The 57,671-nt window shown below is 48.6% G+C and carries 55 protein-coding genes and 2 pseudogenes (1 of these 57 running past the window's edge); 13 read left to right on the top strand and 44 right to left on the bottom strand.

Annotation, left to right across the window (positions count from 1 at the left end; genetic code table 11):
* The 4 genes from IAG03_RS09685 to IAG03_RS09670 form a co-directional block, all read left to right on the top strand.
* A protein-coding gene (locus IAG03_RS09685) for an EFR1 family ferrodoxin (RefSeq protein ID WP_249319894.1) crosses the window boundary here: on the top strand, positions 1-579 show its 3' portion. 180 nt of this gene lie to the left of the window's left edge; only the last 579 of its 759 coding nucleotides appear in the window; the start codon falls outside the window, past its left edge; the stop codon is at positions 577-579.
* A gap of 465 nt (positions 580-1,044) precedes the next feature.
* Positions 1,045-1,728 (top strand): alpha/beta fold hydrolase, encoded by a 684-nt coding sequence (locus tag IAG03_RS09680; protein ID WP_249319893.1) that lies wholly within the window; start codon positions 1,045-1,047, stop codon positions 1,726-1,728.
* Between the two features lie 56 nt (positions 1,729-1,784).
* A complete protein-coding gene (locus IAG03_RS09675) occupies positions 1,785-2,216 on the top strand; it encodes a hypothetical protein (RefSeq protein WP_249319892.1) in 432 nt (143 codons plus the stop codon).
* A gap of 269 nt (positions 2,217-2,485) precedes the next feature.
* Positions 2,486-3,019 (top strand): methylated-DNA--[protein]-cysteine S-methyltransferase, encoded by a 534-nt coding sequence (locus IAG03_RS09670; RefSeq protein ID WP_249319891.1) that lies wholly within the window; start codon positions 2,486-2,488, stop codon positions 3,017-3,019.
* A gap of 773 nt (positions 3,020-3,792) precedes the next feature.
* Here IAG03_RS09670 and IAG03_RS09665 read toward each other — a convergent pair.
* From IAG03_RS09665 to IAG03_RS09630, 8 genes and pseudogenes are all read right to left on the bottom strand, one after another.
* On the bottom strand, positions 3,793-5,175 hold the full coding sequence (locus IAG03_RS09665; RefSeq protein ID WP_249319890.1) for a tyrosine-type recombinase/integrase: 1,383 nt from the start codon (positions 5,173-5,175) through the stop codon (positions 3,793-3,795).
* A 2-nt stretch (positions 5,176-5,177) separates the two neighbouring features.
* Positions 5,178-5,396 (bottom strand): helix-turn-helix domain-containing protein, encoded by a 219-nt coding sequence (locus tag IAG03_RS09660; RefSeq protein ID WP_249319889.1) that lies wholly within the window; start codon positions 5,394-5,396, stop codon positions 5,178-5,180.
* On the bottom strand, positions 5,389-5,799 hold the full coding sequence (locus IAG03_RS09655) for a helix-turn-helix domain-containing protein (protein WP_249319888.1): 411 nt from the start codon (positions 5,797-5,799) through the stop codon (positions 5,389-5,391). Before IAG03_RS09655 ends, IAG03_RS09660 begins: the two co-directional genes overlap by 8 nt.
* Complete coding sequence (locus IAG03_RS09650; protein ID WP_249319887.1) at positions 5,796-6,011, bottom strand: helix-turn-helix domain-containing protein; 216 nt, start codon at positions 6,009-6,011, stop codon at positions 5,796-5,798. Before IAG03_RS09650 ends, IAG03_RS09655 begins: the two co-directional genes overlap by 4 nt.
* Positions 6,012-6,171: 160 nt before the next feature.
* Positions 6,172-6,357, bottom strand: a pseudogene (locus IAG03_RS09645) (helix-turn-helix domain-containing protein); the annotation flags it as partial.
* Between the two features lie 16 nt (positions 6,358-6,373).
* On the bottom strand, positions 6,374-6,937 hold the full coding sequence (locus IAG03_RS09640; protein ID WP_249319886.1) for a type II toxin-antitoxin system PemK/MazF family toxin: 564 nt from the start codon (positions 6,935-6,937) through the stop codon (positions 6,374-6,376).
* A gap of 68 nt (positions 6,938-7,005) precedes the next feature.
* Complete coding sequence (locus IAG03_RS09635; protein WP_249319885.1) at positions 7,006-7,590, bottom strand: hypothetical protein; 585 nt, start codon at positions 7,588-7,590, stop codon at positions 7,006-7,008.
* 614 nt (positions 7,591-8,204) lie between these two features.
* Positions 8,205-8,804, bottom strand: coding sequence for a PH domain-containing protein (locus IAG03_RS09630; RefSeq protein ID WP_249319884.1), 600 nt, complete (start codon positions 8,802-8,804; stop codon positions 8,205-8,207).
* 206 nt (positions 8,805-9,010) lie between these two features.
* On the opposite strand from IAG03_RS09630, the gene IAG03_RS09625 reads away from it, so the two are divergent.
* On the top strand, positions 9,011-9,421 hold the full coding sequence (locus IAG03_RS09625; RefSeq protein ID WP_249319883.1) for a helix-turn-helix domain-containing protein: 411 nt from the start codon (positions 9,011-9,013) through the stop codon (positions 9,419-9,421).
* 80 nt (positions 9,422-9,501) lie between these two features.
* Complete coding sequence (locus tag IAG03_RS09620; RefSeq protein WP_249319882.1) at positions 9,502-10,017, top strand: ImmA/IrrE family metallo-endopeptidase; 516 nt, start codon at positions 9,502-9,504, stop codon at positions 10,015-10,017.
* A 122-nt stretch (positions 10,018-10,139) separates the two neighbouring features.
* Here IAG03_RS09620 and IAG03_RS09615 read toward each other — a convergent pair whose 3' ends face one another.
* From IAG03_RS09615 to IAG03_RS09565, 11 genes are all read right to left on the bottom strand, one after another.
* The gene (locus tag IAG03_RS09615) at positions 10,140-11,147 is read right to left on the bottom strand and encodes a superantigen-like protein SSL4 (protein ID WP_249319881.1); all 1,008 of its coding nucleotides are present in this window, start codon (positions 11,145-11,147) and stop codon (positions 10,140-10,142) included.
* Positions 11,148-11,262: 115 nt separating this feature from the next.
* Positions 11,263-12,429 carry a SipW-dependent-type signal peptide-containing protein gene (locus IAG03_RS09610; protein WP_249319880.1) on the bottom strand — a complete coding sequence of 389 codons (1,167 nt, stop codon included), beginning with the start codon at positions 12,427-12,429 and terminating at the stop codon, positions 11,263-11,265.
* 139 nt (positions 12,430-12,568) lie between these two features.
* A complete protein-coding gene (locus IAG03_RS09605) occupies positions 12,569-14,041 on the bottom strand; it encodes a SipW-dependent-type signal peptide-containing protein (RefSeq protein WP_249319879.1) in 1,473 nt (490 codons plus the stop codon).
* 160 nt (positions 14,042-14,201) lie between these two features.
* The gene (locus tag IAG03_RS09600) at positions 14,202-15,389 is read right to left on the bottom strand and encodes a SipW-dependent-type signal peptide-containing protein (protein WP_249319878.1); all 1,188 of its coding nucleotides are present in this window, start codon (positions 15,387-15,389) and stop codon (positions 14,202-14,204) included.
* A gap of 268 nt (positions 15,390-15,657) precedes the next feature.
* Positions 15,658-17,151 carry a SipW-dependent-type signal peptide-containing protein gene (locus tag IAG03_RS09595; RefSeq protein WP_249319877.1) on the bottom strand — a complete coding sequence of 498 codons (1,494 nt, stop codon included), beginning with the start codon at positions 17,149-17,151 and terminating at the stop codon, positions 15,658-15,660.
* A 153-nt stretch (positions 17,152-17,304) separates the two neighbouring features.
* Positions 17,305-18,534 carry a SipW-dependent-type signal peptide-containing protein gene (locus IAG03_RS09590; protein ID WP_249319876.1) on the bottom strand — a complete coding sequence of 410 codons (1,230 nt, stop codon included), beginning with the start codon at positions 18,532-18,534 and terminating at the stop codon, positions 17,305-17,307.
* Positions 18,535-18,596: 62 nt separating this feature from the next.
* Positions 18,597-19,313, bottom strand: a complete 717-nt coding sequence (locus IAG03_RS09585; protein ID WP_249319875.1) for a signal peptidase I — start codon at positions 19,311-19,313, stop codon at positions 18,597-18,599.
* Between the two features lie 4 nt (positions 19,314-19,317).
* The gene (locus IAG03_RS09580) at positions 19,318-19,539 is read right to left on the bottom strand and encodes a hypothetical protein (RefSeq protein ID WP_249319874.1); all 222 of its coding nucleotides are present in this window, start codon (positions 19,537-19,539) and stop codon (positions 19,318-19,320) included.
* Between the two features lie 103 nt (positions 19,540-19,642).
* The gene (locus IAG03_RS09575) at positions 19,643-20,188 is read right to left on the bottom strand and encodes a M73 family metallopeptidase (protein ID WP_249319873.1); all 546 of its coding nucleotides are present in this window, start codon (positions 20,186-20,188) and stop codon (positions 19,643-19,645) included.
* A complete protein-coding gene (locus IAG03_RS14435) occupies positions 20,181-21,008 on the bottom strand; it encodes an LPXTG cell wall anchor domain-containing protein (protein WP_249319872.1) in 828 nt (275 codons plus the stop codon). Before IAG03_RS14435 ends, IAG03_RS09575 begins: the two co-directional genes overlap by 8 nt.
* Positions 21,009-21,069: 61 nt before the next feature.
* A complete protein-coding gene (locus IAG03_RS09565; RefSeq protein ID WP_249319871.1) occupies positions 21,070-21,717 on the bottom strand; it encodes a TetR/AcrR family transcriptional regulator in 648 nt (215 codons plus the stop codon).
* A 372-nt stretch (positions 21,718-22,089) separates the two neighbouring features.
* On the opposite strand from IAG03_RS09565, the gene IAG03_RS09560 reads away from it, so the two are divergent.
* On the top strand, positions 22,090-23,205 hold the full coding sequence (locus IAG03_RS09560) for a tyrosine-type recombinase/integrase (RefSeq protein WP_249319870.1): 1,116 nt from the start codon (positions 22,090-22,092) through the stop codon (positions 23,203-23,205).
* A 143-nt stretch (positions 23,206-23,348) separates the two neighbouring features.
* On the opposite strand, the gene IAG03_RS09555 is transcribed toward IAG03_RS09560, so the two are convergent.
* The 14 genes and pseudogenes from IAG03_RS09555 to IAG03_RS09495 form a co-directional block, all read right to left on the bottom strand.
* Positions 23,349-23,798: a hypothetical protein gene (locus IAG03_RS09555; protein WP_249319869.1), complete on the bottom strand. Its 450-nt coding sequence runs from the start codon at positions 23,796-23,798 to the stop codon at positions 23,349-23,351.
* A gap of 203 nt (positions 23,799-24,001) precedes the next feature.
* Entirely contained in the window at positions 24,002-24,610 is a 609-nt protein-coding gene (locus IAG03_RS09550; RefSeq protein WP_249319868.1) for a recombinase family protein, read from the bottom strand.
* A gap of 145 nt (positions 24,611-24,755) precedes the next feature.
* Positions 24,756-26,477, bottom strand: coding sequence for a CHAP domain-containing protein (locus IAG03_RS09545; protein ID WP_249319867.1), 1,722 nt, complete (start codon positions 26,475-26,477; stop codon positions 24,756-24,758).
* A gap of 118 nt (positions 26,478-26,595) precedes the next feature.
* Positions 26,596-26,958, bottom strand: coding sequence for a cysteine-rich VLP domain-containing protein (locus tag IAG03_RS09540; RefSeq protein ID WP_249319866.1), 363 nt, complete (start codon positions 26,956-26,958; stop codon positions 26,596-26,598).
* Positions 26,906-27,754 carry a class B sortase gene (locus tag IAG03_RS09535; RefSeq protein ID WP_249319865.1) on the bottom strand — a complete coding sequence of 283 codons (849 nt, stop codon included), beginning with the start codon at positions 27,752-27,754 and terminating at the stop codon, positions 26,906-26,908. The genes IAG03_RS09540 and IAG03_RS09535 overlap by 53 nt, the downstream gene beginning before the upstream one ends.
* Positions 27,755-27,786: 32 nt before the next feature.
* Positions 27,787-30,120: a VirB4-like conjugal transfer ATPase, CD1110 family gene (locus IAG03_RS09530; protein WP_249319864.1), complete on the bottom strand. Its 2,334-nt coding sequence runs from the start codon at positions 30,118-30,120 to the stop codon at positions 27,787-27,789.
* The gene (locus IAG03_RS09525; RefSeq protein WP_249319863.1) at positions 30,113-30,478 is read right to left on the bottom strand and encodes a PrgI family protein; all 366 of its coding nucleotides are present in this window, start codon (positions 30,476-30,478) and stop codon (positions 30,113-30,115) included. The genes IAG03_RS09530 and IAG03_RS09525 overlap by 8 nt, the downstream gene beginning before the upstream one ends.
* A complete protein-coding gene (locus IAG03_RS14265) occupies positions 30,468-30,602 on the bottom strand; it encodes a hypothetical protein (protein ID WP_283243107.1) in 135 nt (44 codons plus the stop codon). Before IAG03_RS14265 ends, IAG03_RS09525 begins: the two co-directional genes overlap by 11 nt.
* Before the next feature lie 96 nt (positions 30,603-30,698).
* The gene (locus IAG03_RS09520) at positions 30,699-30,884 is read right to left on the bottom strand and encodes a hypothetical protein (RefSeq protein WP_249319862.1); all 186 of its coding nucleotides are present in this window, start codon (positions 30,882-30,884) and stop codon (positions 30,699-30,701) included.
* Between the two features lie 10 nt (positions 30,885-30,894).
* Complete coding sequence (locus tag IAG03_RS09515; RefSeq protein WP_249319861.1) at positions 30,895-31,731, bottom strand: VirB6/TrbL-like conjugal transfer protein, CD1112 family; 837 nt, start codon at positions 31,729-31,731, stop codon at positions 30,895-30,897.
* A 73-nt stretch (positions 31,732-31,804) separates the two neighbouring features.
* On the bottom strand, positions 31,805-32,161 hold the full coding sequence (locus tag IAG03_RS09510) for a glutamyl-tRNA amidotransferase (RefSeq protein ID WP_249319860.1): 357 nt from the start codon (positions 32,159-32,161) through the stop codon (positions 31,805-31,807).
* 5 nt (positions 32,162-32,166) lie between these two features.
* Positions 32,167-33,486 (bottom strand): annotated as a pseudogene (locus tag IAG03_RS09505) (VirD4-like conjugal transfer protein, CD1115 family); the annotation flags it as partial.
* Positions 33,487-33,552: 66 nt separating this feature from the next.
* A complete protein-coding gene (locus tag IAG03_RS09500; protein ID WP_167530871.1) occupies positions 33,553-33,711 on the bottom strand; it encodes a hypothetical protein in 159 nt (52 codons plus the stop codon).
* A 70-nt stretch (positions 33,712-33,781) separates the two neighbouring features.
* Positions 33,782-34,009, bottom strand: coding sequence for a YdbC family protein (locus IAG03_RS09495; protein ID WP_227616359.1), 228 nt, complete (start codon positions 34,007-34,009; stop codon positions 33,782-33,784).
* Positions 34,010-34,110: 101 nt separating this feature from the next.
* Here IAG03_RS09495 and IAG03_RS09490 point away from each other — a divergent pair, with 101 nt between their 5' ends.
* From IAG03_RS09490 to IAG03_RS14585, 5 genes are all read left to right on the top strand, one after another.
* Positions 34,111-34,344, top strand: coding sequence for a flavodoxin (locus IAG03_RS09490; protein ID WP_283243106.1), 234 nt, complete (start codon positions 34,111-34,113; stop codon positions 34,342-34,344).
* A gap of 39 nt (positions 34,345-34,383) precedes the next feature.
* Positions 34,384-34,764, top strand: a complete 381-nt coding sequence (locus IAG03_RS09485) for a hypothetical protein (RefSeq protein WP_249319859.1) — start codon at positions 34,384-34,386, stop codon at positions 34,762-34,764.
* Between the two features lie 33 nt (positions 34,765-34,797).
* Positions 34,798-35,379 (top strand): methyltransferase family protein, encoded by a 582-nt coding sequence (locus IAG03_RS09480; protein WP_249319858.1) that lies wholly within the window; start codon positions 34,798-34,800, stop codon positions 35,377-35,379.
* Positions 35,380-35,874: 495 nt separating this feature from the next.
* A complete protein-coding gene (gene ltrA, locus IAG03_RS09475; RefSeq protein ID WP_249319857.1) occupies positions 35,875-37,170 on the top strand; it encodes a group II intron reverse transcriptase/maturase in 1,296 nt (431 codons plus the stop codon).
* 228 nt (positions 37,171-37,398) lie between these two features.
* Complete coding sequence (locus tag IAG03_RS14585; RefSeq protein WP_410482324.1) at positions 37,399-37,500, top strand: IS3 family transposase; 102 nt, start codon at positions 37,399-37,401, stop codon at positions 37,498-37,500.
* A gap of 182 nt (positions 37,501-37,682) precedes the next feature.
* Here IAG03_RS14585 and IAG03_RS09470 read toward each other — a convergent pair whose 3' ends face one another.
* Together IAG03_RS09470 and IAG03_RS09465 are read right to left on the bottom strand one after the other, a co-directional pair.
* On the bottom strand, positions 37,683-39,068 hold the full coding sequence (locus tag IAG03_RS09470) for a glycosyl hydrolase family 28 protein (RefSeq protein ID WP_249319856.1): 1,386 nt from the start codon (positions 39,066-39,068) through the stop codon (positions 37,683-37,685).
* Between the two features lie 53 nt (positions 39,069-39,121).
* On the bottom strand, positions 39,122-39,298 hold the full coding sequence (locus IAG03_RS09465; protein WP_249319855.1) for a hypothetical protein: 177 nt from the start codon (positions 39,296-39,298) through the stop codon (positions 39,122-39,124).
* 119 nt (positions 39,299-39,417) lie between these two features.
* On the opposite strand from IAG03_RS09465, the gene IAG03_RS09460 reads away from it, so the two are divergent.
* The gene (locus tag IAG03_RS09460) at positions 39,418-39,738 is read left to right on the top strand and encodes a DUF6198 family protein (protein WP_249319854.1); all 321 of its coding nucleotides are present in this window, start codon (positions 39,418-39,420) and stop codon (positions 39,736-39,738) included.
* A gap of 124 nt (positions 39,739-39,862) precedes the next feature.
* On the opposite strand, the gene IAG03_RS09455 is transcribed toward IAG03_RS09460, so the two are convergent.
* The 9 genes from IAG03_RS09455 to IAG03_RS09415 all read right to left on the bottom strand — a co-directional run.
* Positions 39,863-40,897 carry a plasmid recombination protein gene (locus tag IAG03_RS09455; protein ID WP_249319853.1) on the bottom strand — a complete coding sequence of 345 codons (1,035 nt, stop codon included), beginning with the start codon at positions 40,895-40,897 and terminating at the stop codon, positions 39,863-39,865.
* Positions 40,898-41,043: 146 nt separating this feature from the next.
* Positions 41,044-42,102: an AAA family ATPase gene (locus tag IAG03_RS09450; protein ID WP_249319852.1), complete on the bottom strand. Its 1,059-nt coding sequence runs from the start codon at positions 42,100-42,102 to the stop codon at positions 41,044-41,046.
* Positions 42,103-42,530: 428 nt separating this feature from the next.
* Positions 42,531-44,531 (bottom strand): hypothetical protein, encoded by a 2,001-nt coding sequence (locus tag IAG03_RS09445; RefSeq protein WP_249319851.1) that lies wholly within the window; start codon positions 44,529-44,531, stop codon positions 42,531-42,533.
* Between the two features lie 997 nt (positions 44,532-45,528).
* Complete coding sequence (locus IAG03_RS09440) at positions 45,529-47,667, bottom strand: GLUG motif-containing protein (RefSeq protein ID WP_249319850.1); 2,139 nt, start codon at positions 47,665-47,667, stop codon at positions 45,529-45,531.
* A gap of 128 nt (positions 47,668-47,795) precedes the next feature.
* Entirely contained in the window at positions 47,796-49,931 is a 2,136-nt protein-coding gene (locus IAG03_RS09435) for a hypothetical protein (RefSeq protein WP_249319849.1), read from the bottom strand.
* A 942-nt stretch (positions 49,932-50,873) separates the two neighbouring features.
* Positions 50,874-55,181, bottom strand: a complete 4,308-nt coding sequence (locus tag IAG03_RS09430; protein ID WP_249319848.1) for a hypothetical protein — start codon at positions 55,179-55,181, stop codon at positions 50,874-50,876.
* Positions 55,178-55,897, bottom strand: a complete 720-nt coding sequence (locus IAG03_RS09425) for a TetR/AcrR family transcriptional regulator (protein WP_283243105.1) — start codon at positions 55,895-55,897, stop codon at positions 55,178-55,180. The genes IAG03_RS09430 and IAG03_RS09425 overlap by 4 nt, the downstream gene beginning before the upstream one ends.
* A 214-nt stretch (positions 55,898-56,111) precedes the next feature.
* Positions 56,112-56,486 (bottom strand): TnpV protein, encoded by a 375-nt coding sequence (locus IAG03_RS09420; protein WP_249319846.1) that lies wholly within the window; start codon positions 56,484-56,486, stop codon positions 56,112-56,114.
* 264 nt (positions 56,487-56,750) lie between these two features.
* Positions 56,751-57,671 (bottom strand): DUF4368 domain-containing protein (locus tag IAG03_RS09415; RefSeq protein WP_249319845.1); only part of this gene is annotated, 921 nt, incomplete at its 5' end.

Below are 57,671 nucleotides of genomic sequence, written 5' to 3'. Positions count from 1 at the left end.
ATCGTATCGGATTGGCTTTCCCAAACCGAGTTTGTTGGTGCGGAACGAATCTGGTTTGTGATGGACTGTGGCAGCGAGATTGGTAACGCAGCAAAATACAATCGCAAACTTACCGAACAAAAACACCTGTGCTATATGGGAACAGCACAAATTGTTATGCCGGAAAACTACATTGCGATGTTTCGCGCACCGCAGGCAGAAGAAGCCAGGAGCATCGTGGAAAGAGCAGAGCCAACGCTTGAGGAGACCATTGTGCGCATTCAGGCGAGACAGGCTTTTTCCGCACCTCGAAGCAATCTCTATGACCGCTTTATGAGCGGTCCGGTAAACCCGATATTTTATCAGTTTTTCGTTAAGGCCGACGCCTTTCAGGCAAATGATGCCTGTATTGGTTGCGGACAATGTGCGGAAAAATGCCCGATGAACAACATAACATACAGGGACAGAAAGCCTGTATGGGGAACGCAATGCACGCATTGCATGGCCTGTATTTGTTATTGCCCGACGGAAGCGATAGAATACGGGAAAAAGAGTACAGGAAAACCGCGCTATTATTTTGAATCATTAAAAATCGAGTAGTCTATAGGACAGCAAAATTGGATTTGCAGAGCAGGGGCTGTCAGCAGAAGAAACGGCAGAAAGCATGGATGTTCTCCGCTTGCGTTTGTGACATCCTGTTTGAAATAGACCGCCGACATCCGGCTTGCAGGCAGAATCACGCGGAAGCAGCGCAGACAATCAGGGCATAAAAGGGTATGCCGGCATCCATAAGGCTGGATCTCTCGGATTTGAATCTGTTGACCCTGCTTCGAGGCGGCAACAGATTGCCAGCCGGATGCAGGCGGTTTATCGCAAACCAAATGTTTCATAGCCAGATGAGACCTTATGTGATGATTTCGGATGGCAATGATATTGCAATTCGTCTGCAAACAAAGCTGGGTGTGCAATTTGCTCAAAAACGCTTTTCTTTGCTATGCAAAAGGGCCGTATGAATTAGAATAAGAATGCGGATTTATTTTGCAAGTTGAAATTTACGAGGATATAATGGATATAGAATTATACTGCCAGGAGAAAGGAAATGGCGAACCGTTTCTATTTTTGCATGGAAATGGTGGAAACAGCGCCTATTTCAAAAATCAAATCGAATATTTTCAAAGCAAATACCGTGTGATTGCATTGGATACGAGAGGGCATGGGAAATCTCCGCGAGGCGACGCGCCGTTTACCATTGCACAATTTTCCTGTGATTTATACGATTTCATGCAAGCGCATCAAATTTTAAGCGCGGTGATTTTGGGGTTCTCAGACGGAGCAAATATTGCGATGAAATTTGCAACGGAGCACCCCGATATGGTAAAAGCTTTGATTTTAAGCGGCGGCAATCTCGACCCAACAGGAGTAAAACGAGTGGTGCAAATTCCGATTGAAATCGGATACAAAATCGCAAGGCGGTTTGCCGCCAAATCAACGGAGGCAAAGAAAAATGCCGAAATGCTCGGCCTGATGGTGAATGAGCCAAATATCAAACCAAATGCATTGTCGCGGATTTCGATTCCCACATTGGTCATTTGCGGAACAAAAGATATGATCAAAGAGTCGCATACGAAGGAAATCGCCGAAAGTCTTCCAAATGCAAAAATGGTGATCCTTCGTGGAAATCATTTCCTTGCGAATCAGCGTCCAGCAGAATTTAATCTGGCTGTTGACGATTTCCTGAAAACACTTTAATAGGGGTCAGATTTTTAAAATGAACAAATTGGAAAATCGGGATTGGAGGAATACAGATGAAGAAAAAGGTTATGTGGTTTGTCGGTGTTGCCTTGCTGGTATGTTGCGTGATCTATTTTTACCCGATGTCTTTTCCAAGCGATCTCATTGAAAATCAGGACCTTACGATACAGGTAAATGAATTGGGTGTTCAAAACGGAGAAGCATACATCAACACAAAGAAGTACGACCAGATCACAGAGGAACAAAAAAGAAAAATCGTGGAACGGATGCAGAACTGTTCTTATAAAAGAACCCTGAAAACGTATATGGGGGACGGTGCAATGGAGGAACTCGGCAACAAAATTGCATTCATTTCCAGTTATGACGGGGAGACATTGACGGAAATTGCTGTCTCGGCTTCCGGACAAGTTTCGATTCATGGCAGATTGTATGAAATGAGAAATGCAGAACAGTTTATTCGGGGAATAGAAGATATTCTCAAGTGATATTCCGGACAGAGATCGTATGCTCTATCTGTTAGACCTAAGAACGCAAACGTCAGAAGGCTGAGTTCAACCCTGGCGTTACAAGTGCGCTGCAAAGAAACGTTCGGCAGAAGCGTCTGCCGCTTCTCTGGCTGGTTTGGAATTTTAAATGGGAGATATTACGAGAATATTTTACGATATTCAGATAGTTTGCTCATATAAAGAGCGATATAATGATCACAAAGCGCGGTAGCGCCGCAGAATTTCAATGCTTTTTTCGGGGTGTAAAAATGACGTTTATTCAACACTACAATTCACCGCTGGGCGGTATTCTTTTGGCAGCGGATGAGATTGGATTGACCGGATTGTGGTTTGACGGCGAAAAATATTTTGCGGACAATCTGCCAAAAGTGCATACGGAGCAGGAAACGCCGATTCTTTCGGAAACCAAACGCTGGCTCGACTTGTACTTTACTGGAACGGAACCGGACTTTCTTCCGCCACTGCACCCGATCGGCTCTGCGTTTCGCCAGGCAGTGTGGAAAATCCTTTTGCAGATCCCTTACGGCCAAACCACCACCTATGGAGAAATTGCACGACAGCTTGCAGAGCAGCGGGGCCTTACCCATATGTCCGCACAGGCGGTTGGCGGCGCTGTGGGACATAACGGAATTTCCATCCTGATTCCTTGTCACCGGGTAGTCGGCACAAACGGAAGCTTGACCGGATATGCTGGCGGCATCAGCACGAAAGTCAAGCTGTTGGAACTGGAGAAAGCGGATATGCGCAACTTTTTCGTTCCAAAGAAGGGAACTGCGCTTTAAAGAAAGAAGAGAAGGGCTTCGCAGGGATTGCCCTTGAAAAATGGTTCTCTCTTTAAAAAAATCGTACAACCATTCCGCCTTTGGCCGATTTTGTCCCAAAGGATTTCTTTAAGAAGCGTCTCAAAGCGGCTTTTCATTGGAATTAGAAGGGAATTTTCTCCGGTACGCTCATATTAAAAATAAAAAAACGCTTTTTGAACAGCCTCCCGTTTGGTAGATGGTATCTCATATCGTCTAACAAGCGGGGGCTGTTTAATTTAGAGCTGTTTTCATCGTATGAAAGAATATTTTTGCACCTATTGACAGTACCCAAATATACATCATGCGGCGTATAAAAATCTCCCGGTAACGGAAGTGAAATTACCGAGAGAAGGAGGAACAAAAAACGCTGCAAACCCCGAAAAAAGGCTTGCAGCGGTGCTTTCTGGCGTCCCAGAGAGGATTTGAACCTCTGACCCCACGCTTAGGAGACGCTCCCGGAACGCTTTTTGGGCTGAAAGACAGGGGTAAAAAATCCTTAGAAATCATTGATATAAAAGGCTTCGAGAGCTTTTGGACTGATAACTAAATTCATCTGTTTTCTGCTAATTTTAACTGCTGTTTTTAGCAGGTCATTAGCAAGGGTCGTGCTAAGCGGGTTATGGTGGTCTGTTCAGATAAAACCATCGGGGCTCTGCGAACGCAAGCCATAAAGTATACTCATTATAACAACTCTGCGCCAAAAAATCAAGAGGGACAACCGGAGTTGCCCCTCTATTCATATAATCCTATTCTTATAAATTCTTCGCAAGTGTTTTCAGCAGCGCCGCCATTTCGGGGTTCTGCAACAGCTTCACTAAAAGCTCGGCGTTGCTTTCTGCTGCGTCCGCAGTTTTCTCTTGTACTGTTTCCTGCGGCGGTTCGGCGGTCTTTTCCATTTCCTCCTGTGTGACTGCCATCGGGTCAGGTAAGTCCTTCACGGTTTCAAATTTCGGCATAGGGATTGTTTTCCCCTCGGCTTCCGGCGAGAGCGCCTTTGCCTTATAAAACTGCTCATCGAAGCGTTGAGCATTGAAACGGCGATCGTCATCAATAATGTGGCTGTAAACATCCGCAACCATTTCAACCCTTGCGTGTCCTGAGTCGCCCTGCACTGACTTCATATCGCCGCCGTTCCATTTCAGCTTATAGGTAATGCTGGCGTGTCGGAAGCTGTGAAAGACTACATCCGGCAGATTGTTATCACGGATGAGCTTCTTCAAGGCACGGGTTATAACTTGATTTTCCATCGGTCTGCCCGTCGGGTGACAAAACACAAGGTTGTAATCCGTGTATTCTTCTCCGAACAGCTCCTTATATTTCTCAATCTGCTTTTTCCTCTCTGTAAGCATAAGCGCAACGGTTCTCGGAAGAAAGACCTTGCGGACGCTCGTTTTTGTTTTCGGTGCTTTCAGCACAAGATCAGTCGTTCCGGTCGTGAACATATGGGGAAAGGTAAACACTATATCCACGCAATCCCAAGTCAGCGCCAGCATTTCTCCCATTCGCAGAGAGCAGGCAAAGGAAAGGTTGATAGCAAGGGAAAGTATGTCATCGTCGCATACTTCAAGGGCGTGTTGCAGGGTTTCCGCCGTCCATATTTCACGCTTTTTATGTTCCTCTTTGGGAAGTGTCGCATTCACGCACGGGTTCTTTGACATCAGCTCCCACTTGACCGCCTGATTAAAGGCGTTTCTGAGCAGCTTGTGTATCTCACGAACGGTATGCACAGTGAGAAATTCATTTGTCGGCTTGCGGTTATTCGTGACCTTTGTTTTCACGGAAAGCAAGCTCTGATAAAAGCGATCCATAACACGGGTGTTCAGGTCGTCCAGCTTCATATCCCCGATAATCGGAATGATGTAATTGAACATCAAGCCACGCCGTGCTTCATAAGTGGACATTGCCCAAGTGCTGACACCGTACACCGATGTATATTCTTCAAGAAGGTCGGCAACGGCCTTTGCAGACGGCACAATGAATGTGCCGCTCATCTGCTCAAATTCAATTTGCGCCTTCCGTTTTTCTGCTGCGGAATTTGTATCGTAGGTTTCCCACTTTTGACGGGTGTTGCCCCTTTCATCTCTCACGGTATAAACCACTGAATACCGATTTTTCCTTTTGACTATTGAAGCCATATCTATACCTCCTGACCGTTATCGCTGTCGAGCCATTCATCAAAGCTCGCTTTGATAACCCTATATTTGCTGTCTACTAAAACCGCTTTGAAGGCACCCCCTTTTATGAGGTTGTATACCGAAACCCTCCCGACGCTGAGAATTTCGCAAATCTCTGCGACGGTATAAGTGCGTTTCACTTTTACTGTTCCGTTGAGTTCTGCTATCCGCTTTTCAAACATCTTTCGTACCTCCTTCCGGTGTGACCTTGCGGTACTTGTCCTGTGTGGCGTACCATTCTTCAAAACTGTCAATGTATATCTGAGTGCGATTGTTGATAATCTCGGCCTTGATAGGATACCTTTTAATCAGGTCATACATCACTCCGTCAGATACCCCTATAATCGCACTCGCTTCGTGAACCGACATCGTGTAGGCGTATTTCTGCCCCGGCTTCGTGCCGTCGATCTTCTTATAATGGAATTGTCCGGCATACCATTCCTCAAAGCTATCCACCAAAACTCTCATCTTTCCGGCTACGAGAACGGTCTTAAAGTAATTCTTGTGAACAAGCCAATAGGAATCAACCTTTTTCAAACCGAGCAGCGCACCCATTTCACGAACCGACATAGTTTTCTTTATCATTCGCAGTCACCGTCCTGTCCTTCGAGCCAAGCATCAAAGCTCTTTTTTGACACCCGATACTGACCGCCGACCTTAACGATATGAAAGACGCCGGACTTTACAAGGTTGTAAGCGCTCATTCTGCTCACGCCCAAGATGTCCTGTATTTCTTCTACGGTATAGATGCGCTTTTCCGGCTGCGCTGCCGCATTTGCTGTATTTACTTTTTCCATTAGGAACCTCCGTGGCTGTTTTATTTAACGGCTCGTCAGCTGTCATATAGCCAAGCCAATTAGCTTGGCTATATGATACTGACTTTCGGAGGATTTGAAAATGATGCGATTTTCTCAATCGCACACTTTCGACAGGCGTATTATCCAAGGCATCAAGCCAAGCATCGAAGCTCTTTTTCGATACCCGATACTGCCCGCCGACCTTAACGAAGTGAAACACGCCTGATTTCACAAGGTTGTATGCGCTTGTCTTGCTCACGCCCAAAATGTCTTGTATTTCATCTACGGTGTAAACCCTTTTTTCGTAGCCCGAAAGGACGGGAACAGCTTCTGTATCGGCGTTCATAGCGGCAATTCTATCCTCAAACATTTTCTTCACCTCCCGTGCTGCGTTCGGTAATCAGGTAGTCATAGCCGTAGCCCTCGCACTTATCGCATTTCTCTTTAACACGAACGAAGGGATCGACACGCCTGACAATATAGCCGCCGCTGGTTTTGTAGTCCTGCAAACACTTAGGGCAAAGGCAACGAACGCTTGCGGGCTTGTGATAAGGCTTATCCACCCAAAGCCCCAAAGCCTTTTTGATACCGATATTGAGCTTCTTCATACAATGCTCGTCGTCAATTTTGCCGATATACTCAATTAGGTCGGATTGATTGACGGTTTTCAGTTGTTCAAGCATCACCATAGACGGTGATTTCAAGCCGAAACGGTTGCCTATGATAATGTGCGTCGGAAGAAACCGCTTCTTGATAACGGAAGTGATTGCGGCAATTATCGTTGTGCTGCTTGCCGCATTACCCTCATCGCACTGTACGACCAAAGCAGGACGCACTCCGTTTTGGATTGATCCTCCGTTATTGCCGAAATCGTAAAGATAGATTTCTCCACGCTGAACCTTGCCGTTTGTGCTTTTGTTTTCCATAATGTATTACCTCTCATACTTTTATTTTTGAAAGGTGTTCCTGTCCGGATCAGAAATAACCCCTTCACTTACTCTGAATAAGGGGTGTCTTTTGGCAGGGTGTTTTTCAAAAATTTTTTCATCTTTTTGATTGCGGCGTCGTATGACTCCTGAATTGTGTTCTTTGCTTTACCCTCCGAAGCGGCAATTTTGGCAAAAGACTTTTTCCCGAAAATATACTGTTTCACACGGCTTTGTTGAATAGGGGTAAGCAGCGCAAACGCTTTTTCCACGAGGCGCTTTGGAAAGCGCTCCCGAAACAGGGCTTCTGTAAAATCGGGGATGCAGCATTCAATGTTGTGGCGCTCGGTCGTGCCGTCCTCAAAGCCGTAAACATCATCCCGCCGCATACGCTTGTAGAACTTGTCCTCGTTTCGGTTAAACTCTGCAAATATCTCGCCCATATCTTTGCTGAGAAGCACGAAAGGCAGGTAGCACTCTACAATAGGCGCATACCTTTCTGTGAGCTGCTCATAGCTTAGATCGCTGATAATGCCATACTTTTCCTTGCCCGTGTAGCCGGGGTACTCGCACCCCAGCTTGATAACCTTACAATGCGCCTTAAAATCTTCGGTCAATGCGTCGATGTCGATATTGATTGTGTTGTTCGTCATTTTTGTGTTCTCCTTGAAATTCGGAATTTTTTATAAATGTCAGATAAAAAACTTCATTCCGAAATCAGGGATAACGGGACACGGCGCTCTGCCAATGCAGTAAAAACATAACTTCACCCTTTCTGCTCAGAAAAAAGCGAAAAGGGTACAAAAAAAGCCGTTGCAGTTTTCAAGTCAATACTTGATGGCTACAACGGCTTCATTCTCAATTCGTCGTATTCAATTCGCTTCGCCTAAGCTATTTATAACTTAGTGAAAAATACCGCCTCGTTTCAAGAAAACATTTTTCACTGTGCAATCACGGCAAACGGGCAAAAAAAAAGCAGCTACAAACCTCGTTTAAGGCTGTAACTGCTTTAATAAGTCAGTCGTATTCATTTGCCTGCTCTGACGGATTGCAAAGGCAGTATTATCGGCAGGTTGCTTGTTGGCAAGTAAATTGCCCACATTTTTCGACGATACTATTATAACACGGCGCTTTTCCCGTGTCAGTGGCAGATTTGTGACAATTTTCTGCCTTTTTAGTGCCAGCCGCAAAAAACGGCTGCAATTCATCAGCATAGCAAGTATAGCATAGGTGAAGTCGGACATTCAGTAGGGATTTGCTCGGACAATTATCGTACTTTCGTCGGACATAGGTCGGACTGCGCTGTATTTATGAAAAACTCAGGAATTTCGTCCTCATCTCCTTCCACATCAAAAATACCACGGAACGCCGGAATTGCATATCCCCATAAAGCAATTCCGAGCAGCATTATCGCTTCTTCCTTACGGTCATAAAAGGTGCTGCGTTCAATACCCAGAATTTCCAACAGCTCACTTTCGGAATAGCGGAAAGCGGTCAGATAGCTCTTTGAGAGTATTTCGTGGTATAGCTTGCCGTTGTTATGGTAGTCATAGACCTTACTCATTGCTTTGTCAATCAGGTCAATCATCCATTTGTTTTCAAAGAGGCTGCACACTCGGCTTTCAAATTCGCTGTGCTCGATGTCGGGAGCAAATTCCTCTAAATATACAAGGGCTTCGTTCAGATCGTCGCCGTAGTAATAGATTTCTTCATTTACGCAGTCGCAACTTGAAAGGGTTGCCCATACCACATCACGATAAATGCTCAAAAGCAGCTTTGTTTTATGAAAAATATCGTCCTGCGCCAGCTCTAACTGCTCGTACATCTTTGTGATGTTTTTAATTGCCTTTGTATCTTTTCGTCCCATTGCTCCTCCTTGTCTGTATGAATCGGGCATACTAAATAAAAGCGATATATCATCGGTCAGCATAAAGATAAATTGCAACATCTTTCTCAAACCCCCTTGACACAACACGCAACTTGGGGTAAGATATATGCAACTTACTTGCGTTTGTCAATAGAAACAGGCAACTTAATTTCTAACATTTTTTACACACCACGGAGGACGGTAAGATGAAGTTTTGCGAGAAATTAAAAGAAGCCCGCACAAAGGCGGGCTTAAAGCAGGAGGAATTGGCGAAAGCTCTTGGGGTTTCCCTCAGAACGATCTCCAACTATGAGTCCGGCGAACGCTATCCGAAAAAGAGAGAGGTCTACTACAAGCTGGCGGAGCTGTTTCATACGGAAGAAAACTACTTCCTCAATGAAGGCGAGGAATTTATGCTTGCTGCCGCCAAAAAATATGGGGCAAAGGGTGCAAAGCAGGAAAGAGAGCTGGTAGATGAAGTCAGCGGTCTTTTTTCCGGCGGCGGTCTTGCCGACGAAGATTTGGACGAGATGATGAGAGGTATTCAAGAAGCCTATTGGATTGCAAAGGAAAAGAACAAGAAATACACTCCGAAAAAGTACCGCAAGAACCAATAAATTTGATTTAGTCCCGCTTATGGGACACTTGTTATGTTAGAATAAAGTTGTAGAAATAGGTAAGAAGGGGGTGTTCGCTCTTGGATATTCAAACCTTGGAGATCGTGCAGACGGCAAACAGGCTGGTCGATACGCTCGGAACGAGAGATCCGCACAGGATTGCCCGTGAGCTTGGCATAGAGGTAATTCCTATGAATTACAAGCGGCAGCGTGGAGCTTACAAGGTGATACTTCGCAACCGCTTTATTTTCATCAAAAATGACTTGCACCCTGCTATGGAGAGTATTGTAATGCTCCACGAGATCGGACACGATACCCTGCACCGCAAGGAAGCCGTAAAAGCAGGGGGCTTTAAGGAATTTAACATCTTCAATATGCAGGAAAGCCGAATGGAATACGAAGCAAATGTTTTTGCTTCTCAGGTATCATTGGGTGATGAAGAAATACTTGAATACATCAGATACGGCTATGACATACAGCAGATTGCCCGTGCAATGCACTCGGACACAAACCTTGTCGCATTAAAAACGGACGCACTGATTGCACAGGGCTATTGCCTGCGCCATCAGGAGTATGAAAACAGATTTTTGAAATAGCATCTCGGCAGATTGTGCAGACACCATCTGCACAATTCCGTGGTTGCGCAAAATCAAAGATACAAAGGATATAAAAAGAGCCGCAGCGGAATGATATAATCCGTTGCGGCTTGTGGTTTTATTCAGTTGTTTTCACTTTCCTCGGTTGTGGGCGGCTCGGTCTGAGCTGCCGTGGTGCTTTCCGGGGTTGCAGTTTCCGGCGCAGGAGTTGGTTCTGTGTCGGTGGTTTCGGGTTCGGTTGGTGCGTTTGCCGAGGGTTCGGGCGTGGCGGTTTGGCTCTCTGCCGGAGTGCTGCTCGGCGTTGTAGGAGTTGTAGGTGTGGTCGGAGCAGTAGGCTCGGCTGACGGCTCGGCGGTCACGCCGTTGTTCGGCTCTTGGGTGTTGTTTTGCTGTGAGCCGGTGGCGGTGATAACATCGCCGTTATGAAGCGTGGCATCGAGGGAGTATGTTCCCCATTTAGGGGTGATGGTGATAGTTGTGTCTGCGGCAGCGTTTACGGTAAAGGTGAATTCAGAGGTGTCATTCACAAATATCTGCTCGGTGCAGTAGGTTTCATCACCGATTTTTATACTGCAATAGCCTGTTGCGCCTGCCGTTCCGGTGGCTTTCAGTGTTATCACGGCTGTATCTGCTGTCAGCGTATAGGTGTTATCCGCTTCGGTAAGCTCGGTTGCGGCGGTGTCCTCATTAACCTGATAGGACAGCTTATAGGACGAGCTTTGGATCGCCGTTGTGCCTGTTGAAGTAGAGGCGGTAAACCAAGCCCAGCTTACACCGCAAAGGCAGATAGCGCAGATGCAGATAGCAAGCATTGAGGGGGCGAGAATGTGCATAAGACCGTCCGAGCGCTTTTCTTTTGTTGCGTGCTTTGCCCGGTGGAAGAATACGGGGTACACCTTCATTACATTTCGTTCGGTCACAAACGGAATAAGGCAGAGGTAAAGGCAGCGGAGTTCTCTGCGCCAATAGCGATATTCGTTGTAGTCTGCTGCACGGCGCATCTCGTTTAAGAGATATTGCTTTTCCCGTCCGAAATCGTTGACGAATTTTGGAAGCCGAATAAGGATCAGCAGAAAGGCAGATGCGATCAGAACGATCAAGAGTATCAAAGCGCCGCTATTGTTGTCCATAATGATGTATCTCCTTTCGATTGTGTTTGTGTGGGCAATCAAAAGGCATAATACACAGTTTATGCCCTTTGATTGCCCCTCCGCCCGAGGGCGGAGAGGACTTGAAAATCAGAATTTATTCGGGAACAACATTGTACCAGTCGCCGTTCTGAACGACCTTGTAGCCGTCAGCAATGAAGATTTCACCTTCGCCGACAGTGACATTGGACGGGTCAAACTGATAGAACGAGCCGCCCTTAACGGTGATAGTGGCAGCATCGTTGTCATTGCAGTTCAGCGTCCAAGCCGGGCTGACGCACTTAAAGGTGCCGCCTTCAATGGTGATCTTCGCATTGTCCTCTGCATAAATCAGGGACAGCGCGGAACCCGCAGGAGCCTGATTTGCAAATTCGCCGCCCTTGATGATAATCTCGGATCTACTGGAAGCGCAGACGGCCATCGCGTAGTTGCTGACATAAGTGCCGTAAACCGTTGTAGCATCTACGGTAATCTTTGCAGTACCCGTTCCGTGAATTGCACCGGCTGTGCCGTTTGCCTGAATGTTGCCGGTCACTGTATGTTCGCCGTCAGTATATTCCACGCGATTGAGCACAGTAGCCGCATTTGCATCGTAATTGTTATCAAAGCTGTCGCTTTCCACAGTCGCCTGAGTAGCGCGCACCTCAATGCCGAGGCCGGAGACAGAGGAAGGTCTGAGCCTTGAAGCATTGGCTTCGTTGCCGACTGAGGTGGGCATGTAGATTGCTACGGCAAAGGGTTCGGACTCTTCTCCTGCTTTCAGAGTAATCCATCCGTCGGTGAGCATAACATCCTTCGCCAAAGTCTTTTCGGTGGCGGAAATGGCAGACCAAACAGCCTCGCGGTTTGCAAACACGGTATTGGTCTTAGCAGTGCCAATCCTCAGATAATTATCCACACGGTACCAATCGCCGTTAACATTTTTTCCTCTGTTGGAGGTGTAGTTTTTGGAGAAGCCGGCCTCATATTTCAGAGCCAGATTACCGGCGTTCACAACCTTCAGATACACCACCTGTGTGTAACCCGGCTCCCACAGAGCCTTGTCGTCAAAGAGCTTGGTCTGATCGGTGGCTTCCTTCCACTCAACCATATCGGTGCTGTACATAAGCTTGACATCCAGATTCCCCGCCTGGATCTTATTTACCCCGGTGGATGCGGTGTCGGTGAACCACGCAAAGGTGGTACCGATGAGCATTGCCACGCACATAAGGATAGCCAGTGCGCTGGAAATCAATGCCCGCTTGGTAGATTTGCTGTTTTCCATCGTGTTTTCCTCCCATTTAATTACATTATGTAAACACTGTCTCAGTGGTCACACCAAGGCAATCAAAAGGCACACGCGCCCTCGCCTATGCCCTTTGATTGCCCCTCCGCCCGAGGGTGGAGGGGGTGGAAATAGGGTTTTACTTAATAATCACGGATGTGCCGCTTTGCTGTGCGGTGTGTCCCGTACCGACATAGTTAGAGAGTGCGTCAACGTTCATGTTTGCAAAGGTTCCGCCGTTGAGAACTGTGAATGTGGCATAGCTCTGAACGAAAAGCCCTTCTGTTCCGTCAAAGGTTCCGCCATTCACCGTCATTGCAGCACCGTTGGAAACTGCTTTGAAAGAATTTGAAGTTAAGGTTCCACCGTTGATTACGGCTGTTCCAAGATAGTCGTTGGAAAGGGCCCAATATCCGGTGGAGGTCACGGTCACATCATTTACGGTTAAATCGCCATATCTGCAATTCTTAATTCCACTGGAATCGGTATCAAGTTCCAAAGCGTTGATTTCCATCACTGCATGCGTAGTAGAAGCACCAGGATCAATATAATTCCAGCCATTGGTGATAGCAAAGCCATTTCCGTTCTTTAGGACGACCTTACCACCATTGAAGGTCATCTTGCCAAAGTTTTCAACTACATGCCATGTATTTCCATTGGCCCCGTCACGAGAAATTGTTCCGCCCTCGACTACACAGACTGCATTATCTCCGTTGCGAAGTGCTGCAGTGTTGCCCTTGAGGGAGATGATTTGACCGCTTTTATCTGCGCTTGAATCTGTCAGAGTAAGATGGCCTTTATTCAGAATGGTGTGCGATCCAGCATTCGTTACAGTGCGACCATTCAAATCCAGGGTTACATCCTTATCCGCAGGGATGACGAAGTTCTTGGTCGTAATGCTGTTCGTCAGCACGATATTGACAGGAGCTGTTGCATTGCTCACAATGGCCTGCAGTTCGTCTCCCGTTGTAACTGAAATAGGATATTCAGCATCTTTGTCGTACTGATTATTAAAGCTGTCGCTCTCAACAGTGTCCTGGGTGGCGACAACGGTGAGGGAGATGCCGTCCAGCGTCAGGCCCTGATAGTCATTGCCGGCAGTGGTCTGCATCACGCCCTTGATGTAATATACATCGCTGGTTTCGGTCTTTTTCAGATTGCCGGTGAACTCGTCAAGCGCAGTTTCAGTTTCTGTTCCATCGGCTGCCTTTGTTACCAGATAGAAGTCAATAACATCCAACAGATCGAAATTACCCTCATTAGCAGCGGTAGTGCCCGTGTTGACCTGTGCTTTCCACTTCAAAGCCAAATTACCCTTGTTGGCAATTCTGAAGCCCTCGGTCAGATAACGGCAGCCCGGCTCCCAGAGAATCTCTGCGCCAGCTTCTGCATCCGTCGTAGCAGCTTTGGTGAAGTTCAGCTTCTCAATATGAGAATCGCTGTCCGCGCCGATAATATCCACTTTTAGATTGCCGGACACAATCTTATTGACCCCGGTGGATGCGGTGTCGGTGAACCACGCAAAGGTGGTGCCGATGAGCATTGCCACACACATAAGGATAGCCAGTGCGCTGGAAATCAATGCCCGCTTGGTAGATTTGCTGCTTGTCATTGTGTTTTTCCTCCTTATTCCAAATTTTTCAATGACAATATGTAAACACGGATTTTCTGTGATTACACCAAAGCAATCAAAAGACACAAGCATAACTTATGCCCTTTGATTGCCCCTCCGCCCGAAGGCGGAGCGGACTTGATTTCTTTGTGATTTTCAGTTAATCGGCAACAACATTGAACCAGTCGCCGTCAGGTACTACATGGTAGCCTGCAGCAACGACAACTTCGTTGTCTCCAAGGGTCGGGTTAGACGGGTCATACTTATAGAAGCTACCGCCCTTAACGGTGATCTTCGCATTGGAGCCATCCTTGCAGTTCAAGGTATTAGCGGGAGTCACGGCCTTGAAGGTACCGCCGTTGATTTCGATCGTAGCATTGCCGAGGGCATAAATCAGATCGCATACAGGGTCGTCGGCAGGTACACTGACCTGACGGAAATCACCGCCGTTGATGATGACCTTACTGTTTCCATCAGCAGAAACAGCCATGGCTCCGCCGGTAGTGCCGCTTGTATCTTTTGTGTACACGGCATATACATCGGCATTGATCGTAAACTGAGCTCTTTTTTCCGCCTGTACTGCGCCAAAGCGTCCGTTCGCCTGCATATTCTGGGTGATTTCGTGCTTTCCGGAAGAAAAGCTGATTGCAGACAGAATGGTGGCAGCATCTTCATCGTATGTATTGTCAAACGAATCCGATTCAGACATTGCCTGTGTAGCGCTTACACTGATACCGAAGGAAACCTTTGCCGCCCAATACGGATCATTATTTTTCGGGTTAGCTTCGTTTCCGACTTCCGTAGGCATATAAAGCACCATTGCATAGACCTTTGTAGTGTTGGTAGCAAGGTCTGCACCGACAACACCGGTGTCTCCAATACTATTAAGCGTTTTGGCGCTGTCTTGCACAGCACTGATAGCAGCCGCACGGTCTGCATATGCAGCATCGGCTTCCGCTACGCCCAGCTTCACATAGTCGCTGAGACTATATTTGTTGCCCAAAACATTTTTGCCGGTGCTATTGTAAAGGTTATAAATGCCGAGCGTATACTTCAGTGCAAGCGTTCCTGCGTTCGTAACACGAAGATATACAACCTCTGTACGACCGGGTTCCCACAGTGTGCTGTCCTCGAACACCTTAGTCGTATCGTTCACCTTTTTCCATTCGGTGAAATCTTTGCTGTACTCTAATTGTACATCCAAATTTCCCGCCTGGATCTTGTTTACCGCAGTAGATGCGGTGTCGGTGAACCACGCAAAGGTGGTGCCGATGAGCATTGCCACGCACATAAGGATAGCCAGTGCGCTGGTAATCAATGCCCGCTTGGTAGATTTGCTGCTTGTCATTGTGTTTTTCCTCCTTATTCCAAATTTTTCAATGACAATATGTAAGCACGGATTTTCTATGATTACACCAAAGCAATCAAAAGGCATATTCATCCGGGGTCCCCGACAAAACAAGCAAAGCGGTTTTGTTGGGGAGAGGAGATACAGCACCGTGATTGACGCCTGCCGCTTACGGCGGGCGGAAAGATACAAAGCTTGTGTCAACGATATGCCCTTTGATTGCCCCTCCACCCTCGGGCGGAGGGGACAGTGTGTCATCTGTTCGAGATTATGGATTGATTACATAGGACGCATCCACAAAGCCCGGGAAATTCGTTTGAATCTCGGAGAAATTATGCAGTCCGATTAAGCCGGTGTAGCTGCCGCCATTGATTGTGATGGTTCCTTCCGGCTTGGGCATGGTATTATTTGTGGCGTTGTCGGTGGAGACTACCGCAAAACCATTGGTTGTGGAGCCGTTGTTGTTCTGCGTATAGCTCGCATTCGCGCTGTCCACCGTAGCGGTTACGATGCAATTATTCAGCGTCAGATTGGTGTACTTCACTTCGATAGCTGCATTGCCCTTAACCGTGCAGTCGGTGAAGCTAGCCTTCTGATAGCCGCCAGCGTCTCTCGTCGCCGTGGAGCCGGAAATGTAAACTCCGGTAGCATCAGTGCCGTTGTTGTCGGCGTTGATCTTCGTCCCGGTTACGGTCAGATTCAAACCGGAATTAGAACCATTATGGTAAAAGCCGACATTCTTTCCCTCAAGGGTGCTGTTGGAAACATTAATCGTCGCATTATTGTTGAAGTTGCACAGCGCATAACCGCCTTTAATCGTCGAGTCCTCAATGGTATACTGACTGTCAGCAGCACTGCAAGCCACACCAACCTGACCGGCAACATCAACCGTCACATTACGCATGGTCAGGTTTCCGTAGGCACCGATACCGCGGGCTGTGCCGGTTCCCTTGTATGTTCCGTTTACAATCGTTGCATCTGCTTTTGTCACAAGAGAATATCCATTACTATTCAAGCTACTAGTCAGCGTCTTTCCATTTAGGTCTATCGTTACCGCTTTGTCAAAGGTAAGAGCGTCCGTCAGAGTTACATCCTGTGTGAGCTGCACATTCTTGCCGTTAGTCGCCGCCGCTTTCAGTTCGTCGGATGTAGACACAGGCTCAAAATCAAGCGGAGCGTCCGCATCGTACTGATTGCCGAAGCTGTCGTACTCAACAGTGTCCTGCGTGGCAACAACGGTAATGCCGATGCCATCAATAGTAAGATTCTGATAATCATTGCCGGCGGTTTCCTTCATATGACCCTTGATGGTGAAAGCAGTGCCCGTCTGACCGGCAGACAGATGTCCCTCGGTCAGATTGATAGCGGCATCGTTGATGGTCCAATCAATAACCTCATTGAGCTTTGCGTCGCCCTGAATACCGGTGATCTGAATCTTGTACTTCAAAGCAAGGTTGCCTTTGTTGACAACACGGAGCTGCGGCAGCTCGTATGTACAGCCTGGCTCCCAGAGAATTTGGTCGGCGGCTCTATTGTCTTTGGTCTTGAAAGTAAGGGTCTTGCCCTCGGCACTTTCCCAAGTTGTGCCGTCGGTGGACATTTCAAGAGCCACATCCAGATTACCGGATTGGATCTTGTTTACCGCAGTAGATGCGGTGTCGGTGAACCACGCAAAGGTGGTGCCGATAAGCATTGCAATACACATAAGGATAGCCAGTGCGCTGGTAATCAATGCCCGCTTGGTAGATTTGCTGCTTTTCATCGTGTTTTAACCTCCCTATTATATAATTTCAATGCCAATATGTAAAACATGGATTTTCTGTGATTACACCAAAGCAATCAAAAGACACAAGTAAGCCTTATGCCCTTTGATTGCCCCTCCGCCCGAGGGCGGAGAGGACTTGAAAATTAGAATTTATTCGGGAACAACGGTGTACCACACTTCGCCATTGGTTTGGCTTGCGGAAACAACCTTGTAGCCGTCCGCAACAAAGTTAGTTCCTGCACCCTCAGCAGTATTGTTTGACGGGTCGAAGTTGACAAATGTGCCGCCCTTAACAATTATTTTTGCGCTGCCGTTCTTGTAGGCAGAGTCAACGCAGTTCAGCAGGAAGTTGTAGCCGTAAGGCTCGCCGAACGCTTCGACAGCAAAATGACCCCCGGTGATGGTGAGGGTACCCTCTTGAACCTGTACCGCAGTACCTCCACCGTAATAGCTGCCGCCTGTGATGGTCAGATTTGCACCTTTACGCACATTGAGTGCATATCCGCCGTTCCTACCGGTATTAATTCCGCCATTTTCGCCTGCATTGATGGTGGTATCAGCATCGACAATCAGCGCGCAGAAGTTGGTACTATTGTTACCCATATCATCGGGAGAGATAATCTTAGCATCCAAATTCAGTGTAGTGGGTTGGCTGATAGTAATGCGGTCTGCTTCATTGTCGCCGATATTATCGGTTTTGATATCCTTATTGACAGAAACGATACCGCCATTAGCCAAAGCCTCTTTCATCTCTGCAGCAGAAGCAACAGGATAACCTGCATCCTTATCGTACTGGGTGTCGAAGCTGTCGTTCTCAACGGTGTCCTGCGTGGCGTAAACAGTGAACTTAATGCCGGTAAGTGTCTTGCCCATGTAGTCGTTGCCGGCAGCCTCGTCCATGTGAGCGGAAACGGTGATCATATCGGTGGATGCACCGGCAGTTCCCTTGGCGGTCAGGTGACCCTCGGCGCTCATATCAAATTCTTCGCCACTTGCGGTTTTGTAGGTGAATTTGATTACATCGAGCAGCGGGGAATCGCCGTCCAGACCGGTGATGACGATCTTATATTTGAGCGCCAAATTGCCGGTGTTGGCAATCTTGAACGGAGTGAGCAGGTATGTACAACCCGGCTCCCAGAGAATATCGTCCTGATTGGCGATATCATTGCCGTCCTTGTCGACCCATTTCAGAGTGTCAATTTCTGTGCCTTCCTTGTCCTGAATCTCAACATGAAGATTACCTGCCTGGATCTTGTTTACCGCAGTGGATGCGGTGTCGGTGAACCACGCAAAGGTGGTGCCGATGAGCATTGCCACACACATAAGGATAGCCAGTGCGCTGGAAATCAATGCCCGCTTGGTAGATTTGCTGCTTGTCATTGTGTTTTTCCTCCTTATTCCAAATTTTTCAATGACAATATGTAAGCACGGATTCTCCGGAATTACACCGTAGTGGTATCGGACGGAGCCTCGTCCGTTTTCGGCGTTTCGCCGCCGTTGCTTTGCGCCATCTGCGCTTTCATTTGCAGCAGCTCCTGCATCATACGCTGTGTTTCGGCACGGTCGGCTTCAATCTTGTCCCTTTCGGCTTGCAGCTCCGCCTGCTGTTCTGCCTTATATTTGCGGAACAGACGGATGCAGCGGACGCCCTCTAACAGAATGAGGAGCAGGAACGGAATGAGAACACAAACGATATAGCCGGGGGTGCTTTTCAAAAACTGAAAGAATGTACCTACCTTCGGGATACGGCTGCTGTATTTGCCCAGCACATACGGATAGGTAACGACGGTTTCATCGTCCGTGTCGGTTGTTGTACCGTAGGTGACAAAGCCCGGTTCGCCGTTTGCATCGGTGGTGATCTTGCGGATCTTATGGGTGACGGTTTCGCCGTAGTTGGATGTATTCTGCGAGGTATAGGCGATAATATCGCCCTCTTTGAGCGTGGAGGGGTCAACCGTTTTCACGAGCACCAAATCGCCCGCATTGAAGTCGGTCTTGCTCATGGAGTCGGACAGGATAATAAAAGCCTTATAGCCGAATAAGCTACGGTCGGCACGGTCAAAGGTGGATACCGAAATAATGGTGAATATCATCATAAAAACGGCAAGCGCCACCATCAGCCACACAAATATACTTCGGATTATTTTTAATGCTTTCATTTGCTCACTCCTTATCGTTTCGGCATAGACGCAGGAGCAGATTCATTTCTTTGTCCCGCTCCGGACTATACGATTCACCCGGATAAATGTGCAGCTTTATGTAACAGTTTCCGCAGAACTGACCGCTTCCGACCTCATAATACTTGCGTTCGGAAACAGGCATATCAAACGGAACGCCGGTATCGCAGCCGCAGCATACACGTTTTTCAGCACCGTTATCGGGCATCTGCCGCACCTCCTTTATCGTAGAGGTTGACAGTACTCCCCGACTTTTTGGGGGTATTTTGCCATTTTCGCTTTTTGAATATTGACATTCCGGGATCGCCCTTTTAGTTAAACAACTTATTTGGATTATTTTTCGTTTGCGTTGCCTCGGCACACAGCGTGAATGTGAGATCGAGGTTCTGCGTTTCGTTGCCGCTATTTTCGGGATAGTGGAATACTACGGTTAAATTGCGGCGCTGCCCGATTTTAAGGGTATCATCGGCAGCGACTACATTCTGCTTTGTCAGTTCGTTTGCCGTGCCGGAGTATAAAACTTTATCGCCGTCCTTTATCGTCACGGTCAGCACATCGGCAAGATCGCCGGAAACATTATCAAGATATAGGCGGTAATACACATCCCAGGTACTGTCGTTTTCAATGAAGAAGTCCTTTGCAACGGTCATTCCCGGCTCAAAAAGAAATTCGTGTTCCCGAATGACTGGCTTGCCGTCGTTGAGGTCGATTTTTACCTCGCCCGTGTGGAACAGGTTATTCTCAACGGAAACGGAAGCATACACAAGGGCAAAGGTGGTGATGCAAAGGCAAACGGCAAGAATAATAATGGCAATAATTCCGCCCGTCAGCCTTTTAGCGGTTTTGGTTTCAGACATTTTCCTCATCCTCCTTACGCCTACGGGTTTTAAGCAGGATGATTATCATACTGAGTGAGCCGGCTGCAAGCGCCGCCCACAGCAGAATGTTTGAGGTGTCGCCTGTCTGCGGAGAGGCATCGAGATTTCCTGTTTCCTCCACCCACCATTTGAAGTCGGCAATCAAGTCCTTGTTCTGATAGTCATTGCCTACGCTTGTATCGAGATATGCTGTAATTTCGTAATACAGCTCGTCGGTGGTAGATTTTTTGGACGCCAATTTGTGCGTCAGACTTTCGGGCATATCCCGCATAAGCCCGTCATACATCGTTTCGCCCGTGGAGAGCAAATTGACCCGCACCTTCAACACTTCGGCTAATTTCTCATAGCCGGGGCGGACGGTGGCTTTGTAATGCACGGTAATTTTATCGTGGTAGGACACCCGCACACGGAAGTATTTTGTTTCAACATCGCCGGGGAACATATTGCCTACCGCAAACGGCGTGTTTTCCTCCGGCTGTTTGTTATACAGTTCAATGGTCGCTGCTTTCTTTGCTTCGGCGGTCGTGCTTTGCGTAGGCACGGCAGAGGAAGAAGCATTGGCAGAGCTTCTCGGCGTTTGCGTATCGGAGCTGTCCGGCGCTTGGCTGTTGTTCTCGCTGCTGTCGGGCTTGGTCGTGTCCTCATCCGGCGTAATCAGATTATCCGGCACGGTCACGGTGGTAGGGGTATTGTTCGCCAGCTTGTTATACACAAGTGTGCCACCGAGGGCTAAAATGCTGAGTCCGAGCAGAATGGCGAGAATGATAATGGCTATCTTGATTTTCTTTTTCTGTTCCACTTAGGCTCACTCCTTTACTCAAAAAATCGCTTAATGCTCTGCTGTATGAAGCGGTCGGCGGTTATTTGTCGTCCGCTTTGTTATCATCACCGCTATTTTGTCCGAACACGGAGAACACCGGCTGAAAGACCATATGATACACGGTGTTTACATTGACCTCATCGTCTGGATAAATACCCCTAAGCACCTTGGCAGCCATTGCCACTGTGTTGTCAACGAGGTTCCAAACCAACATTTCAAGATTGCATCTTTCAGAAAATTGGGATAGCCCATTTACCGACTGAACAAGCTCCCAAAAGACTTTTCCGTTCTGCATACGCTGCTGCACGACCGTCGGCGTGTAATATTCCGAATTGCAAAAGTGCCAGTAGAAAAGGGTGCGGTCATAATCGGCAGTCAAGTAGTTCCAATACGGCAGCCACAGCAGCCAGCAGAGATTATCTAAGCTCTGCAAATCTCTTACTCCGGCGGATAGGCTTTTCGGAACATTGGCAATTTTGCATGCAATTTCACTGTCGATGGACAGGAAGCAGGTGGTGAGCAAAGCTTCTTTGTTCTTGTAATGCTCATACACCGTCGGTGCATTGATTCCGGTTTCCGCCGCCAACTTTGGGTAGCTGAAATTCTGCATACCTCCGACAGCAACAAGATGCTGCGTCGCTTTGAGAATAATGGATTTTAACTGTTCCGGGGTTCTCTGCGGCGCCATGCTGCGCTTCCTTTCGTCAATTTTTGCCATGACTTAAAGCCCTTTATGAAATGTCGCAAAATATATTTCCCGTCATTACGGGAAATATAAAATTACAATTTCTTTCATAGAGTTTGGCACTCTGTGAGGGCTATTCACCCAACAAGCAAAATATTATAGCACCGTTCTGCGAAAAATCAAGTGAATTCGATTGATTTCTGCCATTTTTCAAGAAAATTTCGGAATTTTGGTTGTCGAAAAGCGTCACGCCATAAACGAACACTATTTTCCCGACAGGAATGGACAGTCCGGTGCGCAGTTAGAAAACAGTTAATTCTATTTGCTAAAATATATGGTGTCCGATCAGACAATAAAAATAGGAGGCTTCAAACGATGAAGAAGGATGAAAACATTTTCAAGAGAAAAGACGGGCGGTGGGAGGCTCGGTATATCAAGGGCTATGAACTGTCCGGCAAAATCAAGTACGGCTTTTGCTACGGTAAAACCTACAAGGAGGCAAAAGAAAAAGTTACAAAACACAAGGTGGCTTTGCTTGCAGGCAAACCGACACCGCAGACCGGCACACGACATCGCTTTGCTTTTTACTGTGACGAATGGTTGCGCTTGCGAAAAAGCAAAATACGAGAATCTACCTACATCAAGTATAACACGGTTTTGGAAAAGCATATCAAGCCGAAGCTCGGTGGTTGTTATCCCCTCGGAATTACCGCAGGGTTAGTAGATGATTTCTCAAAAGAGCTGTTGGATGCGGACAAGCTCTCCGTGAAAACGGTACATGACATTTTGGTGGTGCTGCACGGCATTTTGAAATATACCGCTGCACAGTTTCCGGGCATCTTCCCTGCGGTTGAAATCAACTACCCGAAAGAAACCCGCAAGGAAATGCGTGTGCTTTCCCGTGATGAGCAGAAGCGGCTTGCCGTATATCTCCTTGACGGTACGGACTTCTGCAAGTTTGGTGTGCTGCTTACGCTGTTTACCGGACTTCGCATCGGTGAGCTGTGTGCGCTGCGGTGGTCGGATGTAAACATCAAGGAAAAGGTTATCTCGGTCAGTGCTACTATGCAAAGGCTTTGCAGCACCGATACGGACACAGCAGAGAAAACAAAAATTCTGATCGGCGCACCGAAAAGCGATACCTCTGTCCGTACCATTCCCTTGACAGACAATACCGCAGAGCTTTGCCGAAAGTTTGCCGTGCGTAATCCGTGTGCCTACATTCTTACGGGAACGTCGGAATTTATGGAACCTCGTTCGGTTCAGTACCGTATCGAAAAGTATACCCGTGAATGTGGTCTGGACGGGATTCACGCACATACGCTCCGTCACACCTTCGCAACGAGAGCAGTTGAGGTCGGGTTTGAGATAAAAACACTTTCCGAAATTCTCGGTCACGCAAATACTACGATTACCTTAAATCGCTATGTTCATACTTCGCTGGAACTCAAACGCACCAATATGGACAAGCTGGCGGCACTTGCGATGTAGCCTATAAGCAGTCAAAGAATTGTGTCATTCCGTGCCGTTCTCATTCGTAAATGCGGTTAATACGCATTTTCCGTAAAGCTTTTAACAGAGTGACTAACTCTGCGAAAGAAACGGACGCTCGGCAGGCTCATTTGAGCCTGCTTTTATATTTTTATAATTGCCCGTCCGAGCTGCTCCGCCATACGCACACAGGCGGCTGTTTCGCCGCTTTCGTTGCGTATATAGGCGACCAATACATCGGTATTTGTCACCATCCAGCGGTTACGCTCCGTAATTGCCGCTTTCGGGTGTACGCCGTACAATTCTTTCGGGATAACGATTTCGTCGTAGTATTTCTCATAATCCTCATAGTCCTTTACCGGATACGGCAGAACGAGGATCATAACGCTGTTGTCGTCACGGAAATTCTTTTTAAGTCGTTTAATCACGCTTGCCGCCATTATGTCAAAGTCACCGTTTCTGCCCAAATAAAACTCCACATATTCCTTTGTGCGGAGCATATCGCAGAACAGGTCGTACAGCTTTTCTTCTATATCAAAGTCCTCGACGATACGATGACCGATCATACTGACACGGTATATCTCACCAAGCAAATTGCTTACCACCTCCCGTCACTTTATAAAAAAGTACACCTAAATACAAAAGCCCAAAAAACGGCTGCGAGCGATTGACTGAAAGCAAAAAGTGTGATATAATATAAAAAATGTCGAGAAAAGCGAGCTTTACAGCCTGTTTTTCTCCATTATGAGCGCAAAAAAATCACTGTAAAAAGGTGTACTTTTTTACAGTGATTTTTTTATTCGCTGTTCAATGTTGCTCTGTATTCCCGCAGCCGATGGTAAAAGGTCGACTCACACATTCCGCACATTTCGGCGGCTTCATAGGATTTGATGATACCGCTTTCCCATTTCTCCACGATCTCCGGGAAATTTGGCGGAGCCTTTTTGACAGGTCTGCCGAACTTCATGCCTTTGGCTTTTGCAGCGGCGATACCCTGTGCCTGCCGCTTTCGGATATTCTCCCGTTCATTCTGCGCCACGAAGGACAGAACTTGCAGCACAATATCCGCAAGGAAAGTACCCATCAGATCTTTTCCACGCCTTGTATCCAAAAGCGGCATATCGATTACAGAAATATCGGCTTCCTTTTCCCGTGTCAGAAATCTCCACTGGCTCTGGATTTCCTCGTAGTTTCTGCCAAGTCGGTCAATGCTCAAAATATACAGGACATCGCCCTTTTTGAGTTTACGGAGCAGCTTCTGATACATCGGACGGTTAAAGTCCTTGCCGGACTGCTTATCCTTATAGATGTTTTCCTCGGCAATTCCGAGCTTTCGCATCTCAACCATCTGCCGTTCTTCGTTCTGATCCAAGGAAGATACCCTGACATAACCATATTCTTTCATTTTCGCTTCACCTCCAAGCATAGATAGTATTTTATCAAATCTGTGTGTCCCGCCTTTTGCTGTGTTTCATTTTGTACAAACTCAACCGAAGATGAAAACCACCGACTTCCTGCGTGAAGAAGCCGGTGGTTTTCTTAATTTCCCATCAGTAGTTCGGAACTCCATATCCGAGGATTTCGTAGTGACCTACGCTGTATTGGTTTACCCGACAGCTATCACCGGAGTTTCCCTCAACGGTATAAACGATACCGTTTTCGACTTTTTGGACAATGCCGGTGTGGTCGAATTGTCCATCCTGCGGACCAGACGAACCCTTGTTATCCCAATCAAAGAAAATAATCATTCCGGGGACAGGCTCGGCAGAACCGTCGATCCACTGTCCTCGATCTTTGAACCACTGGACACCGTTCACGCAGCCTGCATATTTCGGCACAACCCCGGTGTCGATATAGCCGCACTGATCGGCACACCAACTTACAAAGCAAGCACACCATTCCACACGGCTCCCGAAGCCGTACCAAGACCAGTACGGTTCGCCGCCTACATTTCCGACCTGCGAAAGCGCCACGGTGACGATCTGATCGTCACTGTATCGGATACCGTAAAGTACCGCCGCCCAAAGGGAATTGTTTTTGTCCTTGAGAAGCTCGGCAAGGTATTCCCGCTGTTCTGCGTCAAAGCCATATAGGTCAGCCATTTCATCCACTGTCAAATGAGAAACGGTAATATATAGCGTTGTTTTTGTAACTGTCGTTTCCGTCTGAACAATGTTGCCGTTTCCGTCGTCCGTTTCGGTGATCTCCGTTTCCGAGTGGCTTTCACTGCGGGAAGATATGGAGTTCATCTCCCAAAAGATGTCCGAGAGGATCTGCTTCTTGCTCTCGTCCATCGTGGCAACCTCCTGCGGGTTGTCCTTGTCTGTATTCGTTTTGACTGCATAGACCGCAAGCACATCCTTCCAAACGGCTCGACCACCGCTGATCTCCATATTATCATAGGCTACCAAGTTTTTCTCCGCTTCTATCTTGGCGTCGTAATCAGCATTGATTTCCTGCACGGCTGTCTGCATCGACATTCCCGTTCCGGAGTCCTCGCCGGAGAAGAACACCCCGAAAACAGAGCCGCAGATCAGAGCAATCAGGCAAATCACAACAATGACCGCAACAGCGACCCAACCGCCTGCGGCGATAGCAGCAACCAGTGCTTTTGTCGCCGCTATGATTGCTTTGACTGCGGCAATCGTTGCTTTAACGGCAGCTTTTACACCGGCAACCGCTGCCTTGGCTGTGGCTTTGGCTGCTTGTGCGGCTTTTTGCGATGCTTTCACCGTAGCCTGTGCGGTTTTCTGTGCTGCCTTTGCCGCTTGCTGAGTGGTCTTGATTGCCGTTTTCGTGGTCTTGACCGACCTCTGTGCGGCTTTGGCTGTACCTTTCCCGGCAGTCTTGATGGTTTTCTTACCGGCAGAACTGGCAGACTGTTTGATCGTCTTTTCCGTTTGCTCGACCGCCTTGATGGTCTTATTCCCGGAGGTGCGGACAGTCTGCCTTTTCATTGACTCAGCCGCCCGCTTTTCCCGGAACCTCTGAACACCGTCCTTTGCTTTGGACACATTCCGTTTCGTTTCTTCCAGCCCCTTGCGCCCCTGCTTATCAAACTGGTGCGCCGCTTCGTGCGTGATACGGTCAACGCCGCCTTCCACACGGTCAGAGGCGTACTCCTCGGCATTATGCTCATCCGGGTGCGTTGTGTGTTCTGCCTTTTCCTTCGTCTGCACATAGGCGGAGCGTATACGATCTGCGGCGATTGCCGCCTTGTCGATCTTCTTGATTGTGCCTTTCACGACGTCTCTCGTTTTAATATCAGCCATTGAACCCTCCTTTCAGGGGCATACCCAAATGCCCCTGAATTAAAAACGAGGGGTAAAGGTATAAACACCTTACCCCTCAAAGTGCGGGAGCTGAAAAGTCTTGATATTGCTGGCTTTTTCAGTACCTATTTTTCGACTCTGCCCGTTTTCTTCTTGCGTACTCTGCCTGCTGAGCTTTGTAAGCTCTTTGAGCGCACTTCTCGCAGTATTTCTTTCGGTTGCCCTTCTTGATAATCGGCGCACCGCAGGACACGCACTTTTCAAAGCGTGTGCCGAAAATATCCGCTTCCAGCAAAGGCTCTGCCGGCAAAACAGCTTTGCGGAAATACTTGCAGAGAAGTGAGTATGAGATGCTCTGCACACAGGCGCAGGGTTCTCCGTCGTCCAGCGCAAGGCAGTTGCCGTTGTCATAATTAGCACAAAGGCGCTTAATTAGGGCGTTCGCCCTCTGCCGTTGCTTCGGCGTGAGTCTTGGCAGCATCCGCACCACCGTCCTCCGTTATGCGCTTCGCCACGACCACAAGACGGCTGTTGTTGCGGCTGTACTCACAGGTAGACAGCGTAATGAACTTATCGCCGTATTCGGCGGTCACGCCGGTATCATAGAAAGACAGCTCCTTGCACTTGGCAATGAAGTCGTCAAACTCATTGGCGCTCTCTGCATCTATAAAGCGATAAAACTTGAATGCTTCGGGACTGTCGGTGTAGACCACTGTGCGGAATACGGCAACGATCTCATACTCCTGCTTATCCGTCAGTGTGTTGAAGGTGATCATCCGATGCTCGCTCCAAAAGTCTTTGCTCTTGAATTTTTCAAGGTGGGCAAACATCGAACCGTTGGACATATGGTGTCCATAGATGACAAGATTGTCGGACGGCTCCTGCACATCGCAATCCTCCTGCACATAGGGGCAACCATAGTCGGAGTATTTCTTATCAAAGCCGTGCTTTAGATAGAAATTCGGCTCATTCACCGACTGCATCACGGGATAATTGATGTTGGTATCTGCAATGCTGATCCAGCCCACCAAATCGCCGTTCTGCTGATAAAGCTCTGCAAGCTCCGGCAGAAGCATCTTTTCCTCGGAGTATGGAATCTGCTCCGCCGGTTCCGTTGCGGCATCCGTCTGTGCCGCAGCATTCACAAGGTCAGCCAGCTCGCCATAAAGCTCGGCTTGCTTATTCGACTCCTTGTAGTGATCGATAATAAAATATGTGCTTGTGCCGAGGACGGCTACAAACACCGCAATAAGAATCATACAGATTTTCTTTTTCATTGAATTTCCTTTCTTGACGCCAAAGGCGAGGGTTAAGCACCTTCGCCCGGTTTGGTGGTCATCAGCTTATAGAGCTTCGTGTTCTTAGGGAATTTATTGGCAAACGGTACAAGACTGGAGCCGACCTTGATCAGTCCGTGACCGGCATCCACATTGGTGATATAGGAAAGCTGGGTGTCCGAGATGTTTAGCAGCTTCGCAAGCTCCAATCTGTCCGTGGATGCCTGATTGAGCATAACAATGAACTCGGAGTTTGCCAGCATCGTTCTTGCCGTGTGGGACTGGAGCAGATCGTCCACATTCTGCGTGATGCCCGTGGCATAAGCGCCGTACTTTCGCACACGCTTCCAAAGGGTGAACAGGAAGTTAGCGCTGTACTCGTGCTGGAACAGAAGGTAGATCTCATCAAGGAAGATGAAGGTGTTCTTGCCCTTGGCTCGGTTCTGCGTAATACGGTTCAGGATCGAGTCAAGGACGACCAGCATACCGATTGGCATAAGCTGTTTGCCGAGGTCGAGAATATCATAGCAAATCAGGCGGTTGTCCGTGTTCACATTGGTTTTCTTTGCAAAGGTGTTCAGAGAGCCATTGGTAAACAGCTCAATGGCAAGAGCGATTTCCTGCGCTTCGGGTTCGGACTGCTTGAGAAGCTCCGCCCGGAAGTCCTGCAAGGTCGGCACCTCGCCAGTGTAGTTGTTCTGCTGATAGGTGCGGTAGACGCTTGCCGTACAGCGGTCAATGATGGACTTCTGCACTGCACCAAGGTTGTTGCCTCCGATGAGTTGCTCGCACAGGGACATAATGAACTCGGATTTCAGAATGACGGGGTTTGCTCCGTCACCGTATTCCCGGTTCATATCCATAGCGTTGATATGGGTGGAAGAAGTGGCAGAAATGTTGATGATCTCGCCGCCCAGCGCCCGCACAAGGGGCGAATACTCTCGCTCCGGGTCAATGATAATAATGTCTGCGTTGCCAGCAAGCACCTGATTGATGACCTCGCCTTTTGCGGTAAAGGACTTACCACCGCCCGAAACACCGAGAATAAACTCGTTGCCGTTGAGGAGCTGTCTGCGGTCTGCGATAATCATATTTTTGGAAATGACATTCTGACCATAGTAAACGCCGTTGGTGTGGCAAATGTCCTGCACACGGAACGGGATAAAGACCGCAAGGCTCTCTGTGGTCAGAGTACGGAACGACTCGATCTTGCGGACACCGAAGGGCATCGCCGTATTCAGTCCGTCAAGCTGCTGGAACTTGAGAATACCGAACTGGCAAAGGTGCTTTCTCGCTGTGGTAAGCAGAGCTTCTGTGTCATTGTCAAGCTGCTCCTTGGTGTCCGCCGTGTGAACCATCGTCAGAACGGCAAACATCATTCTCTGGTCACGGGTCGTCAGGTCGTCAAGGAACTCTTTCATTTCCTTGCGCTGTTGTTCAATGTCGTAGGGAAGCTGTGCGGAGAAGTTGTTGTTGGCATTCTGCCTACGCTGCCAGTTGGTCGCATTGGTTTCAACACCGAGCAGACGACTTTCGGCTTCCCGAACGGCTTCATCCGTGGGTACAGGGATAACATCAATGGACATCATCAGATTGCGGTTGAGATCGGTCATTTCGGCAACCATACTGTCCTTGATATAGGAAGCGTACTCCCGCAGGAACAGCACTCTGCCGTAACGCTCTCCGATCTTGAAATAGTCGCCCGTGAACTCCATCGAATCAGGGCAGATGAAATCCTTGAAGTCGTGACCCTTTCTGCGGGTTTCCTTGATGTCGAAGCGGAACTCCGTTTCTTCACCGGCACGGTAAAAGTCGTGGAAAATGCGGAGCCGTTCGTCCGGTTCCAGCTCCACACACTTACTACCAAGCCGCCCAAAGTGGGCGATCAGGTCAGCACCCACACGGGCAAAGTAGTTTCTCGCTTCCTCCACATTCTTCTTGCACACCGAAATGGTGATGTGCTTTTCCTGAATGATAGCGTTTGCACCGGTTGCTTTATCAAGGAGCATCCGATTGTACTCCTCACGGTACTCGTCAAGAGCATCGCCCTTCAGGGGGAGAAGAATGGTTTTCTCAAAGTTTGCACGGTTCAAACGGCGGTTGTTAATGGTGATCTTGGTGGTTGCACCGCTGTCAAGGCTGTTGAGCAGCTCCGAATACTCAAGGAACATAGCTTCCTTATCCTCACGACTGGCGACAGCATAGTTGATGTCGCTAAACTTATAGGTCTTGGAGAACTTATCTCTACCCACCTGAAAAATACCGTCATCGTAAATCGCCTTGATGGGGATCACATCCTGGACGCCCCTCGGCACAACAAATCGTTCTTTATCCTGTTTGAGCAGGTTGCGAAGCGTTTTAATCATTGGCTTTTGATACCTCCTTCTGCTTGTGTTCCATTCCCGGCTTCATCATTTCGTAGTAGGTGTTGGTGGAACGGAAGGTCAGTTTCTTCGGCATAAGGAACTCGGATTTGAACCAAGCCCATACGAACTTTTCCGCCGTCATTCCGTTGTATTTGATAAAACCGAGAGCCGCAAAGGGTGCGGCTCCCAAAATGCACATCCACGATACGGTTTCCGTGCCGACATATGGCTTGAGCAGGAAATAGAGTCCCACTGCCACCACGCAGGCGCAGGCAGAAAAAATGAACTGTCGCATAGACAGTCCAAAGAACATTGCCTCCGTATAGTTGCGGATTTCTCGGTTGATCTTAACTTCCATACTTGTGTCCCTCCACCACATCGCCGGTTGCGATAAAAACAATGCTGCGCTTGGGAATATACGCTGAACCCAAAAGCAAATCGTTGACGGTCAGAATATCCGTTTCTTTCATTCGCTCGAACATACCAACCAATCCCTTTTCGGCAGGGAGGTCATAATCCTCCGATGACTGGATGACTTCTCCGTTCAGGGAGATGGATATTATAAAGTTGATAAAACATTAGAAGCTCCTTTCTCTGCGACAGCGTTCCTTTGCCTGACGGATTTCCTCGGCACAGACGCATTCATCCGCAAGGCAATTCACCTTGCCTTTGCGTCTGCCACCATAGTACAGACAATATCGGCAATCGCAGTCCTCAAGGGTAAACCCCTTGAAGCGGTTATAGATTTTGGTGTTGTTTTTCATAGTGCGCTCCTTACAGTCCCATCATCTCTCGGATAATGCGGTCGCTCATCTTGACCGAGCCAACGAGAACGAGCATATTAAAGAGCAGTTCGCCTATATAACTCCACACCTGCGTGACCGCCGCCGCATCGGGATTGACCACGGGTGGTGAGGACGCAAAAAGCGAGAAGATAATGCAGGACAGCACGATCACTGCCCCCTCCAAGCAAACGGCGCAGTAGCTTTTGATGAAGGACTTGCCCACATTCTGACTCGGTTCACCGGCGAAGGTGGAAAGCGGAATGGGTGCAAGCGCCGTGTACATATAGAGCTTAAAAAATATCCCGTACACGGTCATTATCAGGATGAAAGACATTACGGTGATGAACAGCCCTCCGATGAGCGTGACAGCCCATAGCGGTATGCTTTCAAAGAATCCGCATTCCTCGACGCTGGTAATCAATTCAGGCGGCAAGACTGTTTGCTGTGGTGTTGAGAAACCCGCCGAACCCATTATCGTCGAGATCGTGCCTTGGATGATATTAAACAGGGCAAGCATAAGCTCCATACCGTAGGTGATGGCACCCTTGGCGATGGCAAAACGAACGAACAGCTTCAGAGCGTGTTCCGGTTTCTTGACTTCTGTGAACGAGCCGCAGATTTTTACCATACCGGCAACGAAGAACAGCACAAGGAGTGCAAGTCCGATAGACTGCACTGCGCCGTTGATATTGACGATCACGCCCCATATCCCACCGCCTTTGAAGTCCTGCGGCGTTGTCGTGATAAGCTGCCAAATCTCTGCCAGCTTCTCGTTCCAAGTTTCCAATGCGTTTTCAAGGTTTTGTACGACCCAGTTGTCGCTCACGAAAAGCACCTCCTTTTCATAGAGTTAAGGGGTGCTCCCGCTTTTTCGGGAACACCCCTCGGTGTGAAATTTCTTAGCCGACAATCAGGTCTAGGATTTCCTTTGCAAAGGTGATGATGACGCCGCCTGCAAGGGTCAGGAAACCGTTCGCTCTCTGAGAGGGGTCATGGGACTTCAGGGACAGACCGACCTGCACAACACCGAAGCCCAACAGGATAAGCCCGATGGCACGGATCAGCCCGAAGATAAAGGTAGACAGATTGTTGATAACGGTAATGGGGTCGTTGGCGGCAAACGCCGTAACCGAAGTGCCGAGGACGAGTGTTGCACCCATAATGGCGGTGCAGTAAATACGGAAGCCCTTCTTAACCTTGCCGGTCATAGGCAGCTTTTCGGTATGCTTCTCGGTGTACTTCTTAAAAATGTTCATATTAGTTACCTCCGTAATTTTGTTGTTGTATTGTTGTTGGTTTCCGAGTTGAAATCCTCATCGGACAGCAGCTCATAGGTGGTTTCCGATACCTCTGTATCCGGCAGAGTATCGGGGGCGAGGTACTGCACCTCAATGGTCGCAACATTACTTGTGACCTTGCCGTGCTGATAGACGCTGCCTTTTCCGTCGGCAGTCAGGTCAACGGCGGGGTGCTTGAGAATGTCGTATTTTAAGTCCATCACGAGGAGTTCCCCTCGGATGAACAGAATGGCGTAGCGGTTATCAAGCATACGAACCTCATCCGGGGTCAGAAGCTCTCGACCGCTGATCTGATAGTTTGTGGAATAGTTTCCGCTTCGCCCGGAACTCTTTCCGTAAGTGTTCGTGTCGATGGTTTCCTTGCCCAGCAATTCGCTTACATACTTATGGGTGGACTGCTCGTTGCCGCCCAAGTAGAGGAACTCATCGCAGTTGCCGACGATGGATTCCCACTGCTTTTCAAACAGCGCCTTGAGCTGTGCCAAGTTCTGAAGAATGATGGACACAAACACGCCACGGGAACGCATAACGGAAAGGATCTTATCGAAGTCGTCCGGCAGGCTGACATTGGCGAACTCGTCCATTAGGAAGTGAACGAGAATTGGCAATGCGCCGCCGTGAATATGGTCAGCGGAAAAGAATAGCTGCTGAAATAGCTGGGTATAAAGGATGCTGACCAAGAAATTGAAGCTCGAATCGTTGTCCGGGATAATAGCGAACAGTGCCACTTTCTTTTCGCCCATAGAAGCAAGGTCAAGCTCGTCGGTGCAGATCAGTGCCGCCAAGCTCTCCAAGTTGAATTTTTCCAGCCTTGCGGCAAGTGTGATCTGAATGGATTTCAGGGTCTTTGCCGAACCGGTGTGGTAAGACCGATAGTATTTCAGAGCGATGTGGTCGGGTCTGTCCAACTCCAAATCGGCAAACAGGCAGTCCAGCGGCGAGGGTCGTGGATCTTCCTCATTGTCGATGGCAGCCGCTTGCAGCATCTCCATTACCATTGCAAAGTTCTGTTCATCCTCCGGCGCTTTGTAGTGAAGATAATAGACGAGAGCAGACAGCAGCATTGAAGCTGAGGTATCCCAAAAAGGATCGTTACTTTGTGACCCCTTTGGCGTTGTGCTCTTGAACAGATTTGTCACAAGCCTTTGCACATCGTTGTCCGAATGGAGATAGACAAACGGGTTGTAGCAATGGCTTTTCTCCATATCAATAAGATCAAGGACTTTTATTTCATAGCCCATCTCCTCCAGCAGATGGCCGGTATCCCGGAGCAGTTCACCCTTCTGTCAAGTGGGTTTTGAGATATTTTTTGAAAAATCTCCAAAGCGCATAGTTGTGCGTAAAATCAATCAGGCAACATCTGCTTCCTGCAAAGCCATTGCTTCTCTTGCAATCAGAGCCTTTACAAGCTCCTCCTGCGTATGCTTTGCGTTCTCTGCGGGCATTGCGTTGACAACGAAAATCGTGCCGCCGATTCTCTCTACAAAGCCGGTTTTCATATCCTCCACGGTCATCACCTCCCTCCGTAAAAAATAGGGGCGTCCGTTTCCGAACGCCCCGTTACCAGCCGAAAAAGGATTATTCCTTTTCATAGATTGCTTTCAGTGCGTCATAGAGGTTTCTGCCCTCGTCCTCCGTGAGCGTGATGCCCTTGCCGCATCGTTCGTGGTTCGGATGCCACTCTCGGATGTCCAGCTTGGCGGCATTGCCGTTCCAGGAAATGAAGTTGGCTTCCTTGGTGTAGCCCTTGCCGTTCTCTCCGAGGACGGCGAGGGGCTTGGTAATCGTGCTTGTAATGTCTTTCATTTTCGTACCTCCGTAATTCAAGTGTTGAAGAAGTTAAAAAGTCGGGATAGTAATGGAAGGGATTATCTTTCCCAATCATTTCTACCCCGACGGTGTTTGGATTGTTCTTTTCGGGCGGCTGCTCTATACGAGCTGGAATTGCAAATACCATTCACTATGATCTGACCGGCAAGACGATCATCCCGTTTGCAACCTCTGGAGGAAGCGGCATTGGCAAGACGAACGAACGCCTTGCGCCGAGCTGCAAAGGCGCAAAGCTGATGGACGGCAAGGTCTTCAAGGGCAGCGTCGGGCATCAGGAGCTTGCGGCGTGGGCTGAAGGACTTGGACTTTAAGGAACAGACAAATCGGGATTTGTAAAGGAGATATACAACATGAAGAAAGTCTGCTTAGCGGTTTTGCCAGCTTTAACAATAGTGTTAGAATTATTACCCTTGGGAGCAGTTTGTATTTTTGCAACATCTCCAACAGAAAGAGTAAAAGAAACATTCTCATACTTTAGCCTTACACCGTTTGGCTATGCAAATTTTGCTCCACTTATTACAGCCACACTTACTGTTGCCATCTTCTTACTTTCATTGTTTTCATTGAAGAAGAAAGGTGTTCTCAAAGCATTGTTTGTCCTTTCCATTATTACGGTAGTTATTTCTCTTTTGCCATTGATGTATGGCTTAAACTACTATACCCTTGTAGGAGCCTTTATAACAGTAATACTTGTAATAGAAAGTATTTTGGCTAAGATACAACAAAAGTAAAGCGATAACTTCAAGTTTGAGAGGATAAGGGCAATGGAATTTAAGTTGATTTCCATAGCAAGCATAATCGCTTTTTATGGTTGCTATTTTGTGAAAATGTTTCATCAAAAAAAGCAGGGAATACAGACAGACCAAATCGGAAAGAACAAAGTTGGTTTTGTGAAATTCGTGGAAATTACCATGAAGATTGCGGCTATTCTTGTTTTTATAGCGGGGCTTTCCAGTATTTTTTTTGAAACGGAGCATAACCATGTTTCCGTTCGGATTTTTGGAGCGATACTGAGTGTTGCGGGAACGGCTATATTTATCGTTGCGGTATGGACGATGCGTGACAGTTGGCGAGCAGGAGTGTCCAAAACCGATAAAACGGAGCTTGTGACAAACGGCATTTATCAAATCAGCCGCAATCCCGCCTTCCTGGGATTTGACCTTTTATATATTGGCACACTATTGATGTTTTTTAACTGGATTTTGTGCTTCCTAACGGTATTTGCGGTCATCATGTACCATTTGCAGATTGTCAATGTCGAAGAAGATTTTTTATTTGCCACATTTGGAAATGAGTATCTGCAATATAAGAAGAAAGTTTGTCGCTATATTGGCAGAAAGCGATAACTTCCAGTTGTGCGCCCAGCCAAGGGTGTGTAGCCTAACCGGTGGAAATCCGGTATATCCAAGGCCTAACCAGCCAGATATTAGCGAGTCTTGGGATGGCATCAGTAATGGTATCTGACAAGCGTAGACAGCAAGCAAGCAGGGTCGATAAAAGCGATTGAGCCTCGAAAAGTTAGTTATTCCAGCAGGCTGACGTCTTAACTGGTGCGGAAGGCAACATCATACAGGTCGTAACGGTGAGAACTGTATGGCGCTGCGGGGTCAGAGAGCCGATTATGCTTGACATTAAGGATACACATCAACTGGGGAGAGCCTGCCGCCTCTCGAAAAGGAGTATGATATACCAACTGAAAATGGAGGGTGTCAAACGGGCGACAGGCAGTCGGATAACTTCATAGTACTGTTGAAGTCGGGTAATGCCGACAGAGGGAAGGAGGTTACGCAGTAACGGTCTCTCTGAGGAAACATCATCCGTACTCAGGGACGGAGGAAATGATGGGAACAAAATTGGAGAGAATAGCGGAGATATCAGCGACAACAAAGAGACCGGAATTCACAAGCCTGTATCACCTCATAAATACTGAACTGCTGAAACAATGTCACAGGGAACTGGACGGCAAGAAGGCAGTAGGAATTGACAAGGTGACCAAGGAAGAATACGGAAAGCATCTTGAGAGCAACATCGCAGACCTTGTACAACGATTGAGGAACAAATCGTACAAGCCGCTTCCGACACGGCGGGTATACATTCCCAAAGCGAACGGAAAGCTGCGGCCACTGGGAATTGTGTCCTATGAGGATAAAATAGTACAGGTGGCAGTAAAGAAGATACTGGAAGCAATATATGAGCCAAAGTTTCTGAATTGCATGTACGGTTTCAGACCCAAGCGAGGATGCCATGAAGCAATCAAGGAAGTTTATCAACGTGTATCACACGGAAAGATAAACTACATCGTGGATGCCGACATAAAAGGCTTCTTCGACCACATCGACCATGAATGGATGATGAGATTCCTGAAATGGCATATCAAAGACCCCAATATCCTGTGGCTGTTACAAAAGTATCTGAAAGCGGGTGTTATGGTCGATGAGAAATATGAAGATACGGATGAAGGAACCATACAGGGAGGAAATATCAGCCCGATGCTGGCAAACATATATATGCACAACGTATTGACACTTTGGTTCAAACTGGTGATTCAGAAAGAGGCGAAAGGCGAGAGCTTTCTCGTGAACTACGCTGATGATTTTGTTGCAGGTTTTCAATACAAGTCGGATGCAGAACACTACTATGCAGCTCTGAAAGAGCGCATGGCAAAGTTCAACCTCGAACTGGAAGAAAGCAAGAGTAGGCTGATAGAATTCGGGCGATATGCAGAGCAAAATCGCAGAGCAAGAGGACTTGGAAAGCCAGAGACGTTCGACTTTCTTGGGTTCACATTCTACTACGGAAAGAGCAGGAAAGGCTACCCATGGCCTAAAGTCAAAACATCGCGAAAGAAATTTGAGAAGAAGCTAAGAGAATTCAAGGAATGGCTCTACGACAGTAAGAACCAACCTGCGAAGGACATAGTAAAGCAACTCAATGTGAAGCTGGTCGGTTACTACAGATACTATGGAGTGTCGTTCAACGTTTATAAGCTAAGCGCATTCCTGCATCGGGTACAGCAGTTTCTCTTCAAAGCGATGAACAGGCGAGGATGCAGACGTACCTATACATGGAATGGTTTCATTGACATGCTAAAGTACTATCCTCTTGCAAAGCCCAAGGTTTATTACCCGCTATATTGAAACGAATGTTACTGTGAGGAGCCGGATGCGGGAAAGCCGCACGTCCGGATCTGTGAGGGGCTAAGGGCGCGAGTCCTTAGTCTACTCGACTGTCGATGATTGTCAACTGGGATAATGTCATAGGGCATTGTTCCGAAATTTTTTCATAACCCTCAAGAAAGTGGTCTTGATAGAATGCTTCGATTCATGCTATACTAAAACCAGTTTTAATATTAGAAATAGAAAGCTATTGCTGATTATATCGACTATTACAATAACAGCAGGATCCAAGCGAAAACAAAATGGATGCCTCCCTCTAAATTCAGGGAAGCATCCATGATGGAAGCTTAATTATTCAATTTTGAACCGGTGTCCAGAAAACCGGGTACATATCATTTCATAGAAAGCTCTTTTGCATTTTCACAGTCCAGCTGTAAATAATTTTTTCCGTCTTTTTGGAAAAGCATGCTGCTTTGTTCCATAAATACCCTCCTTGCTGCAAGTAATAAAACCATCTCTATATGGTGATATTCTCAGAATTTCATCTGTCTGCATAATCTGGCACCATTGACATAAATGTCATTTGCCAGTTCTGTAACAAGCCGCATATCCTGCCAGGTTTCACACTTATTCCCCATAAAAGTAATGTTATCAAAATGGACATCATGGACACGTACTTCTTCTGTCGGTGTCTGATACCCCCGGATCATGGAGACCGGGATATCTCCGTTCAGCACCTGGATATTATCAAAATAGATATCATTAATCTCTCCTTTGGCAAGCTGTTCCGTATATTTGCAAAGCAGAACCTTAATATCGAACAGTTTCTGTTCTGCCTGCTCTACTCTGATATTTTTATAATGTATATCATGAACATGGCCGCCATCTGCCTGATGGATGGAAATCGCCGCACCACCCATGTTTCCTTCATACTGGCAGTGTATAATATCACAATCCTCAAATACTAGGTCGTGGATTTCGCTCTGGAGGGCATAACCAAGCTCTATGGCATTACCGGGTTCTGCATTCCAGATCACGTTATTGTGAACACGCACTTTTGTTACGTCACGTACCGTTGACGGATCTTCAAACAATCTTTGGGATTTGATGCAGATACTGTCGTCTGTGGAACGGATAAAGCAATTTTTTACCTCTACGTCCTGGCTGCTCGTAATATCAATACCGTCTCCCGTTACAATCCTCGACATAATATTCATATCATCAATCACAACATGGTCACACGCCGCAGGAACTACATGCCAGGAAGGACCGTCTACAGCAGTAAAGCCTTTTAAGAGTACATTATTACACCACTTGGCATAGATAAAGAAACGGTCTGCATTACTGTCCGGCAGATGCCAACAGGCTCCGTTGATAATTCCGTTTCCTACAATGGAAATATTGTCACAATGGTCTGCGTATACACAACCTGATACAACAGCACCTTCCTCTATGTAAACCGTATCATTGGACTTTAAGGTAAGAACTCCTACATTATATACCTTGCCCTTTTCAAAGCAGATGGTGGTATCTGCCGGCTTCTCAATCCTGCGCGAGCAAAGCACAAACAATGCATCATGAAGACCACCATCTGTCTCTACAGTAAACTTTCTCGGTTCATCAAGATGGATATGGACTGTTTCTCCTTTTACAAAAGGAACTATGCCAAAGCTGGATGGACGGATTTCAAGTTTTTCATATGGTGTATGGATTGAAATCTCCAGATCATACGCTTCGTTATCTACTACTACAACATAGTCAAACGAATCTGTATGGTATACCACACGCTCTGTTCCGTTGCAGGTAACACTGTATTTTGTTGATTTTTCCAATTCATCTACAGATTTTAAAATAAATCTCGGTTCCTTGACCGGGTCCGGATTAGGATAATAAATCAAATCATTTTCAAAATCCTTCATATCTCTTTTCTCCTCGCTCCATCATAAATACTTATGATTCATACTGCCTATAATCAATTACCAGAGCTATTATTTAATTCTTCGTTAATCTCTTTGAGAATCTGGTCACCACCCTGATTCTTCCAGTTTTCAACAAAAGTATCAAATTCGCTGATATCTGCTTTTCCCATAATAATCTTTGCAAATGTTTCTTCTTCCATTTTTTTCAGGTTAGCCCATTTTGCCTGCATGGTTTCTGTCTGACCGCTATATGCATTATAAACCGGTATATAGGTAGTGTCAAGAATTATGCGCAAAATTGATTACAGCTCTGGTAGAAATCTATTACAGTGGGCGGCTTAACCGCCCCTTGATTACTTTTCAGCAGGCAGGGCGCAAATGGTCAAGGGCGGCGGTGCTGGTCACGGCGCTGGGCGCTTCGCTCTACCAGACCGCCGACCTCGGCATCGCGCCCTACGATTCCCTTTCCCTCGGTCTGCGGGACTACACACCCTGCCCGTACTTCGGGTGCCGCATCTTCACCGATGCGCTCAGCGCCCTGCTGTGCTGGCTGCTGGGTGGCCTTGTGGGCCTTGGCACCTTGATCTGTGCGTTCTGCCTTGGGCCCTTCATCCAGTTCTTCGATCGGACGTTCTCCCAGAAGGTGCTGCAATACAAACCGAACAATTGAGAAACCCCGCGGCGTCAAATCATACGCTGCGGGGGCCTTTTTTATTCATAAGAAAAACCACAAGCTAAGCTTGTGGAGGAATAGAGCTGTAGCATTGATACGGTAGAAAAAGAACCTCCTTTTGCTATAATAGAAGCGGGTAACGCCAACCGCGATAGTAGGAAACGCTGCTTTTCAAATCTTGGATTTCACTGCGGCTTGTGATACCCTCCTTGGCAAGTGCCGTGAGCTGTTGATAATCGTCCTTGGAAACGGAAATCTTGCCGGTGAGGGTTTTCTGCCCCATACCCTCAATCTCTGCCATTGTCTTGCGGACTTCGTGAGCAGGTTCATAGCGTACCTGCTCGGCTTCAATGCGTTCCTGAATGTGGGCAAGTCGTTCCTTGTCCTTCTGAATTTGATAATCCAGGCTGCTCAAATTCTCCGCTGTGCTGCCCAATACGCCACGCTCGAAGCCGGTAAAGCCCGCTTCGGTCATATGCGCAAAGAGCTTGTCTTGCAGGACAGAATAGGACTTGCGGAACATCGGCTTTCCGTATTTGCTGATAACCTGCTGCCCGTTTTCGTCCAGCAGAGGAACGATATTCTTCCACTTTTTTGAGTGGGAAACTTGGTTGATGACCTCCTTGACCGTTCCTCTCAGGGCTTCGTCCTTGCAGCGTTTCGACCACAGGATTTCTTTTCGGACGGTGGGGATTGCCACGATGTGCAGGTGGTAGTGGTAGACCGGCTTGCCCAGTTCTTCGGACACCGCCTTGTTGATTTCATCGGCGTGCATAACCGCCGACACGATGTTCTCCTCGCCGTAAATCTCACAGCCGAAACGGTAGGCTTCCTCGTAGAACTGCCTGGCATATTCGTAGCCGCCGTGCTCCTCAAAGTACCTTGTATTCACATCAATGAGCAGCTCATTGAAGATGGTTGCACCGGCTTTCTGCCCTCTTGTGGAGATTTTGCCCTCGTCAATGAGCCGCTGGAAATACTCGTTGTAGGTCAGACCGCCGGTGTCCTTGAAATGAACATTGCGGGCAATTTGCTCGGTGTCCACATTGAGATTTGCGTAGCTTTCGTTCTTGCGCTCGTTGTGTCGCTCGGTTTTCTGCGCTCCCTCTGCGGAGATTTTCTCCACTCGGATAACGCTCCAATTTCCTTCCGCCATTCTCATCACCTCCAGTCAGCGGAAAGGGCGGGGGTGCGGGTTACGCAACTTTTTCAAAGTGCGTAACCCACTATGACACTTTCAGCTTCGCTGCAAAGATGTCGTGGGCAAGGGCTTTCCTCCCTTGACCTCCCTCAAAACCTCAATCAAATAGGCAGGTCGTCCTCGTCCGTGACTTTCTGCCCATTCTCAATCGTTTTTTCAACCTCCGGCAAAGTCCAGTACCAAAGAAAGCCGTCCTTCACAGAGCGAACTCCGGCTTTCTTTTTGGACTTCTTGTAGGTTGATTTCTTGAAGCCTGCGGCTTCAAGCTTTGCTTCGCAATCGGAAGCCAGCCGCCTACCGCCCGCCAGCAGGGAACGGATAAAGTCCGTTGCCGCTTCCTCACGGGCATTCGGTCTGCCCATCCTCGGCGCAGAAGCAGAGAAAGCGTCCTCCGCACTCAGCTCCAGCTCATCAAGAAAGTTCACGCCCTTGTCGGCTACCTCAAAGAGAATAGCCGAGCCCATCGGCGCAAGATTGCTCTTGACCTGCACCAGATAACGCTCGGCGGGGTTCTGTTTGTTTGCCGTGCGTGTGACGGCAAGAATGCTTCTCGCTGCACCGGCAATGTCGATAGAGCCATTGGTGCGATAGAGGGGGCTTGTGTCCTTTGCCTTGTTCATATGGGCAATGATAACGATGGCGCAGCCGGTGTCCTTGGCAACAGCAATCAGGTGGTTGAACTCGGCTCTTGTCTCGTTGGCGTTGTTCATCGAGCAGGTGTCACCGATATACGAACTCATCGGGTCGAGAATCAGCAGCTTGGCGTTGTACTTCTCCACGGCCTCACGGATACGGTCATCCCCGAAGGTCAGGCTCTTTTCGTCCTCCTTGATGAAGATAAGCCGGTCGCCGTCACCGCCCGCCGCATTAAATCTCGGCACAACGGTATCGTCTGCATCGTCCTCGGTGGTCTGGTAGATAACGGTCATCGGCTCGCCGCTCTCGTCCTCATCGGCAAAGGGCAGCGGCGCTCCCTTGGAAAGCAAAGCGGCAAGAGAAAGCATCAGCTTACTCTTGCCGTCACCGGGGTCGCCTTGCAGCAGTGTGACCTTGCCGAAGGGGATATAGGGATACCACAGCCAGCGCACCTCTTTCGGGGTAATCTCGCTTGCCTTGATGATTTCCAGCTTTGCGGGAATGTTGTTCGGATAGTCTGTCATTGTCTTGTTCTCCTTTTTGATAGATAGTGCGGGCATTGGATAACGGTGGCACAGAAGCTCTGCTTGCAGCTCCTTTCGCATTTCCTGCAAAGCTCGTTGTATTTCTTCCTGCCACGCTCATCAAGAAAGAACGCCCATTCTCTCTTGAGGTATTTCGGCATACGGGGCATAGCGGGCATCTCCTTTTCGCTGCCGAATTGCCGATTTGCTCCCGAAACGCAGAAACGCCCAAAACCTGACCCCGCTGTATGGTTTCGGGGCGATTTTGGGCGTTTTCCTTCGATATGAGCGGCTTTGTTTTAGCGGCAGTATCCTTACCGTCCGTCATTCAAAAGCCGCTGTTTGTCACTTCCGGGTAACAAAAAAGCGCCGTATTGCTACGACGCTTTTGTCTTGCTCGGAAGATGGAGCAAGGGAACACTATTCAATTATCTGTTGTACTTTTTCTTCCTGCTTACAACCGTTGTACCAATGGCAGCACCGCCGCTGATAAACAGCAGAGCAATCCACAGTGCAAGGTTGCTTGTATCGCCGGTCTGCGGACTCTTATCGGATGTTCCCGGTTTGGTACTGGCAGGTTTTTTCTCAAGAGCAGCAATCGCATCTTCGATAGTCTGTGCCATCTTGTCTACTTCGGATTGCTCCGTAATATTTTTACCACGGACAACAGCCTTGACAGCAGTTTCTACAGCAGAGAAGTCCTTGTAGTTGTCCTTGTTCAGTGCATTTGCTTTGGCAATGGCTGCATCAACCTTTGTGTAATCAGCATCCTTGTATTGCAGGGCAGCAATGGCATCTTCAATAGCCTTTGCCATTGCGTCAACTTCGCTCTGTTCAGTGATGTTCTTGTCACGGACAACAGCATTGACGGCAGCTTCCACGGCGGTGAAGTCCTTGTAGTTGTCCTTGTTCAGTGCATTTGCCTTGGCAATGGCTGCATCAACCTTTGTGTAATCAGCATCCTTGTATTGCAGGGCAGCAATCGCATCTTCGATAGTCTGTGCCATCTTGTCTACTTCGGATTGCTCCGTAATATTTTTACCACGGACAACAGCCTTGACAGCAGCTTCCACACCGGAGAAATCCTTGTAGTCATTCTTGTTTAGTGCATTTGCTTTGGCAATGGCTGCATCAACCTTGGAGTAGTCGGCAGGTAAATAAGTCATTGCAATGGTCTGCGTATGCGTTGCCGCATCGGCGGTGATCGTTATATTGTCGGTGTATGCTTTGCAGTTATCGGCTGTTACCTCAACAGGGTAAGTTCCTGCTTCCAAACTGACAGAGCCGGTAACCTCCTGACCATTCACTTTCACAACAACATTGGTCAGACCGTCCGGCGTTACAACGAAAGAAACCGGATAGACAGCCTTTGTGATAAAATGGACATTCTTATAAAGTGCAAAATATTGGGTTCCGCTGGAAAGCAGGTCAATTTCTGTTCCTTCCGAGTCTACGGCTTTTGCATAGTTCAGGTGATAGCCATCGGCAATCACAGGCACACTTTCATCGAAAATTGCAGGGATATTATTCTCATTCGTATTCTTTGCATCAATCTCTGCTTCTTCTACGGTAAAAGTACCGTTACCGCCCATCGGAAATTTACCGTCAGTGGTTACTTTGGCGCCGCCTTTGATCAGAATATTGCCTTTTGTCCATATTGCGCCGTCCGCAGTAGAGGTGCATTTTACCTCGCCGCCGTTAACCGTCAGATTGCCCTCGGTAAACAAAGCGGGATAATAGCTTGTTGCTTCCACCTTGGAGTTGATAATCTCAATTTTGCCCGCGCCGTTTTCATCGCCCATATACGCTGCGTTAAAGCGATCCTCGCTTGCGATCAAAACAACCTCACTGTTGTTTTTGATTTCCAGTTCCTTGGCGCTTGCAGCAGTGTAATAGGAAGAAACCGCAACCTTTGCGCCGTCAATGGAAAGTATTCCTTTATTATAAGAAGTAATTCCGCAGCCCTGGGCAGAAGTTATATCAAGCTTTGCACCTTCGGATATGCTGATGTTGCCATTAAGCGTATAGAGTGCATCCCATTTTACATTGATTGTAAGCTTACCGTCACCGATAATATTGTAATTATCACTGCTACCGTCTGCAAAAATTCCGCCGCCGTTATCTAAAGTAATGCTGTTTGTGCCGGAAAGTTTGATCGTTAAATCGGTGTCTCCGACTACTCTGATACCGTACTTAGGACTTTCATCACTTTTGCCGCCGTTTGTAATTGCGGCATTGTTAAGCGTAAGGGTCTTTGTATTCGGGTCATAGCTTGCGGTTCCTTCTCCACAAGCGATAGAGAGCTTTTCGCTTGTGAACTGTTCGCCGTTTACATACAGATTGTAGTTTTCCGCAGCAAAGGCTACGGTCGGTAGCAATCCAGCTACCATTACAATGCTGAGTAGGATTGCAAATAGTTTTTTCTTCATAATAGTTCCTCCATTTTTTAATTGTCCGCTATTTACTTCCTCCGACAGCGGACACGCCGGAGAAGACAGAAGGTTTAACCGGAAAAGATTGATTTGCCGGTCGTGGTTAGGACTTCAATATCAAACCACCATCCTTTCGGCAAACGCAAAAAGCCGAAGCCAAGGCATAATGCGCCCTGTCTCCGGCAACTGGTTCGTTACAAATTGTATGAAATAAGACTTGACACGCTGAAAAAACGGCGCTATGCTCCTGCCGAGCCGAGCCGAGCCGAGCCGAGCCGAGCCGAGCCGACAATAATTGTCGGCATTTCCGTTTGCCATAGTCAAGTCCTCCTTCCATAATTTCTAAGGCAAAAGGATATGAATTCCCCTACCCCATAGATATACAAAAGTATTTTAGCAGATTTTCCCCAAAATCTCAAGTAGTTTTCAGAATATTGCTCTCATCTTTTTCTCAAAGCATTGCCTTCTTCCATTACTCACGGAACTTTATGACTTCTTGAATAGTACCCGAAAAGGAAAAGCCGCCGTCTGTGACAGCGACTTTTCTCTTTAGCGGGTAAACCGTATCAGCAGTTCATTTATAGCATCCACTGCGCCGTGTCTTTTCGCCTGTATCTCTCGATTTCTGCTTGCAGCTCCTTTCGCATTTCCTGCAAAGCTCGTTGTATTTCTTCCTGCCACGCTCATCAAGAAAGAACGCTCATTCTCTCTTGAGGTATTTCGGCATACGGGGCATAGGGGCCACCTCCTTTTCACTGCCGAATTGCCGATTTGCTCCCGAAACGCAGAAACGCCCAAAACCTGACCCCGCTGTATAGTTTCAGGGCGATTTTGGGCGTTTTCCTTCGATATGAGCGGCTTTGTTTTAGCGGCAGTATCCTTACCGTCCGTCATTCAAAAGTCGCTGTTTGTCGCTTCCGGGCAACAAAAAAGCGCCGTATTGCTACGACGCTTTTGTCTTGCTCGGAAGATGGAGCAAGGGAACGCTATTCAATTATCTGTTGTACTTTTTCTTCCTGCTTACAACCGTTGTGCCAATAGCTGCACCGCCGCTGATGAACAACAGGGCAATCCACAGTGCAAGGTTGCTTGTATCGCCGGTCTGGGGACTCTTATCGGATGTTCCCGGTTTGGTACTGGCAGGTTTTTTCTCAAGAGCAGCAATCGCATCTTCGATAGTCTTTGCCATCTTGTCTACTTCAGATTGCTCCGTAATATTTTTACCACGGACAACAGCTTTGACAGCGGTTTCCACACCAGAGAAATCCTTGTAGTCATCCTTCTTCAAAGCATTTGCTTTGGCAATGGCTGCATCTACCTTTGTGTAATCGGCATCCTTGTATTGCAGGGCAGCAATGGCATCTTCAATAGCCTTCGCCATTGCGTCAACTTCGCTCTGCTCAGTGATATTCTTGTCACGGACAACAGCATTGACGGCAGCTTCCACGGCAGTGAAGTCCTTGTACTCGTCCTTGTTCAGTGCATTTGCCTTGGCAATGGCTGCATCTACCTTTGTGTAATCGGCATCCTTGTATTGCAGGGCAGCAATGGCATCTTCAATAGCCTGTGCCATCGCATCAACTTCGCTCTGTTCAGTGATGTTCTTGTCACGGACAACAGCATTGACAGCAGTTTCTACAGCAGAGAAGTCCTTGTAGTTGTCCTTGTTCAGCGCATTTGCTTTGGCAATGGCTGCATCAACCTTAGTGTAGTCAGCATCCTTGTATTGCAGGGCAGCAATGGCATCTTCGATAGCCTGTGCCATTGCGTTGACATTAGCCTGACTCGCCAAAGCTTTGCCCCTAACAACTCCGTCCACCGCCGTATTCAATGCGGCAACAGATTCGTCGGTATAGACAGTCAAATCAGTGGGAATGGCTGCCATCGCTGCTTCCACAGCACTGTAATCTGCCGGTTCTGCACCGCAGAGAACCTGTCCGTTCACAAAAGACCATCCGTTGCTGTCGTCGCTGCCATTCAGCGCGGCTGCAAAAGCTTCGTTTTTCATTTCATCCTGCGGCTTTTCAGTTGCAGATTCGTTCTGGTTTTTAATACCGAGGTTTTCCACTGCAAAATAGCAATTGGTTATTTCGCTTCTCTTGGTCGCAGACGACTGCTCTGCAAAGGCATACCGAAAGGGTGATGAGCCTGTTACGATGCCGGTTGTAAAGCAATTTGTAATGGAGCCATAGTAATTTGAGTCAGAGGCATCGGTACCTACAAAAGAGGCCATAGCAGCCGCAGCCTGTGATACATTGCCACTTGCATAGCAGTTTTTGATATTCAGTCCCCAAAGGCCGCCAGCAAAGCCGCCTGTATATGCGCCGCCGGTAACATTGCCCGTGGCGTAACAATTTCGAATAATCGTTTCTGCATCTGTTTTGCCGTTTCCTTTGCCGATAAATCCGCCGACATTCGCACCGCCACGGGAATCTGCCTTCACATTTACCGTCACATCGGATCTGCTGTATGTGATTTTCGCTGCTTTTCCCAATTCACCAATCAGTCCGCCGATAGACCCCTTACCGGCTTTTTCCGTAATGCTGCCGGATACACTGCACTCGTTGATGAGCTGCGCTCCATCCAGTGCACCTACAAGCCCGCCGACCCAGTATGCAGCAGCATAACCGTTGCTCGGTGCGCTCATATCCATAGCCAAACCTGTCACATGACAATTTTCAATGGATCCGGCTGAAGAACCAACCAGACCGCCGGCAATTCCGACGACATATCCAGAAGCAATCTTTGCTACACCGTGGATAGAAACCGTGTCCAGATTCAAGTTGCTGATTTTCCCCCCCGTTGCACCAAACAACCCAAATACATCCGATTCAAACGGGGTGGTTTCAGACCCAATGGAAACGTTAGAGATGGTATATCCCTTACCGTCAAAATTACCGGCAAAGATGCGATAATCCGTACCTCCAAACAGTGCATCAGAAAAAGAATTTGCAATCGGTGTCCAAGGCAGCCCGTTCAGGTTTATGTTGGCCGTCAAAACAAAGTACTTATCTTCGTAGGTTTCTCCGCTATTCACAGAACTTGCAAGATATGCAAGCTCTGCTCCGTTAGCGATCTGATAAGGATCCTCTGCGGTACCTGTTCCACCTGCGAACGCTGCCATCCCAGACATTTATGTTCTGTGCATCCTCTGCAAATGCCGATACAGGAACAAGTGCCATCACAAGGCACAACGCAAGCAGAAGGCTTAGAATTTTCTTCTTCATTTTTATTCCTCCAAAATAAGGGAACACTATTCAATTATCTGTTGTACTTTTTCTTTCTGCTTACAACCGTTGTGCCGATGGCTGCACCGCCGCTGATGAACAACAGGGCAATCCACAGTGCAAGGTTGCTTGTATCGCCGGTCTGGGGACTCTTATCGGATGTTCCCGGTTTGGTACTGGCAGGCTTTTTCTCAAGAGCAGCAATCGCATCTTCGATAGCCTTTGCCATCTTGTCTACTTCGGATTGCTCCGTAATATTTTTACCACGGACAACAGCCTTGACAGCAGCTTCCACACCGGAGAAATCCTTGTAGTCATTCTTGTTTAGTGCATTTGCTTTGGCAATGGCTGCATCAACCTTTGTGTAATCAGCATCCTTGTATTGCAGGGCAGCAATGGCATCTTCAATAGCCTTCGCCATTGCATCCACTTCGGTCTGCTCCGTAAGGTTCTTACCACGGATCACAGCATTCACAGCGGCTTCCACGCCGGTGAAGTCCTTGTAGTTATCCTTGTTCAGTGCGTTTGCTTTGGCAATGGCTGCATCTACCTTTGTGTAATCGGCATCCTTGTATTGCAGGGCAGCAATGGCATCTTCAATAGCCTTCGCCATCGCATCTACCTCGGTCTGCTCGGTAATGTTCTTGTCACGGACAACAGCGTTGACGGCAGCTTCCACACCGGAGAAGTCCTTGTAGTTATCCTTGTTCAGCGCATTTGCTTTGGCAATGGCTGCATCAACCTTAGTGTAGTCAGCATCCTTGTATTGCAGGGCAGCAATCGCATCCTCGATAGCCTTTGCCATTGCATCAACCTCTGTTTGCTGGGCTTTACTTTTTGCTCGGTCAACAGAGTTAATGGAATCTTCTACCGCAGAATAATTTGTATAAAGGCTGCTATCAAGAGCCGTTGCCCTTGCGATGGCTGCATCGACAGCTGTGTAATCAGCGGGGATGTTATTGTCATCCCACACAAAAGTTGGATGACCGATTCCGGCAACCCATTCAACGCCCGCACCGGCATTGGTTTGCAAGCCAGCAAGGACATCTGCGGAGGTGAAGTTGGAGACAGCAGTGCCGCACGATGACTGGTCAAAGGTCGGATCGGCACTCGCAGTACCTGCATCCCAATCAACCACCAGCTTAGCAACGGCTAAGTAATTGCCTTTATTATCAGGATATTTTTCTTCATCAAGCGTTACGCCATCAGGAGGTGTATCCGGCCAAATGCAGTCGGTAACATGGGTATTTACAACAGCTGTAATCCAAGTGATATTGCCAGGCTCAGCGCCAGTGATGTTTTTTGTTGCAACTATGCAATTTTTGATTATTACGCCAGGCTTGTTCCCAGAGAAGTTTTCAAAGTTTGCACCGAGAATACCACCTACAGCTGAATAGATATTATTGCAGGAAACAGAACCACCAAACCAGCAATCAGTAATCGACGAGCTGTCCGCAGAGTTTTCCCACTGACCAATCAGCCCACCAACGGTATCAACATCATCTTCATTGGATTCTGTACTGATAACCGTGGCGTCTGAGCCACAGCCTTTTACCTGTGTACTCCAAGTGCATTGACCAATCAGCCCACCAACGAACTTGCTGCCAACATTGTTTTCTATTTTTCCGCTTGTATAGCAGTTTTCAACGGTGCCGCCATTGACCCAATCTGCCAAAATGCCGGCAAGTAACGAACCATCATTTGAGGCAATATCAGCGTCTATAACAAGTAAATTCTTTAATGTACCACCGTCAGAAACAACTCCGAAAAGTCCATTTCGAACAAGTTCGTCCCCAGTATAGTGATGGTACAGATTCATGATTTTATGATGTTGCCCATCAAAGGTACCAGCAAAATGTCTGACAAAGTTGTCACCATTTCCAATGGGGGTCCACTGGATGCCGGATAAGTCGAGGTCATTATCTAAGTAAATCGTTTTCCCTTCAAATGATACAGATGCAGTTTTGTCATTGACTAACTGCGCTAAACCGGCCAACTGTTCGGCAGTGGTGAAATGGTATTCAGTATCCGTCTTATGGTCGGTGTACCAGCTTGTATCTGCCGTACCGTCCCAATTATCTACTGAAGTTCCTTCAGCAAACGCTGTCATCGGAACAAGTGCCATCACAAAGCACAACGCAAGCAGAAGGCTTAGAAGTTTCTTCTTCATTTTTATTCCTCCAAAATAATTCTATCCGCTATTTTCTTCCTCCGACAGCGGACACGCCGGAGAAGACAGAAGGTTTAACCGGAAAAGATTGATTTGCCGGTCGTGGTTAGGACTTCAATATCAAACCACCATCCTTCCGACAAACGCAAAAAGCCGAAGTCAAGGCATAATGCGCCCTGTCTCCGGCAACTGGTTCGTTACAAATTGTATGAAATAAGACTTGACACGCTGGAAAAACGGCGCTATGTTCCTGCCGAGCCGAGGCGAGCCGACAATAATTGTCGCATTTCTGTTTGCCATAGTCAAGTCCTCCTTCCATAATTTCTAAGGCAAAAGGATATGAATTCCCCTACCCCATAGATATACAAAGGCATTTTAGCAGATTTTCCCCAAAATCTCAAGTAGTTTTCAGAATATTACTCTTCTCTATTTTCTCAAAGCGTTGGCTTCTTCCATTACTCACGAAACTTTATGACTTCTTGGATACTTCCCGAAAAGGGAAAGCCGCCGTCTGTGACAGCGACTTTTCTCTTTAGCGGGTAAACCGTATCAGCAGTTCATTTATAGCATCCTCTGCTTGTAGCTCCTTTCGCATTTCCTGCAAAGCTCGTTGTATTTCTTCCTGCCACGCTCATCAAGAAAGAACGCCCATTCTCTCTTGAGGTATTTCGGCATACGGGGCATAGGGGCCACCTCCTTTTCACTGCCGAATTGCCGATTTGCTCCCGAAACGCAGAAACGCCCAAAACCTGACCCCGCTGTATAGTTTCGGGGCGATTTTGGGCGTTTTCCTTCGATATGAGCGGCTTTGTTTTAGCGGCAGTATCCTTACCGTCCGTCATTCAAAAGTCGCTGTTTGTCGCTTCCGGGCAACAAAAAAGCGCCGTATTTCTACGACGCTTTTGTCTTGCTCGGAAGCTGGAGCAAGGGAACGCTATTCCATTATCTGTTGTGTTTTTTCTTTCTGATGACTACTACCGTTGTAGCAATGACCGCACCGCCGCTGACAAGCAGCAGGGCAATCCACAAAGCAAGGTTGCTTGTATCGCCGGTCGGGGGAGTCTGCGGCAGCTTTGCCGTTACGGTATCGGCCTGCTTGATTTCCTGTGTTGCCGTAGCGTCCTTGTAATACTTCTTGCAACCGGAGCAATACCAGTATTCGATATTGCCCTCGGCAGTCTTGGTCGCCGCCACTGCCGGGAAGTGTTTCAAATCAGAGTGGTTGTTTGCATTCAACTCTCCGTAGCTTTCGCCACAGAACTCACACTTTGCCTTATCCTTGCAGGTGGCCTTACCGCCGGAGTGCTCAGTCAGCTTCTTGCCGCAATAATCACACTTGTGGTCTTTGTTATCGTCTGCACACTCGCTGATTATATAATCGCAGATATCACATTTGTGGTCTTTGTTTGCATCGATGCAATTCTCCGTTTGCGTGCCTGCAGAGCATCCGTCAACGGTGCAGGTGCGGGTGTGCGTGCCGTCTCCGTTGGACGTCCATGCGCCCCAGTCATGGCCGAGCGGCTTGCCATTGGTAAAGGTTTCCGTGCCCTGCGCGCCGCAGGTGGAGCAGGACTGATAATATACCGCCGGGCTTGTACAGGTGGCGGCGGACTTCAGCCGGTATTCGTTCACCTGATCGACAAAATGGTGCGGGCCAAGCTCGCCGTACGGATGCTGGCAGACCTCGCAGAGAGCCGGGGCAAGGCAGTCGGCCGTGCCGCCCTGATGCGCGCCGCGATCGACCTCCAGATGGCAGCAGGTGTAGAATCTCCAGTGGCTGTCGCCGTCAAGCTGCCAGTCACCCGGCTCTTCGGCGTGCCGATCCGGGTTTTTCTCCCCGCTTGCAAAGGTCGCTTCGCTGGCCGTTCCCTTGGAGGACAGCATACAGATCTTGCAGGATTTGTAATAGAGCGCGGGAGAGAGGCAGTTTGCTTCCTTGTACAGAAGTGCCGTGATCGCAAGTTCTCCCGTGAAGTCGTGCTCAGTCATTTTGATGCCGCAGGTGTCGCAGAAATGGTTGCAGTCCGGGTCGGCGTGTTTGAGCCGCTCAGCCTCTCCGCCGCAGACGGTGCAGGTCTTCCAGTGACTGTCTTGGTTTGTGCTCCAGTCGCCGTAGGTGCAGCCGGCCGTTTCAACATGGCTGGCATCGTGGGTGCAGACGCGCTTGTGCGTGCCCTCCCCGTCGGGCGTCCACGTGCCCCAGTCATGGCCGAGCGGCTTGCCGGATTTAAAGGTCGCCTCGTCCGCCGTCCCCTTGGAGCTGGTACCGCAGACGGCGCAGGACTTGTAATACACCGCCTTTTCGGTGCAGGTCGCGGCGGATTTCAGATACTGCTCCTCGGCGGTTTCTGCCGTGAAGCTGTGCGCCGCCAGTGCGCCGTAGGACTGACCGCAGTGGTCGCAGATGGCCTGCTCCGTGCAGGTCGCCGTGCCGCCGGAGTGCTCGCGGATGGTGATATCCTTGGAAACGCTGAAGCGGTAGCCCTCCGCCGTCGTGGCAGAGGCGATAAAGCGGAAGCTGTTTTCCTCTGCCATGTAGGAATTGGCCGGGATCGTTCCCGCGCAGACGCCGTCGACCGGGGCGATGGGTTCGCCGTCGCCCGTGAAGGTGAACGCATAGCTGTAGGCGGGATTCGTGCAGCCCTCCGGCAGGTTGAAAGAGAATTTGAAGTCCTGCGTGCGGCAGACGGCATCCGGGCTGGTGATGGTCAGGGTGGGGATGTCCTTCTTTTCGACCCTATTGCCGCAGAATTCGCATTCGCCCCAATACTGGCCGTTTCCTGTCTGCCATTTGTAGGAATGGGACGAATGGACGGTCACGGTGAGCGTCGTGGAATTGCCCGCCTTGTCCGTGGCGACGACGGTCTGCGGGGTTCTCGCGTCGGTGAGGGTGATCTGACCCTGTTCGTTGGGGGTCACCGTCTTGCCGTTGACGGTCACGGTGTCCAGATACCGATCGGTCACGGTGAGGGTCTTGTCGCCCTCGCCGCAGAAAACGTCGCCATTCTTCGCGCCGGTGATCGTCGGGGCGGTCTTGTCGATGATGATTTTTTCCGTACATACAACGCCATAGTAAGCAGCTTCCGTTCCCAGCTGTGCATAGATCACAAAGGGCTTTCCCTCCTCCAGATTCAGAGAGGCGGTGTTGAAAGCGCCGGTATAAGTATAATAATCGTGCCCGTCGCGGAAAAGAACACCAGCATCGCGGGATTCGGAATAGAATTGGTCGCCGACGGCGTACTCAAAGTACTTCACTTCCTTCGGATGGGCGGTGCTGATCTGCACGGTCTGATCTTCCTTGAAGAAGTGTTCCGTCCCTTCGGAACGGAAGCCGGTCCACTGGGAATCGCCCACGGAAATGGTGCTGCGATCCACGAAGAAACCGCTCCAAACAGCAACGAGGGTCAGACTCTTCTCGCCGTTGACAGCAACGCTACCGTAGGTATCACCGTTATAGACTTTCTTTGTACCGAGCAGCAGCCAAAGCAAGCTTTCATTATTATCTCTTGTGGGCCTCTCGCCAAACCGCTCCCAGATCACATCCGTCCATTTGACGTTCTCAAAGTCCGCAAGCGTCGTGCCGTCCCGGTTGACGATGTGGACGGTATAGTCGCTGCGCTCCTCCCAGACGGGGTAGAGCGTAAGCGCCTCGTTTTGCTCATAAATCGCGTTCAGGGAATAGTCCTTCTCGCCGCCGTCGTGCTTCGACCAGCCGACCTGGGTGTAGCCGAGGCGAGTAAAGAGCGCGCCCTCCAGCTCCAGAGCGCTGTCGTGCTCCTTGTTCACCGTCTTGCTGTCGCCCGTGCCGTTTGCGCCGGGGGCGTAGGTCACGGGATAGGTCATGGTTTGCAGCTGGAGCTGCTGCGCGGCGTTATAGCCGATGCTGTAGCCCGCGCTGTCCGGGGTAAAGCGGCTGGTGTAATCCGTGCCGTTGGCCTCGGCGAACACCACAGGAACTGCCGTGCTCTCGGTGGTCAGGCCGATCTCGGCGGCGCTGCCGAGATTATCCAATGTAACGGTTTTTCCGTTGGCAAGATAGAGATTCGCGCCGGTGTTTCCGGTGATCTTCACGTCGCCGGTAAGGGTCAGGGAGCCTGCGCTCAGCGCGACCGCGCCCTTGCCGCCGGAGTTTCCGGTAATCCGGCCGGTGCCGAGGTTGGCGGTCGAGCCGTCCCGCGTCAGCGAGATCGCGCCGCCCTTGTTGTTCTTGATTTCGACGGGAATGGCGCTGCTCTGCTGCGCCATCGTCACTCTGCCGTAGGCCGCGTCGATGCCCGCACCGGTATTCTCCGAGATCGTACCGCCGTAGAGGTTGACATTGGTATAATAGTCGCTTGTCGCGATAGAGGGCATGGGCCAGTGGGTGGCCGAAATACCCGCGCCGGTATTGCCGGTGATGGTGCCGCCGTAGAGGTTGATGGTATCATCTGAACGGGTGATGGTGGACATCACACCGTTCCGCTCGTTGCCGGAGATGATGCCGTCGTACATATTGAAGGTTCCTCTGTTAATTACACCGGGGCCGTACTTGGTGTTGCGGATGTTGCTGATGACCGGGCGATCCGTGGGATAGTCGGAGCTTTTTTGATAGTAGCAGCCGCCGTACATATTGAACGTACCGCAGTTATAAATGCCGCAAACCGGGTCGTTGTAAGTATCGCGGATGCCGTCCGTTTCCGAGCTGGTCATGCAGATGCTCACGCCGTAAAGCTCAAATGTGGCAGTTTCGTCAACAGAAACAGCGGCGCAGCTGTCGCCGGTGATGAGGCCGCGGTCGCCGGAGAGCTGGCAATCCGTAAATACCAGACGCGCGTTATTCATCACAAGGAAGGCGCTTTGTGCATCCGGTACATTGCAGGTAAGGGTATGACCATGCAAACAGATCACAAACGTGCAGCCCTCCCAAACATAGATTCGTTTCGTGAGGGTGACATCATTGGCAAGGTAATAGTAGAACGTTTTTCCCTGGTTGTTCGCTGCTTTATGGTGGATCTCCATAAGGTCCGCTTCCGATCGGATCACGTTCATTTTTGAAATATCGCCGGAGGTGTTTTCCGTCCCGTCCTTGGTGAAGTAGACCCCTTCATAGGCCGTGTGTCCGTTCATGGCCTGATGATTGCTGATTCCTCCTCCGCAGACGCAATGCGCCGACGGATGCGGCCAATCAAGGCGAACCGCGCTTGCCGTGAGCGGGAAGAGCTGCGCGAGCAGGCAGAGCGTCAGCAGAATGGCGAACAGTCGTTTTTTCATGTGGTTTCCTCCGTTTCTGAAATCAAGGGGGCTTCAATTTCCTGTAGTGAAAAATCGTAGCGCATCGCCAGCGTTTGGAACAAGGTATGCATCACGCGCTCGGCAATCGAGCGGATGTCCAGACGCTCGACGAAGCGAACCGTCTGCTCCAGCTCGTCCTCCGGCACCCGGTACACCCGCATCGCCGCCGTCAAAAAGCGGCTGAGCTTGCGTTCCAACGGGAAATGGATGTCGCATTTTCGTGCCATATAATTGCGCATCAGTCCTGCCGTGCCGATTTCCATCTCGTAAAAGTCGCTGTCGCTGTAATCCGGGAAATTTGCGCTGAAGATCTGCTTCAGCTCTGCCGTGGTATGCAGGTAGATATATTCCGACGTGTCGGGTAGGGAATAGGCCTCAATGTAGATTTCCCGCAGGTTCTCGTTCAACTCGGTCAGTGTCAGCTGGATCGCCGTTTCCACCGCATAGGCGTAAACCGGCGGCAGCTTGGTGTCTGCAATGCTTCTTGCCATGCCGAACTGTCCGCCGAACATCGTTTCGGTCAAGTCCAGCAAAATTTTATCCTTGGTGGGAAACAGATTCAAATAGCTTCCTCTTGCAACACCTGCTTCGTCCACAATCTGACTGACAGAGGTGCTTTTATACCCCTGCTTCAAAAAGAGACGAACGCACACGGTCAGTATTTTCCGCTTCGTCTCGCTGCTGTCTCTCCGCAAATATATCACCTTTCTTCAAACACTTTAGTACGTGTACTAATAATATCATATCAAGAACAAAAAGGCAAGTGGTATTTGAAACTTTACCTCCGTAAATTGTGACATTTCCGCAAACGCTGGCTTCTTCCATTACTCACGGAACTTTATGACTTCTTGAATAGTACCCGAAAAGGAAAATCCGCCGTCTGTTGACGGCGACCTTACTTGTGCAGTGTTAGCGATAAATAAGCTCGTTTGAAACAATTTCCATAGCAGCGCTGCGGATGTTGTTCATCCTCTGTACCCACAGCATTTGGTTTTCCGCTTTGAGGGCTTCCGTTACGCCCTCCTTTTCGGAAAGCTGCTTTACCAGCCGAGAAAACATTGCTTCTGCCTGCTCATTGAGGTCTGCAAGATAATCGTTCAGCTTGCCGGTGGTCAGCAGCTCGGCATACAGACTGGTCTTGTGCTTGCGAATGTATCGCAGGTGTCGCTGTCCCCAAATGCCAATAGGCCTGCCCTCCGGCTCGTCCTCTCCGGCGATCAGATAGTAGTCCCCGATAAGCTCATAACACAAGCCTGTCCTTTCGTCTGTGATGAATTTCTCCATTGTGTCGTCCTCCTTGAATTATATTGCTTCTCCGGCTTTCTGCCCGAATTGCTTACGGTGATAATAGGCAAGTTGTTTCTGCCTGCGGTTGATGGTTTTGCATTCCTCGGAGCACAGCACCTCCTGACCGTTGGACGGCCAGAAGGGCTTGCCGCAAATCTTGCAGACCTTTTGACGAAAGGTGTGCTCGCCCTTTTCGGCAAAGCGTTTCTTCTCTTTTTCTGCCTGCTGATGGGCTTTTGTACAGTCAGTATTGCAAAATCTCTACCTTGTGCTGTTCGGATAAAACTCCTTACCGCACTGTTCGCAGATACGCTTCGGGTACTTATGACCGTCATTCGCCGCCCAGCGTTCCGCCTTGGTTTTAGCTCTATGCGCAGCATTGCTCTCACGCTGCCGGTTCTTCTTGCGCTTGGCTTTTTCCGCCGCTTCTTGCTCGGCTTTCCGTCTTGCTTCGGCAATTTCCTTTTCGGAAAGTGGGAGGTCAAACTGCCCGATGAAGTTATAGTAGATGTCCACCTGCTGCTGTCGGTTGGGCTTCTTGCCCACGGCTTCGTGAACAACGATTTTATCAATCAGTTCACACGCCATATCTTTCGTCAGCTCTGTGGGCTGCTTATACTTCTTGATGAGCCTGATAAACCTCCCGATATGAGCAGAGGACGCTTTCGTTTGCTCCAGCTTCTCCTGAATTTCCGATACTTGGCTCTCAAGGCTGTCCTGCTCAGCAGAATATTTTTTCATCAGGGACTTGTACTGCTTTTCAGGCAGCAGACCTGAAATGAAATTCTCATAAAGACTTCCAATCAGGCGGTCAAGCTCATTCAGTCTGCGGTTGATTGTCTGAAGTTCTTCCTTTTGCTTTTGCGGTTTACCGTTCGCCTGTGCTTCCCATTTGTTTTTCAGTTCTTCCGCAAAGCCACGCTCATCTGCGATAATGTGGCTTGAAAGACGTTGGATGGAGCGCAGCACCAACTGATAGAGGACTTTGTCGCTGATATGATGGATGGTGCAGTTCACGGTTCTGTTCCCGTAGCTGCTGCATCGGAACGAGTGGTAAGGGGCACCGCTTTTGTAGTAATTCGTCTGATAGGACATCTTACTGCCGCAATCAGCGCAATACACAAGACCGGGCAGTAAGCATTCCTCTTGGTGCGTCCCTTCCTTTATACGGCGTGTAGCGTG

It is taken from the genome of Yeguia hominis (assembly GCF_014384705.1).
Classification (GTDB): domain Bacteria; phylum Bacillota; class Clostridia; order Oscillospirales; family Acutalibacteraceae; genus Yeguia; species Yeguia hominis.
This window is presented reverse-complemented; position numbering and strand designations above follow the sequence as displayed.

Coding starts and splice junctions, on each gene's coding strand:
- IAG03_RS09680 (WP_249319893.1), top strand. CDS start 1,045: ATGGATATAGAATTATACTGCCAGGAGAAAGGAAATGGCGAACCGTTT.
- IAG03_RS09675 (WP_249319892.1), top strand. CDS start 1,785: ATGAAGAAAAAGGTTATGTGGTTTGTCGGTGTTGCCTTGCTGGTATGT.
- IAG03_RS09670 (WP_249319891.1), top strand. CDS start 2,486: ATGACGTTTATTCAACACTACAATTCACCGCTGGGCGGTATTCTTTTG.
- IAG03_RS09665 (WP_249319890.1), bottom strand. CDS start 5,175: ATGGCTTCAATAGTCAAAAGGAAAAATCGGTATTCAGTGGTTTATACC.
- IAG03_RS09660 (WP_249319889.1), bottom strand. CDS start 5,396: ATGTTTGAAAAGCGGATAGCAGAACTCAACGGAACAGTAAAAGTGAAA.
- IAG03_RS09655 (WP_249319888.1), bottom strand. CDS start 5,799: ATGATAAAGAAAACTATGTCGGTTCGTGAAATGGGTGCGCTGCTCGGT.
- IAG03_RS09650 (WP_249319887.1), bottom strand. CDS start 6,011: ATGGAAAAAGTAAATACAGCAAATGCGGCAGCGCAGCCGGAAAAGCGC.
- IAG03_RS09640 (WP_249319886.1), bottom strand. CDS start 6,937: ATGGAAAACAAAAGCACAAACGGCAAGGTTCAGCGTGGAGAAATCTAT.
- IAG03_RS09635 (WP_249319885.1), bottom strand. CDS start 7,590: ATGACGAACAACACAATCAATATCGACATCGACGCATTGACCGAAGAT.
- IAG03_RS09630 (WP_249319884.1), bottom strand. CDS start 8,804: ATGGGACGAAAAGATACAAAGGCAATTAAAAACATCACAAAGATGTAC.
- IAG03_RS09625 (WP_249319883.1), top strand. CDS start 9,011: ATGAAGTTTTGCGAGAAATTAAAAGAAGCCCGCACAAAGGCGGGCTTA.
- IAG03_RS09615 (WP_249319881.1), bottom strand. CDS start 11,147: ATGGACAACAATAGCGGCGCTTTGATACTCTTGATCGTTCTGATCGCA.
- IAG03_RS09610 (WP_249319880.1), bottom strand. CDS start 12,429: ATGGAAAACAGCAAATCTACCAAGCGGGCATTGATTTCCAGCGCACTG.
- IAG03_RS09605 (WP_249319879.1), bottom strand. CDS start 14,041: ATGACAAGCAGCAAATCTACCAAGCGGGCATTGATTTCCAGCGCACTG.
- IAG03_RS09600 (WP_249319878.1), bottom strand. CDS start 15,389: ATGACAAGCAGCAAATCTACCAAGCGGGCATTGATTACCAGCGCACTG.
- IAG03_RS09595 (WP_249319877.1), bottom strand. CDS start 17,151: ATGAAAAGCAGCAAATCTACCAAGCGGGCATTGATTACCAGCGCACTG.
- IAG03_RS09590 (WP_249319876.1), bottom strand. CDS start 18,534: ATGACAAGCAGCAAATCTACCAAGCGGGCATTGATTTCCAGCGCACTG.
- IAG03_RS09585 (WP_249319875.1), bottom strand. CDS start 19,313: ATGAAAGCATTAAAAATAATCCGAAGTATATTTGTGTGGCTGATGGTG.
- IAG03_RS09580 (WP_249319874.1), bottom strand. CDS start 19,539: ATGCCCGATAACGGTGCTGAAAAACGTGTATGCTGCGGCTGCGATACC.
- IAG03_RS09575 (WP_249319873.1), bottom strand. CDS start 20,188: ATGTCTGAAACCAAAACCGCTAAAAGGCTGACGGGCGGAATTATTGCC.
- IAG03_RS09565 (WP_249319871.1), bottom strand. CDS start 21,717: ATGGCGCCGCAGAGAACCCCGGAACAGTTAAAATCCATTATTCTCAAA.
- IAG03_RS09560 (WP_249319870.1), top strand. CDS start 22,090: ATGAAGAAGGATGAAAACATTTTCAAGAGAAAAGACGGGCGGTGGGAG.
- IAG03_RS09550 (WP_249319868.1), bottom strand. CDS start 24,610: ATGAAAGAATATGGTTATGTCAGGGTATCTTCCTTGGATCAGAACGAA.
- IAG03_RS09545 (WP_249319867.1), bottom strand. CDS start 26,477: ATGGCTGATATTAAAACGAGAGACGTCGTGAAAGGCACAATCAAGAAG.
- IAG03_RS09540 (WP_249319866.1), bottom strand. CDS start 26,958: ATGCTGCCAAGACTCACGCCGAAGCAACGGCAGAGGGCGAACGCCCTA.
- IAG03_RS09535 (WP_249319865.1), bottom strand. CDS start 27,754: ATGAAAAAGAAAATCTGTATGATTCTTATTGCGGTGTTTGTAGCCGTC.
- IAG03_RS09530 (WP_249319864.1), bottom strand. CDS start 30,120: ATGATTAAAACGCTTCGCAACCTGCTCAAACAGGATAAAGAACGATTT.
- IAG03_RS09525 (WP_249319863.1), bottom strand. CDS start 30,478: ATGGAAGTTAAGATCAACCGAGAAATCCGCAACTATACGGAGGCAATG.
- IAG03_RS14265 (WP_283243107.1), bottom strand. CDS start 30,602: ATGTTCGAGCGAATGAAAGAAACGGATATTCTGACCGTCAACGATTTG.
- IAG03_RS09520 (WP_249319862.1), bottom strand. CDS start 30,884: ATGAAAAACAACACCAAAATCTATAACCGCTTCAAGGGGTTTACCCTT.
- IAG03_RS09510 (WP_249319860.1), bottom strand. CDS start 32,161: ATGAACATTTTTAAGAAGTACACCGAGAAGCATACCGAAAAGCTGCCT.
- IAG03_RS09495 (WP_227616359.1), bottom strand. CDS start 34,009: ATGAAAGACATTACAAGCACGATTACCAAGCCCCTCGCCGTCCTCGGA.
- IAG03_RS09485 (WP_249319859.1), top strand. CDS start 34,384: ATGAAGAAAGTCTGCTTAGCGGTTTTGCCAGCTTTAACAATAGTGTTA.
- IAG03_RS09480 (WP_249319858.1), top strand. CDS start 34,798: ATGGAATTTAAGTTGATTTCCATAGCAAGCATAATCGCTTTTTATGGT.
- ltrA (WP_249319857.1), top strand. CDS start 35,875: ATGGGAACAAAATTGGAGAGAATAGCGGAGATATCAGCGACAACAAAG.
- IAG03_RS09470 (WP_249319856.1), bottom strand. CDS start 39,068: ATGAAGGATTTTGAAAATGATTTGATTTATTATCCTAATCCGGACCCG.
- IAG03_RS09465 (WP_249319855.1), bottom strand. CDS start 39,298: ATGCAGGCAAAATGGGCTAACCTGAAAAAAATGGAAGAAGAAACATTT.
- IAG03_RS09455 (WP_249319853.1), bottom strand. CDS start 40,897: ATGGCGGAAGGAAATTGGAGCGTTATCCGAGTGGAGAAAATCTCCGCA.
- IAG03_RS09450 (WP_249319852.1), bottom strand. CDS start 42,102: ATGACAGACTATCCGAACAACATTCCCGCAAAGCTGGAAATCATCAAG.
- IAG03_RS09445 (WP_249319851.1), bottom strand. CDS start 44,531: ATGAAGAAAAAACTATTTGCAATCCTACTCAGCATTGTAATGGTAGCT.
- IAG03_RS09440 (WP_249319850.1), bottom strand. CDS start 47,667: ATGTCTGGGATGGCAGCGTTCGCAGGTGGAACAGGTACCGCAGAGGAT.
- IAG03_RS09435 (WP_249319849.1), bottom strand. CDS start 49,931: ATGAAGAAGAAACTTCTAAGCCTTCTGCTTGCGTTGTGCTTTGTGATG.
- IAG03_RS09430 (WP_249319848.1), bottom strand. CDS start 55,181: ATGAAAAAACGACTGTTCGCCATTCTGCTGACGCTCTGCCTGCTCGCG.
- IAG03_RS09420 (WP_249319846.1), bottom strand. CDS start 56,486: ATGGAGAAATTCATCACAGACGAAAGGACAGGCTTGTGTTATGAGCTT.